The sequence below is a fragment of the Paraburkholderia sp. EB58 genome, from assembly GCF_050436665.1.
Classification (GTDB): Bacteria; Pseudomonadota; Gammaproteobacteria; order Burkholderiales; family Burkholderiaceae; genus Paraburkholderia.
Genome location: NZ_JBNDMQ010000043.1, coordinates 1 through 57,671, shown reverse-complemented (window position 1 = coordinate 57,671; position 57,671 = coordinate 1). Strand labels below are relative to the sequence as shown.

The 57,671-nt window shown below is 61.7% G+C and carries 39 protein-coding genes and 1 pseudogene (1 of these 40 running past the window's edge); 25 read left to right on the top strand and 15 right to left on the bottom strand.

Going from position 1 to position 57,671, the window contains the following annotated elements; all coding sequences use genetic code 11:
• Window positions 1–2,976: the start of a DUF4214 domain-containing protein gene (locus P3T40_RS38485; protein ID WP_429272934.1), read on the bottom strand. 3,522 nt of this gene lie to the left of the window's left edge; the window shows 2,976 of its 6,498 coding nt (coding positions 1–2,976); the start codon lies at window positions 2,974–2,976; the stop codon falls past the left edge of the window.
• A gap of 403 nt (window positions 2,977–3,379) precedes the next feature.
• On the opposite strand from P3T40_RS38485, the gene P3T40_RS38480 reads away from it, so the two are divergent.
• Both P3T40_RS38480 and P3T40_RS38475 read left to right on the top strand, forming a co-directional pair.
• Window positions 3,380–4,462, top strand: a complete 1,083-nt coding sequence (locus P3T40_RS38480) for an acyltransferase family protein (protein ID WP_429272933.1) — start codon at window positions 3,380–3,382, stop codon at window positions 4,460–4,462.
• A 150-nt stretch (window positions 4,463–4,612) separates the two neighbouring features.
• Window positions 4,613–5,005, top strand: coding sequence for a hypothetical protein (locus P3T40_RS38475; RefSeq protein ID WP_429272932.1), 393 nt, complete (start codon window positions 4,613–4,615; stop codon window positions 5,003–5,005).
• An 85-nt stretch (window positions 5,006–5,090) separates the two neighbouring features.
• Here the strand turns inward: P3T40_RS38475 and P3T40_RS38470 are convergent, their stop codons facing one another.
• Genes P3T40_RS38470 through P3T40_RS38460 form a run of 3 tightly spaced genes read right to left on the bottom strand, consistent with a single transcriptional unit; the run spans window position 5,091 to window position 9,704 of the window.
• A complete protein-coding gene (locus P3T40_RS38470) occupies window positions 5,091–6,557 on the bottom strand; it encodes a TolC family outer membrane protein (RefSeq protein ID WP_429272931.1) in 1,467 nt (488 codons plus the stop codon).
• A gap of 13 nt (window positions 6,558–6,570) precedes the next feature.
• Complete coding sequence (locus P3T40_RS38465) at window positions 6,571–7,935, bottom strand: HlyD family type I secretion periplasmic adaptor subunit (protein WP_429272930.1); 1,365 nt, start codon at window positions 7,933–7,935, stop codon at window positions 6,571–6,573.
• Between the two features lie 14 nt (window positions 7,936–7,949).
• A complete protein-coding gene (locus P3T40_RS38460; protein WP_429272929.1) occupies window positions 7,950–9,704 on the bottom strand; it encodes a type I secretion system permease/ATPase in 1,755 nt (584 codons plus the stop codon).
• A gap of 214 nt (window positions 9,705–9,918) precedes the next feature.
• Between P3T40_RS38460 and P3T40_RS38455 the strand changes: the two genes are divergently transcribed.
• Genes P3T40_RS38455 through P3T40_RS38430 form a run of 6 tightly spaced genes read left to right on the top strand, consistent with a single transcriptional unit; the run spans window position 9,919 to window position 18,017 of the window.
• On the top strand, window positions 9,919–11,124 hold the full coding sequence (locus tag P3T40_RS38455) for a glycosyltransferase family 4 protein (protein ID WP_429272928.1): 1,206 nt from the start codon (window positions 9,919–9,921) through the stop codon (window positions 11,122–11,124).
• Window positions 11,121–11,960 carry an ABC transporter permease gene (locus P3T40_RS38450; RefSeq protein WP_429272927.1) on the top strand — a complete coding sequence of 280 codons (840 nt, stop codon included), beginning with the start codon at window positions 11,121–11,123 and terminating at the stop codon, window positions 11,958–11,960. The genes P3T40_RS38455 and P3T40_RS38450 overlap by 4 nt, the downstream gene beginning before the upstream one ends.
• Window positions 11,957–13,201 (top strand): ABC transporter ATP-binding protein, encoded by a 1,245-nt coding sequence (locus P3T40_RS38445; protein WP_429272926.1) that lies wholly within the window; start codon window positions 11,957–11,959, stop codon window positions 13,199–13,201. The genes P3T40_RS38450 and P3T40_RS38445 overlap by 4 nt, the downstream gene beginning before the upstream one ends.
• 5 nt (window positions 13,202–13,206) lie before the next feature.
• Window positions 13,207–14,529, top strand: a complete 1,323-nt coding sequence (locus tag P3T40_RS38440) for a methyltransferase domain-containing protein (RefSeq protein ID WP_429272925.1) — start codon at window positions 13,207–13,209, stop codon at window positions 14,527–14,529.
• A gap of 32 nt (window positions 14,530–14,561) precedes the next feature.
• The gene (locus P3T40_RS38435) at window positions 14,562–15,560 is read left to right on the top strand and encodes a glycosyltransferase family 4 protein (RefSeq protein WP_429272924.1); all 999 of its coding nucleotides are present in this window, start codon (window positions 14,562–14,564) and stop codon (window positions 15,558–15,560) included.
• A gap of 12 nt (window positions 15,561–15,572) precedes the next feature.
• Window positions 15,573–18,017, top strand: a complete 2,445-nt coding sequence (locus P3T40_RS38430; protein WP_429272923.1) for a glycosyltransferase family 4 protein — start codon at window positions 15,573–15,575, stop codon at window positions 18,015–18,017.
• A gap of 44 nt (window positions 18,018–18,061) precedes the next feature.
• On the opposite strand, the gene P3T40_RS38425 is transcribed toward P3T40_RS38430, so the two are convergent.
• From P3T40_RS38425 to P3T40_RS38410, 4 genes are all read right to left on the bottom strand, one after another.
• Window positions 18,062–18,295, bottom strand: a complete 234-nt coding sequence (locus tag P3T40_RS38425) for a hypothetical protein (protein WP_429272922.1) — start codon at window positions 18,293–18,295, stop codon at window positions 18,062–18,064.
• A gap of 62 nt (window positions 18,296–18,357) precedes the next feature.
• Window positions 18,358–19,671: a tetratricopeptide repeat protein gene (locus tag P3T40_RS38420; protein ID WP_429272921.1), complete on the bottom strand. Its 1,314-nt coding sequence runs from the start codon at window positions 19,669–19,671 to the stop codon at window positions 18,358–18,360.
• Window positions 19,658–21,523: a CHASE2 domain-containing protein gene (locus P3T40_RS38415; protein ID WP_429272920.1), complete on the bottom strand. Its 1,866-nt coding sequence runs from the start codon at window positions 21,521–21,523 to the stop codon at window positions 19,658–19,660. Before P3T40_RS38415 ends, P3T40_RS38420 begins: the two co-directional genes overlap by 14 nt.
• Entirely contained in the window at window positions 21,511–22,878 is a 1,368-nt protein-coding gene (locus tag P3T40_RS38410) for a FecR family protein (RefSeq protein WP_429272919.1), read from the bottom strand. Before P3T40_RS38410 ends, P3T40_RS38415 begins: the two co-directional genes overlap by 13 nt.
• Before the next feature lie 30 nt (window positions 22,879–22,908).
• On the opposite strand from P3T40_RS38410, the gene P3T40_RS38405 reads away from it, so the two are divergent.
• The 5 genes from P3T40_RS38405 to P3T40_RS38385 all read left to right on the top strand — a co-directional run bounded on the left by P3T40_RS38405 (window position 22,909) and on the right by P3T40_RS38385 (window position 29,328).
• Complete coding sequence (locus tag P3T40_RS38405; RefSeq protein WP_429272918.1) at window positions 22,909–23,823, top strand: Crp/Fnr family transcriptional regulator; 915 nt, start codon at window positions 22,909–22,911, stop codon at window positions 23,821–23,823.
• A gap of 83 nt (window positions 23,824–23,906) precedes the next feature.
• Window positions 23,907–25,124 carry a glycosyltransferase gene (locus tag P3T40_RS38400; protein WP_429272917.1) on the top strand — a complete coding sequence of 406 codons (1,218 nt, stop codon included), beginning with the start codon at window positions 23,907–23,909 and terminating at the stop codon, window positions 25,122–25,124.
• 229 nt (window positions 25,125–25,353) lie between these two features.
• Window positions 25,354–26,415, top strand: coding sequence for a glycosyltransferase family 2 protein (locus tag P3T40_RS38395; protein ID WP_429272916.1), 1,062 nt, complete (start codon window positions 25,354–25,356; stop codon window positions 26,413–26,415).
• A 94-nt stretch (window positions 26,416–26,509) separates the two neighbouring features.
• Entirely contained in the window at window positions 26,510–28,081 is a 1,572-nt protein-coding gene (locus P3T40_RS38390) for a hypothetical protein (protein ID WP_429272915.1), read from the top strand.
• A 221-nt stretch (window positions 28,082–28,302) separates the two neighbouring features.
• Window positions 28,303–29,328, top strand: a complete 1,026-nt coding sequence (locus P3T40_RS38385; RefSeq protein WP_429272914.1) for a hypothetical protein — start codon at window positions 28,303–28,305, stop codon at window positions 29,326–29,328.
• 895 nt (window positions 29,329–30,223) lie between these two features.
• Here the strand turns inward: P3T40_RS38385 and P3T40_RS38380 are convergent.
• Window positions 30,224–31,189, bottom strand: a complete 966-nt coding sequence (locus P3T40_RS38380) for a helix-turn-helix transcriptional regulator (RefSeq protein ID WP_429272913.1) — start codon at window positions 31,187–31,189, stop codon at window positions 30,224–30,226.
• 187 nt (window positions 31,190–31,376) lie between these two features.
• On the opposite strand from P3T40_RS38380, the gene P3T40_RS38375 reads away from it, so the two are divergent.
• Entirely contained in the window at window positions 31,377–32,171 is a 795-nt protein-coding gene (locus P3T40_RS38375) for a BPSS1780 family membrane protein (protein ID WP_429272912.1), read from the top strand.
• Between the two features lie 35 nt (window positions 32,172–32,206).
• On the opposite strand, the pseudogene P3T40_RS38370 reads toward P3T40_RS38375, so the two are convergent.
• Both P3T40_RS38370 and P3T40_RS38365 read right to left on the bottom strand, forming a co-directional pair.
• A pseudogene (locus tag P3T40_RS38370) lies at window positions 32,207–33,559 on the bottom strand (MFS transporter).
• 50 nt (window positions 33,560–33,609) lie between these two features.
• A complete protein-coding gene (locus P3T40_RS38365) occupies window positions 33,610–34,497 on the bottom strand; it encodes an isocitrate lyase/PEP mutase family protein (RefSeq protein WP_429272911.1) in 888 nt (295 codons plus the stop codon).
• 132 nt (window positions 34,498–34,629) lie between these two features.
• On the opposite strand from P3T40_RS38365, the gene prpR reads away from it, so the two are divergent.
• Window positions 34,630–36,651: a propionate catabolism operon regulatory protein PrpR gene (prpR, locus tag P3T40_RS38360; protein ID WP_429272910.1), complete on the top strand. Its 2,022-nt coding sequence runs from the start codon at window positions 34,630–34,632 to the stop codon at window positions 36,649–36,651.
• On the opposite strand, the gene P3T40_RS38355 is transcribed toward prpR, so the two are convergent.
• Window positions 36,638–37,309 (bottom strand): TetR/AcrR family transcriptional regulator, encoded by a 672-nt coding sequence (locus tag P3T40_RS38355; RefSeq protein ID WP_429272943.1) that lies wholly within the window; start codon window positions 37,307–37,309, stop codon window positions 36,638–36,640. The genes prpR and P3T40_RS38355 overlap by 14 nt on opposite strands.
• A 17-nt stretch (window positions 37,310–37,326) precedes the next feature.
• Here P3T40_RS38355 and P3T40_RS38350 point away from each other — a divergent pair, with 17 nt between their 5' ends.
• Both P3T40_RS38350 and P3T40_RS38345 read left to right on the top strand, forming a co-directional pair.
• Window positions 37,327–37,962 carry a hydrolase gene (locus P3T40_RS38350; protein ID WP_429272909.1) on the top strand — a complete coding sequence of 212 codons (636 nt, stop codon included), beginning with the start codon at window positions 37,327–37,329 and terminating at the stop codon, window positions 37,960–37,962.
• A gap of 811 nt (window positions 37,963–38,773) precedes the next feature.
• Window positions 38,774–40,822: an arabinofuranosidase catalytic domain-containing protein gene (locus P3T40_RS38345; RefSeq protein ID WP_429272908.1), complete on the top strand. Its 2,049-nt coding sequence runs from the start codon at window positions 38,774–38,776 to the stop codon at window positions 40,820–40,822.
• 87 nt (window positions 40,823–40,909) lie between these two features.
• On the opposite strand, the gene P3T40_RS38340 is transcribed toward P3T40_RS38345, so the two are convergent.
• Window positions 40,910–42,448: a class I adenylate-forming enzyme family protein gene (locus P3T40_RS38340; protein WP_429272907.1), complete on the bottom strand. Its 1,539-nt coding sequence runs from the start codon at window positions 42,446–42,448 to the stop codon at window positions 40,910–40,912.
• Window positions 42,449–43,017: 569 nt separating this feature from the next.
• Between P3T40_RS38340 and P3T40_RS38335 the strand changes: the two genes are divergently transcribed.
• The 8 genes from P3T40_RS38335 (at window position 43,018) to P3T40_RS38300 (ending at window position 52,899) form a co-directional block, all read left to right on the top strand.
• The gene (locus P3T40_RS38335) at window positions 43,018–44,262 is read left to right on the top strand and encodes a branched-chain amino acid ABC transporter substrate-binding protein (RefSeq protein WP_429272906.1); all 1,245 of its coding nucleotides are present in this window, start codon (window positions 43,018–43,020) and stop codon (window positions 44,260–44,262) included.
• A 116-nt stretch (window positions 44,263–44,378) separates the two neighbouring features.
• Window positions 44,379–45,326: a branched-chain amino acid ABC transporter permease gene (locus P3T40_RS38330; RefSeq protein WP_429272905.1), complete on the top strand. Its 948-nt coding sequence runs from the start codon at window positions 44,379–44,381 to the stop codon at window positions 45,324–45,326.
• A gap of 39 nt (window positions 45,327–45,365) precedes the next feature.
• Window positions 45,366–46,646, top strand: a complete 1,281-nt coding sequence (locus P3T40_RS38325) for a branched-chain amino acid ABC transporter permease (RefSeq protein ID WP_429272942.1) — start codon at window positions 45,366–45,368, stop codon at window positions 46,644–46,646.
• On the top strand, window positions 46,643–47,416 hold the full coding sequence (locus tag P3T40_RS38320; protein ID WP_429272904.1) for an ABC transporter ATP-binding protein: 774 nt from the start codon (window positions 46,643–46,645) through the stop codon (window positions 47,414–47,416). The genes P3T40_RS38325 and P3T40_RS38320 overlap by 4 nt, the downstream gene beginning before the upstream one ends.
• Complete coding sequence (locus P3T40_RS38315; protein WP_429272903.1) at window positions 47,416–48,129, top strand: ABC transporter ATP-binding protein; 714 nt, start codon at window positions 47,416–47,418, stop codon at window positions 48,127–48,129. The genes P3T40_RS38320 and P3T40_RS38315 overlap by 1 nt, the downstream gene beginning before the upstream one ends.
• 25 nt (window positions 48,130–48,154) lie before the next feature.
• Window positions 48,155–50,197: an acetoacetate--CoA ligase gene (locus P3T40_RS38310; protein WP_429272902.1), complete on the top strand. Its 2,043-nt coding sequence runs from the start codon at window positions 48,155–48,157 to the stop codon at window positions 50,195–50,197.
• 101 nt (window positions 50,198–50,298) lie between these two features.
• Entirely contained in the window at window positions 50,299–51,468 is a 1,170-nt protein-coding gene (locus P3T40_RS38305; RefSeq protein WP_429272901.1) for a fumarylacetoacetate hydrolase family protein, read from the top strand.
• 42 nt (window positions 51,469–51,510) lie between these two features.
• A complete protein-coding gene (locus tag P3T40_RS38300) occupies window positions 51,511–52,899 on the top strand; it encodes an FAD-binding oxidoreductase (RefSeq protein WP_429272900.1) in 1,389 nt (462 codons plus the stop codon).
• Window positions 52,900–52,908: 9 nt separating this feature from the next.
• On the opposite strand, the gene P3T40_RS38295 is transcribed toward P3T40_RS38300, so the two are convergent.
• Together P3T40_RS38295 and rpoD are read right to left on the bottom strand one after the other, a co-directional pair.
• Window positions 52,909–54,600, bottom strand: a complete 1,692-nt coding sequence (locus tag P3T40_RS38295; protein ID WP_429272899.1) for a glycoside hydrolase family 13 protein — start codon at window positions 54,598–54,600, stop codon at window positions 52,909–52,911.
• A gap of 436 nt (window positions 54,601–55,036) precedes the next feature.
• On the bottom strand, window positions 55,037–57,025 hold the full coding sequence (rpoD, locus tag P3T40_RS38290; protein ID WP_429272898.1) for an RNA polymerase sigma factor RpoD: 1,989 nt from the start codon (window positions 57,023–57,025) through the stop codon (window positions 55,037–55,039).
• Window positions 57,026–57,671 lie beyond the last annotated feature (646 nt).

Sequence of the window (57,671 nt, the reverse complement as noted above, 5' to 3'; positions counted from 1 at the left end):
CGTTACGGTGACGTCCGTTGCGCTACCGCGGGCGCTGTCGGTGACCGTCAGGCTGCTCAGCGCATCGCTGGTGATATTCGCGTCGCCGCTTACGCCATCGAGCGAAACCGTCGCGAGCGTGCTCGTGCCGATTGCTTGGCCAATGTTCGCGCCACCCGTCGCCGCCGTCGTCTCGACGTCGGTAACCGAAACAGAACTGCCGCCCGTGATCGACACCGACTGCGCGCCGTCCGTGTTGACCGTCACGTTGCCGGTTCCGTACACGTTCGACGAACCGGCCGCCGAGGTACCGGCGACGGATTCGTCGACGATCGTTACGTTGCCCGACGCAAAGTCGGCGGCATTGGCGAGACCCGTGCCGTCGGTATTCAGGATGTCTGCCGGATTGACGGCGCCGACGGTAATGTCCCCGCTGGTGGCCGTGGTTGTGATCGAGACGGTCGTGCCGCCTTCCACATGGAAGCTGTCCGCATTGGAGCCGACGAACGTATCGTTAATCGATACTGCGCCGGTGACCGCGGTGGCCGTCGTGCCGACCCGCACATCGCCGCCGGTCGTGTTCACCGTGACGTTCACGCCGCCCGCGACGTTCACGTTCGAGCGATGCTTGTATTCGCCCCAGCCGCCGGTTTCGATGGCCGATTCCGTCACCGACACGTTGCCCGTCGGATTGGTCGATATCGTGCCGGTGCCGATCTGGACTGAGCCGCCGGCAGAACTGACAGTCACGTCCGTGCCACCATCAACCACGACTCTGCCAGCCGAGGTGTCCGTCACATCCACCGTGCCGGTCGGCTCCGAGCCCGCGATACCTGAGTAGGTGCCGACCTTGACGCTACCCACATTGGTCGTCACGCTGACGTCGGTGCCGCCAATGACGTTAACACCGCCGGAATAGCTGTCAGTAACGGGACCTGTGTCAGTCACGGTGACTGTGCCGGTCGGCGCCGTCACGTACGGGTCTCCCTCGTTGTAGTCGTACGAGCCGACCTGGACATAGCCGCCAGCGGCGTTGACCGTGACGTTCGTGCCGCCATAGACGACCACGTTGCCGAGATCGCTGGTGTCCGTGACCTTGACTACGCCGGTCGGGTTCTGCCCGGCAAGAGCGCCCGTATCCGTGGCGTTGGGGGCATTGTCGCCGATGGTCACATCACCCGCATTGGTCGTTACCGTTACGTTGGCGCCGCCGAGGATCGAGACATCGGACTCGAAGCTCGACAGGTTCTCTGCCTCATACGCCGTTGCTTGATTGACGTTTACGACCACATTGCCGGTCGGTGCGAACACCTGCCCATTGTCTGCGAAAGCGCCGATCACGACAGCAGCGCCCTCGTTTCCGTACGCGCCGACGCTGTTGACCGTCACGTCCGTGCCGCCGTAGACGGTAACGACCCCGTAATCGCTCGTGTCCGTCACGCTAACGGTGCCGGTCGGGTTCTGCCCTGCAATTGCCACCTCGCTCGAGCCATTCAGATCGTCACCGCCAATGGTCACATTGCCCGCATTGGTCGTCACTGACACGTTGGCGCCGCCCAGGATCGATACATCGGACTCGTAGCCCGTTGTGATTCCTGTCGCGGTGTCGTATTGATACGCCGTGGCTTCGTTGACGCTCACGGTCACATTGCCGGTCGGTGCGTAGACCTGCTCATTGGGGCCGATCGCGCCGATAGTGACGTCAGCGCTGCTTCCGAGGCCGCTGCCGACCGTATTGACGGTCACGTCTGTGCCGCCGAACACCTCGACGCTCGTGCTGATACCGGTGGAATTCACCGTGACGGCGCCGGTCGGTTCCGGGGACGACGTGAGGACGACGGGCGCGCCCACGACGATGTTTCCGTAGGGGCCCGAGTCATTGACATTGACGGTCGTGCCGCCAAACACCGACACGTCGGCACCGATGCCGGTTTCGGTGACCGTGACCGCACCCGTCGGGTCCACGTTAGCGACGCTCACGCTGCCGATCTGTACGCCGTCGCTGCCATTCGACGTGACATCGACGCTGCTTCCGCCAAAAACAACTACTTCTCCGGCCGAGCTCTGGTGAGTCACGTTAACTGCGGTAGTGCCCGCTGCCTGGACGAAGTCCACGCCGCTCCCTGCTGAGGTCACCGTCACGTTCAGCACACCTGCAATGCCGGAAGTATTAAATGCTGTGCCTGTGTCGTCGTCGTAGTCGGTGCCCGCGTTACCCTGCGTCTGCAGTACGATGTTCTGGATGTTGCTGATCTTCGCGCCGAGCGGGATGACGTCGTTGCCTTCCGCGTAATCATCGTTTAGCGTCAGCGTATTGTTCGTGCTGCCGTTGGTGCCGGCGATCACGTCGTTGTAGTTCAGTGTCGGGCCTACGCCGTCCACCGCGTACGGGGTGAGCGAACCGACGATGTTCGAACCGGTGATATTGTCCGCGCCAGCAGTCAGGTAAACGGCGGGTCCGATGTCAATGTTGGCCAGCGTCGCCGGCAGGCTAGCGATGGCTGACGCTTCCGAATTCGTATCCACGACGCCCGCGACGGCGGCCCGCGCGGTGTTCGCGGCGACCGTCCCCACGTAACCGACCTGCGCCGCAGTCGACTGGCCCACCGCATCGGTGAACGCATCCGCATAAGCCAGCTTCGCGGCCAGCTCCGTCGCATCCGAGCCCTGTGCGCCGTTGTAAATGTTCAACGCCACCGAGGCGAGCGTGAACGTCCCGTTGTTGATGCCGTTGACGTAATAGTTCAGTCCGGCGACATCCGCCTGGCGGCCAAACAGTGTTTCGTAGATCGCGTTGACCTGCGCCGCCACACTCGAACCGCCATACAGCGCGGTCGACTCGGCGGAATTGCCGAACGCATTGATGATTGCGCTCATGTTGCCATTCGCCGCGTTCAGCTGGGCTGCCCAGTAGGCCAGACCCGCAGGGTCCGCCGGACGGCCGTAGTAGGCCAGGTACGCTTCTTGAACCTGTTCGTAATATTGTGATGCAGCCATTTAAATCCTCTCTAGTAGAGTCTGGTCGTTGACCAACACACGTGTGTGATGCGGCGGAGCCTCATGCGGTGATCGTGACGTGGTTCATCGGGCATTGAGCCGCGCCGGTAGCCGTGCACTCACAACGCACATGGGATTCTCATTGGGTGTTTGTGCTCGTTGTGTGACGGCGCGCACAAAATCGCAAATAGTCGTCCGTACGGTGAGCAGGGAGGGGTGGCAGCACCGCAGCGAAGAAGGGTGGCAGTCCGAAATGAATCCGGTCGCGCAGAGCATAGCTGGCCAGGCGAACATGATTTGTGACCGTCGTCACATCGGCGCTGCGATTGCACGTCTATGCTGTGGCCTCGCCGCGTTGCCCAGGGTGTCCGCCGGCTGCCCGGCAGACGGCATAAATCCCTGCATGCGCTCAGCTAACGTTCCGTTCGATCCCCGTCTCGATCACTTGCGTGCCGGCGCGGCGCTGCTGGTTTTTCTCTACCATACCTTTAACGTGTTTTACGGGCATTGGCACGCCTATCCGAACGCCTTTCTGGCGGGCTGGCTGGTAGAAGGGCACAGCGGCGTCGGGTTGTTTTTCGTGCTGTCCGGCTATCTGTTCATGAATATCGCTATCGCGGCGCCAGGCATTCAGTGGTGCGGCTTCATGCGAAACAGGCTGCTCCGGATCTTCCCTTTATTCGTCGTGATGTTCGTCGTTGCGACATCGGTTGGGCGGGATGCGTTTCGGCCAGGCGACTTCCTTTATTTGCTGTTCTCGAATCTGGGTGAAGCGCCAACCTCGAATTCATTCATCACGGGCGGCGCGTGGACCATCTCGATCGAGTTTTCGTTCTATATGGTGTTCCCGTTCCTTGGCCGCTTTGCGATCCAGTACGGGATCGGCTGGCTGGTGCGGTTGATCGGGTTGTGGCTGCTGCTGCGGTGTGGCGCGTATTTCGTCACCGCGCAGTCCACCCATATGTATTACTCGACGCTCCTCGGGCGCTTCGATCAGTTCCTGATCGGCATGGCGTGCGCGATGTTCGTGCAACGTACGCCGGTGCTGCGCGAGCGGCGCCTGCCGGGCGTCTGGAGCATCGTCGCGCTGGCGCTCGCAGTGACGATGCTGGACCTGCTCGCGCGCCACGCCAGCTATCAGCTACCGCAACCGAAACAGCCGGTATGGGCGGTATGGGGTGTGCTGGAGGCGTTGATGTGGGGCGGCGTGATCGTAGCGTATTCGAGCTGGCGCGGGGCGTTACCCAGGTGGATCAGCGCACGGCTCAGCGCAGCCGGCGAGGTCAGCTACTCGTTCTATCTGCTGCACGGACTCGTGCTGTTTCTGTTCGCCCATTTCACGGAGCCCTTTTTCGCAAGGCTGGATTGGCACGTCGGCCTCGCTGCCGCTACGCTGGTTCTGTTGCCGCTCAGTCTTGCAGTTGCCCGGCTGAGTTACGTGACGATCGAGCGTCCCTGGCTGTTGATGCGTGGGCGATATCACTAGACGTGCTGATCTATTCACGGAACGTGCAGGAATGTGCGCCTCCGCACAACTCGCTTCGCCTGGCTCGGATAGATTACGTTGAAATGCCGCAGCGGTGGCGATGCCTTCAGGATCCGCCGCGTGCGCCCCCCAGTTCACCGCGAAAATCCTATGGCAGCCGGGTCCAACGTAAAGAGAAAGTCCGCACGCAGCAAGAAAGACAGCCCGAAGCTCTGGATCGCGGAGTGGGTATTCGAGCAGGCGTCGATGCCCGGCTATGTGAGCTTTTCTTTCATCGTAACGCAGGAAGCGGGCGGCGGCGCGGCGTCTCCGACCCCCCGGCGTTTCCTGTTGCGATGCGAACGGGCGTCCGAACTGATCAAGGAGCTGCAGACAGTGGTAGAAGACTCCGCGGCCATCCAGTGTCTCGAGGAACAGGCTGCTCGGGGGAACGCGGCATTCGCCGCGCAGCCGGGTTTGAAGCTTGTCCGCTCCGGCGTCGACGATACCGAGTTCTCACCGAATCACTTCGACCTGGGAGCCTACGGGCTCGTTGGCAACTAACAAGAACCACGGCAACCGAGGCAACGCTTCGCCCAAGGCGAGGCGTTGCCTCGTGCGGTTTGCCACGGCTCTTCGGGCGCTTCGTTCAGCGTGAGTCGCTTGCTGCAGTGACTGCCTGCGCCATTGGCGTCGCCGCGCCCGACGGCACGAACCACTGCGCCATTCCGTAAAGATCCTGCGCGGTCAGGATTCCCGCCGCATGCTGGAGTTGAAGACTCGCCAGCAGATATTGATAACGCGCCCGCGCCAGATCGCGTTTCGACTCGTATAGCTGCTGTTCGGCGGTCAGGACATCCAGATTGGTGCGCATGCCGGCCTGAACGCTCTTGTGCGTCGCGGTGATCAACTGCGTCGCCGAGTCGACGGCGCTCTGCAAGGCGTCGATTCTGGTCAGACCGTTTACGCAGAGGTTGTATTGCTTGCGTACGTCGAGCAGCACGGTGTTGGTCTTGTCCTGCAGGTCGAATTGTGAGCGTTGATAGTTTGCGCGTGCCTGCGCGGAGCTTGCGCTGACGAGGCCGCCTGAGTAGAGTGGAATCGTGATCTCGATGCCGATCGACTTGGTCAGATAGCGCTGCCCGATGGCGTCGAGCGTATCCGACTGGTTCTTGCCGAAATTGGCGACGAGGTCCACGTGCGGTAAAAAGCCCGCGTGCGCGATTTCGAGCTGCTGCCGCGCGGCTTCGACCGATTGCCGTTGCGCCGTCAGTTCCGCGTTGTTGTCGAGGGCAATGTCGCGCCATTGTTCAAAGCTGGCCGGCGACGGCATGGTGGGCTGGTAGCTGTCGCTTAGCCGGTCGAGTCCGCCGACGTCGAGGGAGGCCGGCAAGCCCGTGATCGCTTCCAGCGCGTGCGCGGCATTGTCGAGGTTGCCTTGCGCGTCGGCGACGTCCGCCTCGGCGAGCTCCGCCTTGGCCCGGGTTTCGAGGATGTCGGTGCGGGTTCCCTGGCCGTTCTTGAACATCGACTCGTTGCTGGCGAGCTGTTCGTCGAGCGCCTTTTTCTGGGAGGAAGCGAGCGCGAGCTGGTCGAGTGCAAAGACCGTGTCCGTGTAGGCGCCCAACACACGCACCAGCAAGTCCTCGCTGTGGTCGATAAAGGTCGCGTCGCTGGCGAGCGCCGTAGCCTTGCCGTAGCGGTAACGGGCGAGGTCTTCGTAGTTGAGCAGCGGCTGACGCAACGACACGCCGGCCGAATACGCATGGTATGCCTGAGGTTCCGGTGGATACGCTGTGCCCAGATAGGTCGTGGTGGTCCAGTCCTTGTAGTCCGCGTAGTTGGCCGACAGGTTCGGCAACAAATACGACCGGCCAATGCCGAGGTTTGCGTCGCCGGCCTCTTTCTCCTTCAGGGCGCCGGCGTACACGGGGTCGTGACCGAGTGCAGCTTCATACGCGTCGGCGAGGCCCAACGCCTGCGCTGAGCCGGCCGGCCCGAATGTCAGGCCGACCCCGATCGATACCGCCACGGAAATTGCGCGGAGACGGTTGCCCGTGCCCACCGACGAACGAATGCCGTGGCGGGACGACGCGCCCCGCGAGGGTGTTGCCATTACTGCTTGCACGTCATTCCTCCGTCAGTGCCGTATGCGCCCGGTCGAAGACCGGCTTCAGGAGGTAGCTCAGCATCGAGCGTTGCCCCGCATTGACGAACACCTCGACAGGCATGCCCGGCTTGACGCTCAGATGCTCCAGCAGTTTCATACCGTGGGGCGTGACCTTGGCTCGCACCCGGTAGTAGGGCGCGCCCGTGTGTTCGTCGGTCAGCCGGTCTGCCGAGATGAAGGTCAGCGTGCCGGGAATTCTCGGCGTGCTGTTCTGGTTGAAGGCGGTGAACATCATGTCGACCGGCATTCCTTCCTTCACCCGGTCGACCAGATTGACGGGCAGTTGCCCTTCGATTTCGAGCGGTTCCCCGCTCGGTACGACTTCCATCAATTTAGCGCCCGCCGCCACGACGCCGCCATCCGTAAACACGTTGACGCCGACCACCGTACCGTCGACAGGCGAGCGAACCTCGCTGTTGGAAAGCGTAAATTCGCTCTCGCTCAGGCGGTTTCGCAGTTCGTCGGTATCGCGCTGCACGTCGGTGAGATCGGTCCGCACCTCCTTCATGTAATCTTCCTGCTGCTGCGCGAGGTGCAGGCGCGCTTCGGCGATCTGGCTCATCAGCTGTCCGGTTTCGCCGACCTGCGTGGAGATCTGGCCGTCCAGTTCCGCGCTCTCGCGTTCAAGATCCTGCAATTTCGTGCGCGGCATGTAACCTTCGCTTGCGAGTTGCCGTGCGCCAGTCAACTGGTCATTCAGCGCCACTTGTTCGGCCAGTTTGGATTCGCGAGACGCCTTCACGCCGCCCAGTTGCGCACTGTATCCGGCGATCGTCTCGCGCAGCGCGCCTAGTGCGGCCTGCAACGCGAGGCGCCGCGAGCTCAGCAATTGCTCCTGCAAATGCATGTCGTCCTCGACCTGCTGGTTGTGCGCGGCGGCGCTGGCGACGAGTTCCGGCGCGAACGTGATGGACTTCGCGTCGGTGGCCTCGGCGATGAGGCGCGCCTTCACGGTCAGTTCGGTCAGATATTGCGCGCGGATTTCCGCTGCCTGCGCACGCGCCTGCACGTCGTTCATCCTGACGAGCACCTGGCCGGCCTTAACGGTGTCGCCATCCTGTACCAGGATGTCCTGAATGATGCCGCCGGTGGGATGCTGGATCTGTTTGCTATTGCCGGTGACGATCACCGTGCCCTGCACGGGGACGCCCTTGCTGAGTGGCGCCAGGGTGGCCCAGAGCAGCGAGCCCAACACGCCCACCACGACGATGGTCCAGCCGACCTTCACATAGCGCGATTCGTCGGTATTGAGGGCAGGGGGTAGCGCCGCACCGAGGACTTCGATCGCGGGCAGCGCCGCCTTCTTGCTTGCGAAATTGAACATGGAAACTCTGCGTGTCAGGCTGGGACTTCTGCGGTCCCGGCGTTGGAAGCTTGATGACCGGCGGGCTGTGCCGGACTGGCGGCGGGCGCATTCTGGAGGGCGGCCAGCACGTGTGGCGTCGGTCCGAACAGCCTGAGGTGGCCTTCGACCAGCAGCATCAGCTTGGTGGTCGCCGCGATGATGCTGGTCCGGTGGGTAATCAGCACCACGGTCCGGCCGGCCGTGCGCAGGCTTTCGATCGCGAGCTTCAGCGCGGCCTCGCCAATCTCGTCGAGGTTGGAATTGGGTTCGTCGAGCACGATCAGCGCGGGGTCGCCGTACAGTGCGCGGGCGAGTCCGATGCGCTGCTTCTGGCCGCCGGAGAGCCCAGCGCCGCGGTCGCCCACCAGCGTGTCGTATCCCTGCGGCAAACGCAGGATCATGTCGTGGACCCCGGCCAGCCTGGCGGCTTCGATGACCTTGGCCGAATCGATCTGGCCGAAGCGCGCTATGTTCTCCGCGATCGAGCCGCCGAACAGTTCGATGTCTTGCGGCAGGTAGCCGATGTGAGGGCCAAGCTGGTCCTTGTCCCATTGATAGATGTCGGCGCCGTCGAGGCGCACGTTACCGACGACGGCCGGCCAAACACCGACCATCAGGCGAGCGAGCGTCGACTTGCCGGACGCGCTCGGGCCGATCACGCCGACCACGTCGCCAGCCTCGATGGTCATCGTGATGCCGTGCAGCACCGGCAGACGGCTGCCGGGCGGGGCCGCGCTCACGGTTTCGAGTGTCAACTGGCCGCTCGGCGCCGGCAGGCTCATGCCGATCCGGCGTTCCGGATTGCCTTCGAGCAGTTCGACAAGCCGCTCATAGGCGCTCTTTGCACTACTCCATTGCCGCCACACCGAAATCACCATTTCGAGGGGGCTCAGCGCGCGGCCCATCAGGATCGAGCCGGCGATCATCATGCCCGGCGAGAGCTTGCCGTCGATGGCGAGCAGGGCGCCCACCCCGAGGACGAGAGACTGGAGCGCCAGCCGGACGAATTTGGTGACGTTGCCCACCAGCGCCGCCTTTTCGCTTGCTTCGGCCTGGCGAGCCAGAAAGCCGGAGTTGAGCACTTTCCAACGCGACATCAGGTCCGGCAGCATGCCCATCGCTTCGATCACTTCCGCGTTGCGCAAGTTGCTGGTCGCAAGCGTGGTCGAGCGGATCGACAGCATGGTTGCTTCCGCAAGCGGGCGGCGCGAGACACGCTCGTTGACGATCGCGAGCACGACGAGCAGCGCGGAACCGACTGCGGCGAACAGGCCGAGCCAGACATTGAACAGGCAGATGACGATCAGGTAGATGGGGAACCACGGCGCGTCGAAGAACGCGAACAGCGCATTGCCGGTCACGAACTGGCGAATCGTGGTCAGGTCGTTCAGCGACTGACCGGCGTTGACGCCCCGTTGTTTGAGGTTCGTTTCGAACGCTGCGGTGTAGACGCGCTCGTTCAGGTGCATGTCGAGCTTCGCGCCAATGCGGATGACGATAAAGCTGCGCACATATTCGAGCGCGCTGGTTATCGCGTACATGCCGAGCATGATCAGCGAAAGCATCGCGAGCGTGACGCCATTGCGGCTCGGCAGGACGCGATCGTAGACCTGCAGCATGTAAAGAGAGGGCACGAGCATCAACAGGTTGATGAGCATGCTGAACACACCAATCGTGCGGAAAACGCGCCGGTAGCCCAATAGCGCCTGAACGATTTCGTTCGACGGTAATTCGCTTTTCTTGTCCATCTTTCCAATATCCGAGCCGCGCGGTGCTGCTCGCGGCCGCCCCTAAGCTGGTCTGCGCTCTGATTTTTGTAGCCGGCTCGACACAGCCGACCCCGTGACGACGGCGCCATTCTGATTGATTAACACTCGCGAAAATGTGACGGCGGTCACACTGATCGGACTAAACAGAACGGATACTTGCGCTGCTTTCCGGGTTGTCATTAAAGGGTAGTCAATGATCGACGAACAGGTTCCCGGCGCACCGCTCGAGATCGCGATGGGCGGCCGCGCGCTGCTTACGCCGTTGACGGGCATCGGGCAATACGCGTCGCATCTGGCCCGCGAATTCGTGCAGCGCGGGCATAGTGTGCGTTTTTTCTACGGCACGCACTGGTCGTCTTCCATCGCCGAAGGTCGGAGCGTCGAGCCTGCGGCGCCGGGGGCCGACCTCTCGCTGCGTACGGCGGTGGCAAGAGCGGCCAAGCAGTTCGCACGCCGATATGTGCCGGGCGTGTACCGTTTCATGCCGCGTATCGAGCAGTACCGCTTCGACTCGGGGATGCGCAGACGGCGCTCGCCGCACGTGTATCACGATCCGAACTTCATTCCGTTCCGCTTTCGCGGACCGACAGTGATCACCGCTCACGACGTGTCGTGGGTACGCTATCCCGAATACCACCCGTCGCATCGGCTGGCGTTGTTGCGCGCGAATTTCCCGAAGGCGCTCGAACGCGCCGATCGCGTAATCGTCGTCTCCGATTTTGTGCGAGATGAATTGCAGTCCTGCTTCTCGATCGCACCGGAAAAGCTCAACGTGGTCTACAACGGCGTATCGCCCCGTTTCCGGCCATACACGGCTGACGCGACACGCGTCGTGCTGGCCCGTCACGGTCTTCTGCACGGCCGCTATTTCGCCGCGGTAGGCACCCTGGAGCCGCGCAAGAATCTGCATACGGCGCTTGCCGCCCACGCACGCCTGCCGATAGCGGTTCGCCGCGCGGTGCCGCTCGTGCTGATAGGCGTTGAAGGATGGTTGACCGGCTCACTGCACGCAGCGCTCGGCGCGTCGTTGAGAGACGGCACCGTGCGCAAGCTGGGCTATGTGCCCGACCATGAAATGCCGCTGCTGACGGCGGGCGCGCTTGCACTTGTTTATCCGTCGGTCTACGAAGGATTCGGACTGCCGGTGCTGGAGGCGATGGCGGCCGGCGTGCCGGTGCTGTGCTCTAGCGCGCAGGCGTTGCGGGAGGTGGCAGGCGATGCCGCCCTGATGTACGACCCGGCCGATACGGACGGGTTCGCCGAGGCTATGCAGTCGTTGATTGATGACCACGCGCTGCGCGCGCGGCTGAGCGCCGCCGGGTGCGCACGCGCGCGGCACTTTAGCTGGCGACGCTCGGCCGAAGAGACGCTCGACGTCTACAGGCAGGTTCTCGCGTGAACCAGTCGACTCGTATGGCGCCGCGCTCGCAGCGATCTGCTTCGAGCGTGTCGGCGAATAGTTTCAGGACCAGCCTCACCCACGTATGGCTGCTGTCGCGCCAGGACCTCGTGGACCGGCACCGCGAGAACGCATTAGGCGCGGCGTGGCTGCTGATTCAGCCACTGACCTTCGTCGTCCTTTTCAGCACGGTGTTTTCCCATTTCATGCGCGCCCGGCTGGGGGCGGACACCAGCCCGTACCTGTACACGGTGTACCTGATCGGCGGACTGCTGACGTGGAATCTGTTTGCCAATATCGTGAGCCGGCTTGCGCCGGTTTACGGCGCAAAAGCGCACCTGATCCGCAAGATCAGCGTCGATCTGTGGGTGATGCCGCTTCACATTGTCCTCGCCGAGTGGGTTGTCTACGGAATCACGATGACCTTCTTTGCCGTGTTCCTGCTGATCATTGGTTATCCGATCGGCGTGCAATGGCTGCTGCTGCCCGTCGTCGCGGTGCTGCTGAGCGCCCTCGCATACGGCCTTGGCATTGTGCTCGGCACGCTCGACGTATTCATTCCCGATATCAAGAACGTGCTGAATATCCTGCTGCAGTTCGGCTTCTGGCTGACGCCGGTCGTCTACCTCGCGACTATTTTGCCGCCGTGGGCCATACGGAGCCTGCATTTTAGTCCGGTGTTCTGGGCGGTGGACGCGGTGCACGGCATCGTCGTGTGGCACCGGTGCCCGCCACTGAAGACATTCGTCGCACTCGCCGGCGTGGCGGCCGCGAGTCTGCTGGCGAGCCGTTGGCTGCTCGGACGCCTGCAAACGGCCATGAGGGACATGTTGTGAGGAGTACCACGCTGGGCCATGAGCCGGTGCTGCAGGTCGAACATCTTTCCAAGCACTTCAACATCTACAACCGGGCCGCCGACCGTCTTGTCGAGGCGCTGTTGCGCAAAAAGCGGCACCGCGTTCATGTTGCGCTCGACGACATTTCGTTTTCTCTCCGGCAAGGCGAGGCGGTCGGCGTACTCGGACAGAATGGCGCGGGGAAATCGACGCTGCTCAAGCTGGTGAGTGGTGTGCTCGTGCCAAATGCCGGCACGATCGAGCGCCGCGGGCGCATCACCGGGCTGCTGGAACTCGGCACCGGATTCGACGCCAAGCTGTCCGGGCGCGACAACATTGCCGTCAATGCGCGGCTGATCGGGATGACGGGCGCCGAGATCCAGCAGCGCTTCGACGCGATTGTGGCGTTCTCCGAACTCGGCGAGTTCATTGACGCGCCGGTCCGGACGTACTCGTCCGGAATGGTGATGCGGCTCGGCTTCGCGGTGGCGATCCATGCTGATCCGGTCTGCTTTATCGTCGACGAAGCGCTTGCGGTCGGCGATGCGCGTTTTCAGCAGAAATGCCTCAAACGCATTCGCGAATTCCGCGATCGCGGCGGTTCGATCCTGTACGTGTCGCACGATATCAATTCGGTCAAGATGCTATGCGACCGGGCGCTGCTGCTGTCGGACGGCAAGGTTGTGTTCGATGGCGCGCCCGATGAAGCGGCGCAGCACTATTACCGGCTGATTGCGGGCGTCGACGAAGACGCTCCGCATGCCGACACGTCTTCGTCCGGATCGTACGGCGCGTTGCGCACTCGCATCACCAGCGTGGTGCTGGCCAACCGGTTCGGGCCTAACGCGCGCTTCGCGTCGGGGGAACACGTCACGATCGACCTCAAGTGCGAATCGCAGCAGGACGCCGCACTCTCGGTAGGCATCCTGATTCGCGACCGATTCGGCCAAGACGTGTTCGGCACCAACACAATGTTGCTGAACAAGGAAGCGCGTTTCGCGCGCGGTGACAGCGTGCGTTGCCGCTTTTCGCTGCCGCTCAATTTTGCGCCCGGCAAATACACGGTGACGGTGGCGCTGCATTCGGACGATACCCATGTGCACGACTGCCAGCATTGGTGGGATGCGGCCGCGACCTTCGAAATTGCGGGCTTTTCCGCTGCGCCGTTTTCCGGACTGTGCTATGTCCCGGTCGAATTCGGGCAGCAGCGCGTGCCGGACCTGACGGAATCCAGAGTATAAGAACCATGACCCATGCAGCACTCGATATCCTGATTGCCCGCGTCAAGGCGGAGGCCGCGGCGCGTGCCGGAGCGGCGGACGATGCCGGTCTCCACGGCGACGCCGAGGCTGATGCTCCCGGCAACCCCGCGCTTTTCTCGAGCGCGGGCGCCGCCACCCTCGACATACCGGCTGAGGCGGGCATCGATGGTCTGCTGGTGAGTGACACCAGCGCGTTCGTCGATACCGCCTACCGCTTGCTGCTGCAGCGCGAGCCCGATGAAACGGGGCGTGCCAACTACGTTGGCGAGCTCGCGCGCGGCGGGAGCCGGCTGATCCTCGCTGCGAAGCTTCGCCTGTCAGGAGAAGGCCGCGGCGTGGGCGTGCCGTTGACCGGGCTGCGGCTGGCGGTTTGCGTGGCCGCGGCGGATTCTGCGCTGCGCCGCATCGGATTGGGCGCGCTGGGCGCCTTCGCAGCGCGCTCTCTTGACACGTGGGCGGCGCGGCGCGTGATCAGTCGTACGCTCGTCGCGTGGCGTCGCCGTTTCGAGCGCATCGCCGGCATGACCCAGCGTCATGAGCGCAAACTCGCCGAACTGTCGCGGCGTGTGGACAATCTGCAGCAGATTGCCACGCTGGCGGCGCCGGTAGCGGCGGAGGTGATCGACGCCTATTACCTCGCGTTCGAAGATGCGAATCGGGGTTCGCGGGAAAGCGTGCTGGCCAAGCTCGCGATCTACGACACCTGGCTCTCGACATGTGTGCCGAGGGGCGGAGATCTGACGCACGAAATCGTGGATGTGGGTTGCGGCCGCGGCGAATGGCTGTCGTACATGGCGCAACGAGGCTACGCTGCGCTCGGCATCGACGTCAACCGTGTGATGATCGACGCGTGTCTCGCGCGCGGCCACGCAGTGCGATGCATTGACGCACTCACGTTCCTGCGTAGTCTGCCGACGGGTTCGGTGGCGGCCGTGACCGGCTTCCACATCATCGAACACCTGCCGTTCGACTATCTGTTTGGGCTTGTCAAGGAAAGCTATCGTGTACTCGTGGACGGCGGCGCAGTGCTGTTCGAGACACCGAATCCGGAGAACGTGCTGGTGGGCAGCCATACCTTCTATCACGATTTCACGCACCGCAATCCCATTACGCCAACCGCGATTTCATTCCTGCTGAAATATCACGGCTTCGACGCCATCGACATCATCCGTAGCAGCCCCTATCCCGAAGAGGCCAAGGTGCCCGGCAACGATCCCCTCACGGAGCGGGTCAACGGCCATCTTTGCGGACCGCAGGACTTCGCCGTGACCGGTCGCAAGACTGGCGCAACGGGGGCGCCTGCGTGAAGATCCTCGTGACGGCCAATCTCGTGCCTTTCATGCACGGCGGCGCCACGTACCATGTCGCGGGCGTCGTGCGCGCGTTGCAGCAAGCGGGGCACGCGGTCGAACTGCTGCGGCTGCCATTTCGCTTTTCGCCCGAGAGCGACGTCTTGCGGGCGATGGCGCACGCGGCGTCGCTTGATCTGGTGCAACCAAACGGCGTGTCGATCGATCAGGTGATCGGCCTGCAGTTTCCCGGCTATGGCGTCGCGCACCCGGATCACCGCGTGTGGGTGATGCATCAGCATCGCGCTGTGTACGAGCTCTTCGACGCCGCGCAGGCAACCCCCGCGCTGACCGAACTGCGTGAACGGGTGATCGCGTTCGACAACGCTGTGCTGACCCGCGCGCGCGTCGTCTTTGCCAATTCGCAGCGGGTGGCCGCGCGCCTGGGGGACTTCAATGGCATCGCCGCGACGCCGCTCTATCATCCGCCGGCGCACGCACAACTGTTTCGCTGCGACACCGCGTGGCCGTATGTGTTCTTCCCGAGCCGTCTGGAGACCCTCAAGCGGCAGTACCTCGTGATCGACGCGGCGCGCCGTATGCGTTCGTCTTTCAAGATCGTGCTGGCGGGCGACGGCGGCCAGCGCGGCGTACTTGCCGAGCTGATCAAACGCCATGACGTGGGCGATCGCGTCGCGTTGATCGGGCACATCAGCGAAGCGGAAAAACGCGCGTTCTACGCGCGCGCGGCAGCTGTCATCTTCCCCGCGTTCGACGAGGACTATGGCTACGTCACGCTCGAGGCAATGCTGTCGTCGAAGCCGGTCGTAACCTGCACTGACTCGGGCGGCCCACTGGAATTCGTACGCGACGGCGACACCGGCTGGATCGAACCGCCGGACGCGGATGCGCTCGCCGCGCGTCTGGACTGGATCGCCGAACACCCGCGCGAGGCCGCGGAGGCGGGCGCGCGCGGGCGCGAAGCCTATCTGCGTGCGGACATCTCCTGGGATCACGTCGTCGACCGGTTGACCCAATCTCTGAACTAGTCTCTTTGTCTCATGAAAATTGCCATAGTTGCGCCGAGTCCGGTGCCGTTCGTGATCGGCGGCGCGGAAAACCTCTGGTGGGGCCTGCTCGACGCGCTCAATGCGCGCGCCGGCGTAGAGGCGGATCTGGTGAAGTTGCCGAGCCCCGAGCGGAACATGGGCGAGTTGCTTTCCAGCTACCGCCGTTTTTCCGAACTGGACCTCAGCCACTTCGATCTGGTGATCAGCACCAAGTACCCGGCCTGGGCGATTCGCCATCCGAATCACATTGTTTATTTGCAGCACACGCTGCGCGGCCTGTACGACTGCTATCCGCAGGGAATGCCCACCCGTTTCGATCCGCACACGTTGTACGCGCTCGGCATGCCGTCGCGCCTCGTCGAGGCGCTGCAGCAGTGCAGTGCGACGGACGTCGGGTTCGACGAACTGCTCGACGCACTGGACGCCGCTTTCCATCGCGCGCCCACTGCGCCTTGCTGGGCATTTCCCGGACCCGTGACGCGCGCGGCGATCCGCCTGCTCGACGCAATCGCGATGCGGCCCGACAAGGTCGTGCACCATGCCGCGATTTCACACGTGGTGGCGGCTCGCGAGGGCTATTTTCCAGCCGGCGTGGACGTGGCCGTCCATCACCATCCGACCCATCTGAAGGGGCTTGCACCCGGTCCGCAGCAAACGATTTTCAGCGCCAGCCGCCTCGATCCGGCCAAGCGGATCGAACTGATCATCGAAGCTTATAAGAAGAGCGGGGTCCAGCTGCCGCTGCATATTGCCGGTGGCGGACGTGACGAAGCGCGCTTGCGTGCCGTGGCGGGCGATCATCCGGGCATCCGCTTTCTCGGCCGGATTCCTGATGCGATGCTGGCGCGGGAATACGCACGCGCGCTCTGCGTGCCGTTCGTGCCGCGCGACGAGGACTATGGACTGATCACGCTGGAAGCGATGCTTGCCGCGAAACCGGTGATCACGACCACCGATTCCGGCGGTCCGACCGAACTCATCGAGAACGGTCGCACCGGATTCATCGTCAGGCCGGATGCGTCGGCACTGGCGAGAGCGATGCGGCAGCTGTGCGACGACCCGGCGGTCGCGCAGGAAATGGGAGCCGCGGCTGCAGCCAGAGCCGCACGCGTGGACTGGGACACGCTGTGCGATGCATTGCTGGCGGCGAGCCGTCCGGAGCACGCTCGCCTTCAACAGGCGGTGCGGAACTGCGGCGAGGGCGGGCCCGAAGTCGCGCTCGCGCCCACAGTGATCACCCGGCGCGCCAAGCCGCTGCTCGGCGTGCTCAACACGTATCCCGTCGCGCCGGTGGTCAGCGGTGGCAAGCTTCGGTTGCACGGGCTCTATTCGCGCCTGGCGAATCCGTTCAAAGTGGAATTCGTCAATCTTGCGCCACCGCATGTGCCGCGCAACGTGCGCCAGTTGGGCGCCGATTTCAGCGAGGAGCGGGTGCCGAAGTCGCGGGCGTTCGTCGAAGAAGAGCAGCGCCTGGAAGCTTCGCTCGGAGCATCGGTCGAAGACCTCACGGCCGCGTTGCATCCTTCATGCACGCCGCAGTGGCTGGAGGCCATTAATGCACTGGCTCGGCGCGCCGATCTGATGGTCTGTTCGCATCCCTATGCGATGCCGGCGTTGCGCGCCGTTTCGCCGGCAGCCTTCGTCTACGAGGCCCATAACGTTGAAGCCGACCTCAAGGCGGATATCTTCGGCAAGCATCAATGGGCGATCAATCATGTGTGTGCGCTGGAGCGGCGCGCGGTTCACGACGCAGTGCTGGTGACGGCCTGCTCGGCGCAGGACCTTCGGCGCTTGGGCGAGCTCTACGAATGCGCAGGCAGTCAGCGATTCGCCGTGGTGCCGAACGGCGTCGACGTGGCGGGCACACCTTTTCGTGAAGCCGCTCGAGCGGCACAGCGCCGTTCGGTGCTGGGTGTGACGTCTCCGCTCGCGCTTTTCATGGGCAGCGCGCACGGCCCGAACATCGACGCGGCGCGCATCGTCTTCGACGCTGCCGCGCGCTTGCCGGAGGTTCACTTCCTGATGCTGGGCTCGGTTTGCAACGCGGTCCGAAGCTGGGCGCGTCCGGCGAACGTGGGTCTGACGGGTGTCGTCAGCAACGCGGAGAAAGCCAGCTGGCTGGAGATCTGCGATGTCGGGCTGAACCCGGTTGTGTCCGGTTCGGGCACGAACCTGAAGCTGATCGAGTATGCGGCGGCCGGCGTGCCGATCGTGAGCACCGATTTCGGTGCGCGAGGTTCAGGCTTCGGGGCGGGCCGCGAGTATCTGTCGGCTAGCGGAGGCGCATTCGCGGACGGTGTTGAAGCCATGCTCGGTCTTGCCCAGCCGGAACGCGCGTCGCTTGTCCGCAATGCACGGCGCCGTGTTGAGGCGGAGGGGGACTGGGCGACGATTGCCGACGCCTATGCGCAGGCTCTCATGCAGGTGCTTGCGTAACCATGCGCCCGGCATCGGCCGGGCACGACGTTTTGACGGTGTTCTTACAGGAACAGGTGGCCGAACGGGAAGAACCCGTCGGGCTGGCCGGTCACCGTCAACTCGACTGTCGCAGCGGCATGATCGGGCACCACGCTTCTCGAATGTGCGAGATCGCGCAACAGGCTGTCCAGCGAATCGTACGACTGGTTCAGGAATCCGTGTGCTTCGAGGCAAATCGACAGGTCTTCAGCATGGGGCGCGTTGTGGAGCGCGGCGATGTTGACAGGATTTGGCATGGCGGGAAGCTCGTGGCAAGTTGAACAGCGATTTTACCGCGTGTTGAGATCACGGTGTCGCTTTAGTATTTCCATGACAGGCCCACCGAACCGTCGCGCACCGTATAGGCAAACAGCGAAATCGTGTCGGAAATCCGCTGCGCCGACACCTGAGCATAGACAGACCACTTATGGCCGAGCGGATACGAATAGCGCAACGACGCGGCCCGTACCGTCTGACGCTGCGTGGTGGCGCCAAAGAAGATCGGATCGTAAGGCGCTACGTCGTTCAACGTACGCTGCTGCAGGATGGTCTCGAGCTGTCCGTACCGGCCCATTGCGTAGTCGAGGCCGAGCCACGCCGTATAGCCGTGGCGCATGCCGCCGGGACGGTCGTTATACGGCTTGTCCCACGTCGGCCCGACGAACAGCTGCATCGTCGCGTGATCGCCGAGGTGTGCCTGGAGCGAGGCGCGCAATTCGACGTGGACCGAGTCGTACAGCGAATCGCCAGGGTAGCTCTCGTCGGTGACGGTGAAGTCGAGCCCCGAGCGCGCCAGTATTGAACGTAGCGTCGTCGGCGGCGACCAGTAGCCGACGTGCCATGCGAAGTCACGTTGGTAGACATGCGTACCGAGCCACAACACGTCCGTCGTAAGCTGGTTGTCGAGTTCGCCCTGTGTGAATGTCTTCTGGTGAGCGATGCCGAACGTCGCGGTGCGCTGATCGAAATCATGCAGACTGCGATACTGGCGGTCCGACAGCCCGGCGAGCAGTGCGAATTCCGGCATCGCGGCAATCGGCAACTCGCCCTGCACGGCCGATTCAACGTACTGGTCGCTATGCGCAAGGCTTGCCGGTGCGAGTGGCGAGTCGAACGGCGCGCCCGGCGCGAAGTTCACCAGCGGGCTGGACGGGCCGAAGTTGGCATTCGACGTCACGCCAGCCCCGACGCTCACGGTCAGGCTAGGCCGCGACGCCGGCGGCGCGCATGCGTTGCCCTTGTAGAACGCGATCAGTTTTTCGATTGTCGCGGGCACCTCGTATTGCGTTTCGATGCGTGTCAATGTCTGTAGCGACAGGTCGCGTTCGCCGAGCTGGCAATACAGCAGCGCCGTGTCGAGCAGCGCGCCCGCACGGCGCGTATCCCGTTTCACGAGTTCGTTGAACAACGCGAGCGCCCGTTCGCGGTGCCCGTGATCCATCTCGTACTGGGCCTGGGTCTCCAGGTCGTCGTCGATGGTCTGGTCGAATGCATTGTCGGGCGTCTGCGCGAAAGCGTGTGGCGCGACGGCGCTCAATGCGACGACGCAGGCCGCGAAATGTGCGCGCCTCGCGGCCCGGAACCGGGCGCGTATCCGCGTCAACGAGCCGAAGTGCAGCTTAGTGGACTGCACCGTTCTCGCCTTTGTGCAGCACATAAAGCAATTCCGGTGCGATACGCCCGCGCAAGGTGGCACGCGTGAATTCACGCAGCCGATGACGCGTACTGCGGTGCGCAGTCTCCTGGCCGACGAGCAGGTCGGTCCCTGCGACCTTCGCATATTCCTGCAGCCGCGCTGCCACGTTGATCGCATCGCCGATCGCCGTGTAGGACTGGCGCAGCGTCGAGCCGAGTTCACCGACCACTGCATTGCCGCTGTTGACGCCGATTCGCACGCGAATCGGCCTGTTGTCGAACAGCGGTTCGGCGCTGCGATTCAGCGCGTCGAGTTCGTGCAGCATCGCGCGCGCGCAGTCGAGGGCGCGGTCGGCGTGGTCTTCCTGTTCAAGCGGCGCTCCCCAGAACGCCATCAGGGCATCTCCCATATATTTGTCGAGCGTGCCTTCGGTGTCGTACACGCAGCGGGTCAGGCGCGTAAGGATCACCTCTGTCATCGCGACCAGCCGCTCGGGCGATACCTGTTCGGCGATCTGCGTGTAACCCTCTATGTCGACAAACAGCACGGAGATCTGCCGGCGCTCCGGTTTGAAAGCCGAAAGACCTCGGCGCCGTACGATTTCACGCAGCACCGTGGGAGGGAGATAGCGACTGAAGCGCCGCTCGAACGAACGTATCGACGCCTGCGACGAGATCCATTCGAACGGCGCCTGGACCAGCAGGAAGACCGACGTGGGCACTAGCGGCAACGCTGCGAGATGGGATGGCACCGCACGGATAGAGATGATCAGCACCAACCAGAGTGCGGTGGTCGCGATCAACGCCGGCAGCGCCACGCTCGCGCGTTGCAGCCTGAACAGCAACGCGAATGAGACGATCGCGCCGGCCGTCCACAGCACCGGCAGCCATGCAACCGGTGTTGTGAATCCATGCTGCGCCTCGACGTCGAGCAGTTCGGTGAGCAGTTCTGCATGCACGATCACGGCGGGCATCCACGGGTCGATCGGTGCGGCGACATGGTCGGTCAGCCCGAGCGCTGAGGACCCAACCAGCACGTAACGGCCGGTCAGCAGCGCGGCCGGCGCAGTGCCGGCGAGTACTTCGATGGCCGGCACCACGTCGAAGGTTTGCATTGGACGCCGGAAGGAAATATGCATCAGGCCGCGCGCGTCGACGGGCAACGACGCAATGGAGGGTAACCGCGACGGTCCGGCGACCCGGCAATCGAGCAGTTGCCACACCAGCATCGGATAGGTGGAATTCGCATAGCGGATCAGCGGCGCAATCGACCGCACGACGCCGTCCACGTCGGTGTATGGAGTCACGTGTCCGACACACACATCCGGACTCTTGAAGAAGTTGCCGATGAAGCCGTCGGCGACCGGCGCGTGCGATGCCGTTATTGGCGGCGGTAGCGCGCCGCCGACGTGACCGGCATGCGGGGCCGGCGCATCGGTCGAGAGGTCGAACGCCTCGCCGAATACCAGCGGATACCGATGGGCGACCGCAAGCAACGCACGGTCGCCGTCCGGTGTGCCCGCTTCGGGAAACATGATGTCGAGGCCAACCGCCTTGGCGTGATATTGCTTGAACAGATTCTGCGCAACCTGCGCCATCACGGCGCGTGGCCACGGCCACGGGCCGACCGCGTCGAGCGAGCGTTCGTCGATATCGACCAGCGCGATGCGCGCGTCGGGCGTGGCTGTGAGCATCTGCGACTGCCGCCAGTCGTCGAGTGCGAAGCCGAGCCGGCGATAAGGCTCGGGAGACCATGTGCCCGTGGCCAGTAGCCATGCTGTCAGCGAGACGAGTCCAAATATTGCCAGGCGAATCCGGTCAAGTCTCGACAGGCGTGCTACCGCGACCACAGAGTCGCTCCGACCACGGTGTTCTTTCCGTTGAAGCTCTGCGAAAACACATAGCCGGCCTGCGTCGCATTCTTACCTGCGAGCGCCCCGGCGATGATCGCCTGCGACGTGTAATCGCTGGCCAACTTTCCGTTAGTGTTGACCTGGATGGCGCCTTGCCCTTTGATCGCATAGTTCACGCCATTTGCGGTCGCGGTGAGGCTGGTCGTGAAGGTATTCGCGCCGAAGGTGATGCACAACATCGGGTTGCTGATCGTTGCCGCGCTCGCTTGGCCCGTGGTCGAATTGATCACATAGGCCTCAGCGAATTGCAAAGTGAATTTGATACTGCCAGACGCCGGCATGACCATGTCCGGTTGCGGCGTGCGTGTCATCGCGTACGGGCCGGCTGTGCCGACCTGTTCGCTGCCTTGCTGGACCAGCGCGGTGATCGTCGTGGTCGCAGGTGCTGACGCAAGCGGCTCAAAACGTCCCCAGAAAATCTGTTGTGTTTCGGGTGGCTGGGCGGGCTGAGTTGGCTGCGATGGCGACGTTGACGTGGCCGGCGGGGTAGATGAGGCGGGTGGCGACAGCGGAAAAGTCAGCTCGACGGGCGCCACGCCCGGATCGACAGGCGCTTGCGCCGCCGGTGTTGATGCAGCGGATGCCGCTGCCGCGCGCGCCGTGTTGTCCTCATTCTTCTGCGCCTGGGCCGCCGGATCGGGCACCAGTTGTGAATGCTTCGCTTCGATCACGATGGGACGCGCGCTGCCGCGATTGAGCTGCAACAGCGCGTTACGCTGCGTCGCGAACAACTGCACTGCCGCCGGCGTTTCGCATGGGCCGATGCCGGTTGCGGCGCAGCCTTCACCAAGTGGCGTCATGACGATGCCGCCGCTGCGCACTTCCGCTCGGGTGACGTTGGAGTCTGTGAATACCGAAAAATCGGTGCCGCGCACACCGAGTGCTGCGACCGGCGTGTTCATCCGATAGTGTTCGCGTGCGGCCTGGGCGCCTTTGCCGGAGATTTCGCGCACGATGCCCTTGTGCAGGACGAGTTTGATCACGGTCCGCTCGGGGGCCGTCGGATCGTATTCGTAACGCTCGACCGTCAGCGACGAATTGGGCCGCACGCTGATAAAACCTTGATCCACGGTCGTGATGTACACGTATCCGTCCGCGCCGGTCTCGATGGTGCTGCCTTGCGCAATGGCATCGCCGCGCGCAAGCGGCGCGTGGCGATGCGCTTCCTCCAGGGACGCATGTCCGACCACGACGACGGCGTTCCCGATCACCGTCGGCCCGGCCGGAGCATTTTGCGCGAACGCGCACGAGCAAATGACGGACAGCGTCACCGCCGCCAGTCCCCCAGTCATGCTTCTATGCATTGAGTTCTGTTCCCCGGTATGCCGCAGGCCGTGCGGTCGACTGATGATCGGATGTTAAGCACATTCTGCCGATTTGATGTGATGGCCGTCACAGATTCTGGCGCCATGCACGTTTATCGTTGCACCGTGTCAGAGACCAGACCGTCCCCCATAGCGATGTCGATAGAAGACGTAACAAGCAGTGGCGGCCCATTGAAGGCTATCGATCTCCTGAAACAGCAAAAGCTGCTGCGCAATGTGGCGGACGATGTGATTGAAGAGACCAGCCGTCATATCCGGTATCGCCGTTTTGGCAAGCGCGACTTCGTCGTTCATAAAGGCGATGCGGGATCGTCTTTGCTGATGCTCATGTCAGGTAGGCTGCAGGTGATTGCGCTTTCCGAAGACGGCCGCGAGGTCGGACTCAACTTTGTCGAGCCCGGCGACTATTTCGGTGAACTGTCGATCATCGACGGCGGTCCCCGTTCAGCGTCGATCATCGCCACGACCGAGTCGGTCGTCGGCTTTCTGCCGAAAATCCAGGCGCAGGCATTGTTCTACCGGAATCCAGCCGTGGTGGAAGCGCTCTTGCAGCGGCTCTGCCGCACGATCCGGCAGGCATCGAACTACCGTTCGATGCTCGGCCTCACGCGTGCTTACGCAAGGGTGTATTCGGTGCTCGAAGCGTCGATGAAGAAGGTCGCGGGCGATCTCCTGACGATCGAGAATCTGCCAAACCAACAGGCGATCGCAATCATGGCCAATGTGAGCCGGGAAACGGTTTCGCGGGCGATCCGCTCGCTGGTCGAGGGGCATGTGATCGAACGTGACTATCGGCGCCTGATCGTTCGTGACGCTGCGATGCTCAGGAAGCTTGCAAGAGGCGAAGCGGAACTGCAGTTGCGAAAAAAAGTACTGGATGAGGATACCAGGATCGGCCAGAAGTTCGGCTGATGAAAGCGTTTCGACCGCTTTCAGTGGCAGCCGCCTGAATGCCGACGACCACCCCATCGACGCCTTGCCTGAGTGACAAACTGATGCGCGTATTACATTTTTATCGGACTTATATCCCGGATACGATCGGCGGTGCGGAGCAGTCGATTTACCATTTATGCCGGGCCGGTTCCGAGTTGGGCGTCGAGAATCGGGTGCTGACGCTCACGACCCGACAGGACGGTAAACCGCACATTGGCCTGCCGGGCCATCAGGTCGAACGCGTCGAGAGCCATTTCAAGGTCGCCTCTGTCGAACTGTCGTGGTCGGCGCTGCGGCGATTTCGTGCTCTCGCCGCCGAGGCGGACGTCGTTCACTATCACTTCCCCTGGCCGATGGGCGATATCGCCCATCTGTTGATGCAGATACGCAAGCCGTCGGTCGTGACTTACCACGCCGACATTCAGCGGCAGCAGAATCTACTAGCGATGTACCGGCCGCTCATGCACCGCTTTTTGAGCAGCGTCGACCGCATCGTGGCCACCTCGCCGTACTACGCCGCGACGAGCGATGTGCTAGCCCGCCACCGGCACAAGGTCGAGGTCGTGCCGCTCGGCCTCGCGCGAGCTTATTACCCGACCCCCGACGACGCGCTGGTGCGGCGCTGGAAAGAACGGATCGGCAGCCCGTTCTTCCTGTTCGTGGGCGTGTTCCGCTATTACAAAGGGTTGCCGGTCCTGATCGAGGCAATCCGCAAGACCGGTTATCCAGTCGTGCTGGTGGGCGACGGGCCGCTTGCACCCACGATCCACGCATTGGCGGCGGAGTGTGGCGCGACAAGTGCCTATTTCACCGGGTCGATCCCCGAGGCGGACAAAATGGCGTTGATCCGGCTGTGCCGCGCCGTGATACTGCCATCACCGAATCGCGCGGAGGCGTTCGGCATGTCACTGCTGGAAGGGGCGATGATGGCAAAGCCGATGATCACCTGCGAGATCGGCACCGGCACCAGCTACGTGAACGTGCACGGCGACACGGGTCTGGTGGTTGCTCCGAACGACCCGAACGAATTGGCCGATGCCATGCGTGCGCTATGGGAGAACCCCGACGTTTGCGAAGAGCTGGGCCGCAACGCTGCATTGCGCTTTGAGGATCTGTTCACAGCGCATCGAACCGCGAGTGCATACCGGCAAATCTACCGGACGGTGATGGCCGGCAAGCAGGACGGCGAGCGTGCTGTCTCGCCGGCCGCGGCCACATATGGCGAGCGTATCGCGGCATCGTCGCTGGTCCAATCGGACTCGGCAATAGAGAAACCGTAATGGACAGGATGCCTCCTCTCATCAGCGACGCTGCACCCGATGCGGACTCCAAACGTCGCCGCTCGTGTGACGGCCGTCACAGTTGGATTTCTCAACGTGAATTAGAGTTGGCCCGAGATAGAATGGCGCCGGTTTCGGGCCTGTTGCCGTGATTCAGTTGAGCGGAGTCGATCGAAGTTTGGGGCCGCGTCATTGAATGAGGCATTCACGCACTATGACGGAATCTTTGATGACCACACTTGCGGTCGTGGTGCCCGCGTACAACGAAGACCAAATACTCCATGCATTTCATGCGCGGTTGTGCGCGACACTGGCGACGCTAGATGACATCCGCGCAGAGATAATCTACGTCAACGATGGCAGCAAGGACGACACGCTGGCGGTACTTCACGCACTTCAAACAGCCGATAGAAGGGTAACCATCCTCAATCTCAGTAGAAACTATGGCAAGGAAATTGCCCTGTCTGCCGGGCTGGATTGTGCGAATGCCGATGCGTCCATCGTGATTGATGCGGACCTCCAGGACCCGCCCGAACTGATCCCGGAACTCATCCGTGTCTGGAAGCAAGGCTTTGATGTTGTCTACGGCCAGCGTACCTCGCGTGATGGCGAGACGGCACTTAAGAAAGTGTCGGCGTTTGCGTTTTATCGGGTCATTGATGCGTTGAGCCGGATATCGATTCCGCGAGATACAGGTGACTTTCGAATTCTTAGCCGGCGTGCGGTTGAAGCGCTACGCCAGCTACCTGAGCGACATCGCTACATGAAGGGCCTGTTTGCGTGGATAGGTTATCCGCAGACGGCGCTACGGTACGAGCGAGAAGCCCGCGCCGCGGGATTCTCCAAATTCAACTATGCACGATTGTGGCATTTCGCGATTGAGGGCATCACGTCGTTCTCCATTGCACCCTTGCGGCTGTCTTCCTGGGCAGGGGTCCTTGTGGCACTAGCTGCACTAGGCGACGCCATCTGGATTGCCTACAAAACCCTGAGATACGGCAATCCTGTGGCTGGGTATCCGTCTCTTATGGTGACCCTCTTGTTTCTGTCCGGTGTGGAGCTAATCGGGCTGGGCATCATGGGTGAATATTTGGGGCGCATGTTCAACGAGTCCAAGCGACGGCCTTTGTATTTTGTACAAGACTACTTACCGGCCACGCGTGACGAGCGCCATGCCGTTGATGCACGCTCACCGGATGTCGAACGGTGCGTGGCTCACGGCCATGCTGAGTCTCTGAAGCACTCCACTTCGCAGCCTGAAAATGCCTTTGCCGATGCAAGCGGTCGATAGGCGAGCTTTGGGTGTTTGATGGAGTTGGATTTCGCTCCTCCACGGATGCGCTCGGTTAAAAGATTAACATTCCTATATTTTCATCGGACTGAGTATGGAAGGCGTCTCCAACCTACTGATCGAGGTCTCGGTTAGGCCAATTGTACGTGGACCGGAACGCCTCTGGACTGCAGTCGCAGTGATCGGGATAGTCGCGATCTGGTTTCTTGGCCGCGGTATTGTCGTCGGAACGCTCGCCAACTACGAGAACATGACAGGACGGTATCAGGCTCATGAGTTCAGCTGGGCTTCGCCGGACGTCACGCTCGGCTTGCAACCGGCAAACTCGACCGGATCATTGACGCTAGTCGGTCGAGCCGATCACGACCAGCGTTGGACGCTTGATTGTGCGGGCAAGATGCATACGAGCGTCGATATCCACGCCGGCTTGTTCCGACAGTTGTTGCCGCTTCCATCGCCATGTGAAGCCAAGGGCATGACTATTCACTCCGACTGGGCATGGGTGCCCGCTGACAGGGTGGGCTCGCAGGATTCCCGCTCGCTGTCCTACCAGCTCTTCGCGGTGGAGTCGGGCGCAGACACGCTGCTGCTGGACAACCTGGTGCGCAATAGCTCGGGGCTGTACGGCGTCGAGCCGATAGAGTTTCGATCGGACCCGGAAGGCGTCCTGACAGAACGCTGGGATGCGAATTGGTACCGAGACATAGCGCAACGGGGATACCGTTTCGATGGCGACGGTGGCGTGCAGCAGAATGTAGCTTGGCCATTTCTGTTTCCCTCGCTGGTGAAGGGTGTCTCCGTGGCTTGGCGCGTGCCCGTGGCGTCGGCGATGATTGGGCTGAACGCTGTCCTATTGCTCGCAGCGCTGTTGTTACTCTTTGCGATTGGACGCGCAAGCGGACTCACGCACAGCTTATCGTTAGTTGCACCGGCGTGGCTCAGCTTTAATCCCTTCGCGTTCTTCGTCGTCGGCGGTTTTTCCGAGCCGCTCTTTCTCACGCTCGAGTGTCTGATTGTCCTGCTGCTTCTGCACAGAAAATATGGGATGTCAGCCGTGATAGTGGCGTTGCTAACCGCCACACGATTTGTGGGGCTGATTGGCGTTGGGTGGATCGCCATAACTCTCTGGTATGACACGTCTATTTCCCGGTTCGGGCGGCTCTGGCGCATTGTCCTTGCAGGCGGAGCAGGTCTGCTCGGAATCGTGATGGATGTCGCGATCAAGGGAGCGCAGACCGGTTATCCGCTTGGTGCCTTTGCCGTGCGAAAAAGTTGGCAAGTGACGCCGCTTTCTGTTCTCGACGGAATACTTCATCCTTATGCCCTGTTCTCGGGGGGCTATTTATTGGCGCTGTTGTTGCCGGCGTTGCTGACGATGTATGCGATGTACGTGCTGGGCAAAACATGGAGGCATGCGGGCATGGTGGAAGTTCGTCTGCTGCTTGGAACGGGGATATCGCTGGTCTCGGCTACGCTGGCTTTGAATCCGGAACTGCACTCGGCAGGGCGCTACTTTCTGCCTTTCGCCCCAGCCATCGTTGGCCTGTTAGCCTGCGTTCCGCTGCGAACCCGGTCACTGTCGTTCATATTGATCGCGACAGCCGCCGGCGGTGCATTCATGCCGTTCATCGTCGAACGTATCGCTATGGGGCAACCCCCGTACTAGCCTGAAGCACAGACATGAACCTCGACTTGACTCCATGCTGCACATAGCACACAAGCATGGATCAGGGGGCTTTAGCTTGTCCGAAAACCCGGCCGAGCAAAATATTTTGCCTTGTGGCAAAACAATTCTGCACACCGGCAAAACTCACGACTCTACAAAAGAGACGATCTTCTCTAAGTTTGTACTAGGACCGTTCTCACGAATCACCGGAGTGAAACAAGATGAAGACTTCCATCGCCATTGACCTAGGTCGCAGTGCTGCCAAACTTGTGGCCTACGACGGTGCGAACGACAGGCGCGAAATGTTGCTGTACCCATCGGCCGTGATTCCGGCCAAGCCCCTTTCCGATGAAGGGGCTCGTGCTCGCGCCATGGGTGAAACCGTAACGGTGAACACCAAGTCCTACTATTTTGGTGACACGGCAATCCGGCAGGGTCATGACGACCTGCTTGGTGGCCTGCGCGACGATTGGTTCGCGACAGACCACCATCGCGCACTCTTTCTGGGAGGGCTGAAGAAGCTCACCGAAGCCGGTGTGCCAGACGTGGACAGCGCGCTGATCATCGTTGGTCTGCCATCCTCAATGTACGCATCCCACAAGGCGCAGTTAGCCAAAGTCCTGTCCGCGCTCGCTCCTCAGGCGACCATCAAGGTCATGCCGCAAGCGCTTGGTCCCTATTTCGCGTTGGCGTTTGACGAGAAGGGGCAGGAAACGGAGAGGATCGAGGCGAGTGGTATGTACGGAGCCATCGAGGTCGGACAATACACGACCGACTACGCCCTGGTAATAGAGGGCGATCCGATCGACGACGCTTACGGCAGTTGCTCTGGGATGAGCAAGGTTGCCGCGAGCCTGCAGCGTATCCTGCAGCAGAAGGATTATTCCGTGACGCTCGCTGAGGCGACGCAAGCGCTGGCAACGAAGCAGATCAAGAACTTCGGGAAGGTGGTCGATGTCTGGACCGAAGTCACGGCCGCGGTTGAGCCGCTTGCCGAAGAGATCTACATGAAGAGCCGGGAGGTGTTTGGATCGTATCTGCGCAAGCTTGATAAGATCGTGCTGGCAGGGGGCGGCGCCGGGCTCGTAGCGCCGCGCCTGTCGAGTGAGTGGGGCACACTTGAGCTCGTTCCGAATGAGCGTTTCGCGGTCGCAGAGGGATTCCTGCGCTACGCCTTGGCTATGACGACTATTCCCGAGCAACGAGGCAAGAGCGGTTTTTTGGGGCAGCTTTTCAGGATTGCGTGATCGGTGCGGCGCAAGTTCGCCGGGCGGATTGGGGAGCCTGATCCGGTGTTCAACCACCAGGATTGCCTGCCCAACGTCCCGGCGGATGAATTTGTTGCCAACGCAGCGGCCAGTAAATCGAGGTCGCGGAGCCAATTTGTTCGGCAGTGCTTCAGGTCGCGAATATCAACTTCGATGTGTCGGTGCCTGCCGCAAGCGCAGGGAGCCTTCTGCTGGAACTGTGCAGGCGCGAATCGCGTGATGGTGCGGTCATTGAACAGCTAATGTCCATCGCCGGGCGCTGCTTCGTAGCTTGCGCAGGCACGGTTTGGAACGGCAAGGTTGGGGCGCGACTAGCTGCTAATCTATCTATTCTACGTCTTAGACGCGGCATCGCGCGCGGATGGAGAAGTCCATCACGCTGACCCGGTTGCGCGATTTCGCGGCACGCCGGTGAAGAAGAGCGTCGGCCCTTTGGGCCGACGCTAAAAGGCGCTGGCACTGACCTCCCGGGGGGAAGGTCGCCGTTTGCCTAGCCGTTAAGACTTCAATTTACCTCCATCGGCACAGCGCAGCAGTGACGCAGCTCACAACGCCATCGAAACACACACGCAATCCCTTGGCCTTTCATTTGCTGCGGCGAATACGTCCCACGCGATCGTGGCGGCCCGCGAACTGTGATCGCCGTCACAGCTCCCCATCATACAAACCGCATACGGGGGCACGACATGCACCGCCGCAGAGTTAGAGATGCACTCCGCGCATATGCCGCTGCGAAAAAGCCCGCCCACGCGCGGTTGTACGCCTTGGCGGTGGCCTTCGCAGAGATGATAGCCATCGACAGCGGGGAGCCCGTGACGATCACGATTCGCGGAATCGCGATCACGCGAAAGCCGGCCGCTCCGACTCAGTGAGCCTAATTGGAACGTTCCAAAGCCTGGCGGATGCGGGCGTTCATTCCTCGGAGGAATTCCAGAAGTTCGGGAGGCTCCACGACGTCGAATTCGACTTCCAGCGTGCACAGCCAGGCGGCGATCGAGTGCAGGGAATGCGCCCCGGTGTGCACTACGCATCGCTGCGAATCGAGCGGCGCCAACTGGCCGACGAGCGGGCAAATGCTTTGGGCAAGCGCTTGCATCGGCGCGTGAAGGATCACTTTGGCGCGCACCGGGTAGGCCGACGTCGAAACCGAACGGGAGACGTATGCTGCCAGATCGCCCTTTTCCGGCCCGACCCGCGGCTCGAAACGCGGCCCGGTCAGAACCGGCGGGACCACCCGGTCGACGCGGAACGTGCGCCAGTCCGCCCGGCTAGGGTCCCAGGCGACGAGGTACCACCGTGATTCCGCATTGACCAGGCCTTGGGGCTCGACCGTGCGCTGGCTCGCCCTGGCTTGGCCGTCGGTGTAGCGAAATTGCAATTCCTCGTGGTCCGCACATGCGCCGGCAAGAGCAGCCAGCACGGCTGGATCGACCCTGGGGCCTGCCTGGGCCAACTTCTGGATAGATGCGAAGAACGTCCTCGCCGTGCGGTTGTGCTTTGGAGGCATCAAATGTTCCAGCTTGACGAGGGCTGCGAGTGCCGACTCCTCAATTCCCTGCACGCCGCTGGCGGCAAGGGTTCGCAGGGCCAGCGAGACAGCGAGCGCTTCGTCCTCCTCGAAAAGCAATGGCGGCAAGGCCGTCCCTGCTTCCAGGCTATAGCCGCCATCGGGCCCCGGCGTCGCGCTGATCCGGTAGCCCAAGCCTCGCAAGTGGTCAACATCGCGTCGCACTGTCCGTTCAGTGATGCCAAGGCGCTCGGCCAGCACGGCACCATGCCACGATAGGGAGCTCCTGAGCATGCCTAGCAGACGCAGCAGCCTCGTCGAGTTTTGCAACATTCGGCGTCCGCCTCCGTAGATGCGGACAACCTTTGTCCGCAATGATACGTAGATTAGCAGTAAGATCAGGCCAGGACGAGCGGGTACGGGCCGGGAAAGGTAGAACGAATTTCCGAATGACGAGTTACGGGAGGCATTATTCGTAGGAGTACGAATAATAGCTTTCTTTTCTACTGAGGAAACTGTCATGAGCATCCATTACCCGAGCGACGTTTCTAAGCAAACCCGTCTCCATCGTGTGCTGGCACTGCCTTTTTCCAGCGGTAGAGACGTCAATCCTCTGCGCATTTTCGACTGGCTGATGAGCGGCTCGCGCGCCGCCGGCGCGCAGCCGGTGCTGTGGCTCAGTGTGCTGCTGGTCTGCGCCGATGCTGCGACGGCGTTGGGTTTCCTGCCGCTGTTGCGTCCGCTGCCGGTGTTGCTGGCGCCGCTCGTGCTGGGTGGGCTGATGGTCGTTCAGGACGGCGCTAGCCAAGGCCAGCCGGTGTCGCTGCGCGAAACGTTCGCCGCGCTGGCGCGGCGCAGTAACGCGCTGTGCATGATCGGGCTGTACGGCGCGGCGATCGTCGCCGTCGGCTATGTGATCCTGTTGGCAACCTTCCATGTCTCGCTGAACGTTTCGGTTAGCGCGCGCGGCGTGCAAAACCTTTCGATCGGCTATAGCGAGCATGGCGCGCGCGGCGCACTGGAAGCGTTGCTGGGTGAGTCGATTGTCGCCATCGCGATCGCTGCCACCTGCTTCGCTCCGGCACTCGTGATGCTGCATGACCTGAGCCCACACAGGGCCATGATCGCTAGCGCGCGCGGTGTGGCTCGTAACTGGCCAGTGACGATAACGTACTTCGCAACGCTGACGGTGGCCGTGCTATTAGCATCCATGGCTCCGCTGCCGCTGCGTGCCCTGGTGCTCACGCCGCTGCTGACGGCTCTGGCGTTGCTCTCGCTCTACGGTGCTTACCGGGACATCTTCGTTGGTCGGTGAACTTCGACTGCGGACTATGAAGAGTTCCCTCCCGCTCATTCGATCGCGGCTATTTTTCGGGAATGGGTCTCTGGCATCCCTATGTAGACGAGAAGCGACACGGCTGCCCACGCGGTGACGTACCAGTAAAAGTACTGCTCGTGACCGCTTGCCTTGAAGCGCAGCGCGACGAACTCCGTCGTGCCGCCGAGAATCGCCGTCGTCAGCGCGTACGGCAAGCCGACTGCGAGTGCACGGATTCGCGCCGGAAACAGTTCTGTCTTCGCGAGCATGTGGACCGACGTGAAGCCACTTAGCATCACGAGTCCGGCGAACGACAGCAGGAATGCAACCAGTGGATCTTTCGTGTGACTGAGCGCCGTGAACAGCGGCACTGAGAAGAACGTGCAGCACACGCCGAAGCAGATCAGCACTGGACGCCGGCCGAACACATCCGACGCGAGGCCGAAGAGCGGCTGCAGCGGCATTTAAAGCAGCAGCGCACCGGCGGAGATCAGCGTTGAGGTTTCCTTGCTGAGCCCAACCGAATTGACCAGATACTTCTGCATGTAAACCGTGTACGTATAGAAGCCGACAGTCCCGCCGACCGTAATGCCGATTGCAAGTGCGATTTGCCGCCAGTGCTGCAGCATCTGCTGGGCGACCGAGGGTCCTGTTTGCCGCGCACTCTGTTTGAACGCTGCGGTTTCCGTAACATTGCGGCGCATGTACAGTGCAAACAGCGCGAGCGCGCCGCCGACCACGAACGGAATGCGCCAGCCCCAACGCTCGATCTGCGCTGACGTGAACAGCGCGTTCTGCATCACCAGCATCAACGCGAGCGCGACCAACTGCCCCGCCACCACGCTGACCTGCAGAAAGCCAAGGTAGAAACCGCGGCGGTTTGCCGGCGCGATCTCGCTTAGATAAGTCGCGCTGGTGCCGTATTCGCCCCCCATGCTCAAGCCTTGCAGTAAGCGCGCGAGGATCAGCACGACCGGCGCGAACACGCCGATCGTCGCGTAGCCCGGCGTGACGGCGATCATCAGCGAGCCGACGCACATTGCCGTGACCGACCATGTCAACGCCGATTTACGGCCGCGCCGGTCCGCATATAGCCCAATCAGCCAGCTGCCGAGCGGTCGCGCGACATAACCGACCGCGGCGATCGCCGCGGTGTTCATCAACTGAACGGTGGGCTTGTCGCTCGGGAAGAACGACTTCGCGAAGTAGATCGAGAAGATGCTGTAGGCAAGAAAGTCGTACCACTCGATCAGATTGCCGGCCAGGCCGCCGACGATCGAGCGGATGCGCACCGGCGCAGTGGTGCTTGCCGCGCTACCGGCATTCCGGGCGCTGGCGACAGCCGCTGCAGCGACGCCGCGCGCGTCGCCCGGGTTGGGTGTCATTCCCATGAAGTCTCCGTAATTTTATTGGTGTGATCGAATCGCGTCGCGGCTCACTTTTCTTTGGCTGCGTATTGCCGATCAAGCTGGTCGTACAAAGGCTTGTTGACGAGCCGTTGCCGCTCGCTGAACGGTGCGACCAGCGATGCATCTTCGTCTAACCGGCCATTCGCGCGCAGCGTGCCGAGTGCCCGCTGCATGCCAAGCACCGCGCCTTGCAGCGCCGCGTTCGCATACAGCACGATCGCGTAACCGAGCTTGCCGAGCGCTTCGCGCGGCTGCGTCGGCGTCTTGCCGCCGATCACGATATTGATCAACTGCGGCGCGTTGATCAGTTTGGGCAAACGCTCGATGTCGGCGAGCGATTCCGTCGCTTCAATAAACAGGATGTCTGCGCCCGCCTCGATGAAGCGGTGACCGCGCTCGATCGCGTCGTCGATACCATGGACGGCGGCTGCATCGGTGCGCGCGATGATCAGCAGGTTGTGGTCCTCACGGGCATCGACGGCTGCGTGAATCTTGCCGAGCATCTCACCGGTCGCAATCACCTCCTTGCCGGAGAAATGACCGCATTTTTTCGGCATCACCTGGTCTTCGAACTGGATCGCGTCGGCGCCGCTGCGCTCGAGTGTGCGCACCGTGTGACGCACGTTGAGCGCGTTGCCGAAGCCGGTATCGGCATCGACAATCAACGGTAGCTCGACGGCGTCGCGGACCCTGGCGGTGTGTTCCGCAATTTCGTGCAAGCCGACGAAACCGAGGTCAGGAAGACCGAGCGACATATTGGTCACGCCGGCGCCAGTCAGATAGAGCGCTTCGAAGCCGGCGTCCTCAATGACGCGCGCGCTCATTGCGTTGAAGGCGCCAGGTACGAGCAGCCCGTTGCGTTCTTCGACTTTGGCGCGGAATGCAGCACGGCGGGCAGTGGTTGAGGTGGGCATGGCGTGTCTCCGGAATCAGTGTCTGAAAGTGAGGGACGTGTGCAGGAAGCATGCCAATAGTGCGCCTTCCTGTTTCATTTTCAAATTCATGGACTTATAGCCGGCGGGCGGCGTGGAGGCGTTCGTGCGAGAATGTTCCGTGTGTTTCGTGGAACGTTTCAAAAGCGTTCCATCGCCCTGGGAGATTTCATCGTGTCAACGCCCCTCTCGAACCAGAATCAGCACCCGAATCAGAGCCGGCCGGGCATCGCGCTCGTCAGCATCAGTCGGCTGACCACGTTGTGCGAGACAGTCGCGCCGCGCTATACGGAGCGGGCGAAATTCTTCTCGGTGCGCGAGGGCTACGGTGATGCCGTGACCGCGCTGCAGGCGTACGTCGAGGCGGGGACGGTCGACGTCGTGCTCGCCGCCGGCTCGAACGGCGCGTATCTGCGCGACAACCTGAGCGTGCCGGTCGTGATGGTCAAGGTGAATGGCTTCGACGTGCTTAGCGCGATCACCCAGGCCATCACGATGTGGCCGGGCGCGCCGATCGGCCTCGTTCTGCACGAGACGGTGTCGAAGGAACTGACCGACCTGAGTGCGTGGTTGAACGTCGCCCTGAAACAGCACGCATACCGCTCGATTGACGAGGTCCACGTGGCCGTCGAAACGCTCGCGGCCGAGGGCTGCAAGGTCATCATCGGCCCGGGTATGGCGTGCGACCTTGCGCAACGGGCCGGGCTGCATAGCGTGTTTCTCTACTCGCTCGGCGCCGTCGAAGAAGCGTTCGAGCGCTCCATCGAACTGGCGCGCGTGAGCCGCCAGAAGGAGTCGAAGCGCGTGCGGCTCAATACGATCGTCGCGCATCTGCGCGACGGCGTCGCTGCATTCGATGACGCTGGCCAGCTCGAAGCGGTCAATCCGGCGATGCTCGATCTGCTCGGACTCGACCGCGCGCACGATCTGCCCTCGCAACTCGCGAGAGCGGTCGGCCCGCTGTTGCGCGAAACGCTCGATACCGGCGCGCCGATCGACGAGCGCATCGAGCAGATTGACGGTCGGGCGCTGATCGTCAACTGCGTGCCGATTGTTGAGCATGGCTTACGTTCCGGTTCCGTGGTGACGGTGCAAGACGCGCTGGTCGCGCAGCGCATCGACCGGTCGTTACGCACCAGTCAACGGCCAAAACATCTGGTGGCGCGACACCGTCTCGACGATCTCACCGGCGCGTCGCCAGCGCTCGAACGTGTGCGGCGCCTTGCGCGAGCCGGGGCCGCACACGACGCGACCGTGCTGCTCACCGGTGAAAGCGGCACAGGCAAGGAACTGGTCGCGCAAGGCATCCATAATGCGAGCCGCCGGCGCGGCAATCCGTTCGTCGCGTTTAATTGCGCGGCGTTGCCGGAAGGGTTGATCGAAAGTGAACTGTTCGGTCACGAGGAGGGGGCATTCACCGGCGCCCGGCGCGGCGGCAAACCGGGGCTCTTCGAAATCGCGCATACGGGGACGATCTTTCTCGATGAAATCGGCGAGATGCCGGCAGCGTCGCAAAGCCGCTTGCTGCGCGTGCTGCAGGAGCGCGAAGTGATGAAACTCGGCTCGGGGCGCGCGACGCCGATCGATGTTCGCGTGATCGCCGCGACGCATCGCGACCTGCATGCGCTCGTGGAGCAAGGGGTGTTTCGCGCCGATCTGTATTTCCGGCTTAATCTGTTGCAAATCGAGCTGCCGCCGTTGCGCGAGCGTCGCGGTGACATACCGGAACTGGCGCGGCATCTGCTCGCGCGCAGCGCAATGCAATACGGACTGCCCGCCACGGCCGCGGAACGCGTGCTGGAATTCCTCACGCCGTTGTTCGAACACTACGCGTGGCCCGGCAACGTGCGGGAGCTTGAGAACCTCATAGCACGGGCCGCGATTTATCTGGGCGATGCAGCCAGCGGCGCGTGGCAGGACCTGCGGGACGTTTTTCCGGAGTTCGGGCGCATGCATGCGCCGTCAGTCGAGGCGGTGTCCAATGGCAATAACGTTGATGCCGTGAGTTCTTCGCCCGTAGCCGTGACGCGCGACGACGTACAACGCGCACTGGAACTACACGGCGGCAACCGCGCCGCGGCGAGCCGCGCGCTTGGCATTGGACGTACCACGCTTTGGCGACTTATGAAGAAGTGACGGTGTCCTGATTGCCGTCTTGGATCGCCTCACGCAGATAGTGCAGCATCAGGCCTTCCAGCTCTTCTATTACCGCTTTACGACTGGCTATGGCGGCATCGCCGTTCACCGCGACGGCTGCTTTCATGATGTGCTGGATGACGACAGCACGGATGGCTATCTCGGCTGGCTCCAGTTGCGGCGCTACCGCGGCCAGCACGGAGGCGATTTCTCCACGCAGACGTTCGCGGATCGTGATAGTGCCTGGGAGGACATCACTGTAGGTCTCGGCCAGCCCCGCGAATGCCGGATGGCTTGCGCGGAACTTCACAAACGTCCTGGTCAAGCGGCTCGCAAGCAGCGGTAAGTCGAGAGATGGCGCGGTCTCGCGCAGCTTGTGGAACGTCTCCGCAAGCATGTTCACGTAGTTTTCGAGTAACGCCCCCGCAATCTGATCCTTGGTGGGAAAGAATTGGTACAGCGAACCAATCGATGCCCCAGCACGGGCGGCAATCGCCGTCATGGTTGCGGCTTCATACCCCTTGTCTGCGAATTCACTGCCCGCTGCCTCCAGCAGGGCAGCGACGCGTGCGTGACCTCGTGCACGCCGAGGGGCTTTCGCTAGATTCGCTTGCCCGCTTTCGGCCCGCAATGTTCCCGTTGACTTTTGTGAGGACATGCTCATAGAATAGAAATGTGATACTAGCCTCACAATACACCTTTGGCTCACTAACTTCAACGGAAGGTAAAGATGCTGCAGAACTTGACCCCAAAACGGCGGCACTCGTTCTGATCGACCTCCAACAGGGCATTCTTGGATTCGGGAAGGCACCTCGTAGTGCCGAGGCCGTGCTGGCGTCTTCGGCGAAGCTCGCGAAGCGCTTCCGGCAACTGAATGCGCCAGTCGTGCTGGTACGCGTAGGCTGGAGCGCCGATTTTGGCGACGCGCTGAAGCAACCCGTCGACCAACCGGTGACACTGCCGGCCGGCGGACTTCCGTCGACGTGGTGGGACTACCCTGAAGCGCTCGAAGTGGCCGAGCACGATCTGAAGATCACGAAGCGGCAGTGGAACGCATTTCACGGCACGGAACTCGATCTGCAATTGCGCCGCCGTGGTGTCCAAACCATCGTGTTGGGTGGAATTTCGACGAACATCGGTGTCGAGTCGACGGCGCGAGCTGCCTATGAACTTGGCTATTCACTCGTGCTCGCTGAAGATGCGATGAGTTGCGGCTCGGCTGAGCATCACGAGGCGTCGGTTAATTTCATTTTCCCGAGGCTTGGCCTGGTGCGGCAGTCCGAGGACGTGATCCAGGCGCTCGCGGACTGATACCGGCTCGCCCTGGAGAAGGGCGAGAGCAGAGCGCGGATATTTCGTGCAGGAATCCGAACGATCTTGAAATCGCCGTCCGACTTTCCGTGGATCTTGCATCAACGATCGCCTCAAGTCCGCGAGCGTCTCGCGGGCCTGCGACTTCATGGTGGCGCAGGCAAAATGTAATTAACTTTCTTTCGATTATGAAAGATCATATTAGCGATAATATTTTCTTGACCTGTGCCAACATCCCGCATATGCCGACACAGCGCCATAGTTGTTCCAACACTTCACTTTTTGCGTAGGGGATTGTCCCTAGAAGGGTTGGCGATAATATTGACTAATATTATTACCGAGCGAGGCGCCCCGCTGCCACGCGGCATCAGTTGCTGTTCCGCTGGACGGACAATCGATGCAACGACAATGGAGACGAGGATGGTGAGCCGCAGAGCGCTGCAACGGATGGTGGTGATGCTGGCCATTTACCTCGTGTACTAGCCACCGGTAGCCGCGACACGCGATGAGCGCCACTTTTCCGCAAACGTTTGCGATATCCGGCCTGATGGTCCGGCAGTGCGATTCGATTATCGGCCCATCGCGCAGCATGCCGGCATCTGGGCGCTCCACCCAAAGATCAAACTCATTTCCAGGCGTAGCGTGGCCAGGACGGCGCGTTGCGTTACCACGTAGTACGTCTTGTAACCCGCCGTGAGTGACTGACAGTTCCGAAGACTGCTTGCTTGATTAGTGACGATTTTGTGGCAATAAATTTGCATAACTAAATTTTCCAAATCTAATCCGATGCTTGGTTTCACAGGAGGATGTCATGATGTCCAGAGGAGTGGGATTAATTTCCGTCTTGTTGGCAATGACTGTCGCACTTGCCGCATGCGATGGAGGCAGTAGCGGCACATCTCAAGCCGCAGGCGTGGCGAACACAAGTGTGGCGCCGACGGCTGCAGCAGCCCAGTCGGCCCAGGCAACCCCGTCAAATGACAGTACATCAGTGGAAGAGGCGTCAGCGACTCCTCTACCATGCGACGCCGCCGCAACGGCCAGCACGCCGTGCTCTGCGGCTCACAGCGTGACACGCTTGCTGACAAAGAACTACAGAGGTCCGCTGTTCCAGATCCAACGGGCGTCTGATAATGCAACGTTGAACGTTTATCCGTATACCTCAGGTAGCTTGCCGCGTGGCGCTGACCGTACGCTGATTGGCTCAGCCAATGTCAACAGCACGAATTCGTTCTGCAACAATACAACCTGTTCCGTCACGTACATTTACGATCAGATCGACCTGGTGGCGCCTCTCAAGGGCGGCGCATTTGGCAATGTGGCGGCTACCCTCATACTCAACGCGGACGGCACAGAGTCATTGACTGTTCCGAGTGCGAGTTCAGCGGCGCAAAAAACGACGACGGTCCCGGTCCTCAACGGCTTTGCGACGATCACGCTTCCAGGAAGCGGGACGCTGACCGTTCAGCTGCTACAGCCGCCGACCGCGCTGACCACCCAGGCGCCGACTCAGCAGATATCGATCGGTAACGACTTGCCGGCGCTTTCCGGCACCCCCGCAAAGCTTAGCTTCGTGCCGCTGCAAGGTGCCCAGATTCCGGCCCTGGGCACGTTGGCGGGGCAGGCGTATCGCAACCGCTTTGGCACGGTGAATCAGTCTATCGGTGATACCGACATCGCCGAATACATGGTGGCGGGAGCGCACTATAGCCAGTCATCGACTTGCTGCGGGACCTACGGAAACATGGAAAGCAGTGCTAACTCCAGCACCTATGCACATGGCGAGGTCGAAGGCGAAATGTTTGCACTGGCGTTCTCAAATGGCAACGCAGCTACGTTCGGCTATTGCGATGGCGATTCGAGCCAGCCACTCACCTCAAAAGACCCCGTATGCAACGCACTGGACACCAACTGGCCGGGCGTCGACGCAGAAGCGGGCGTTTATCTCTACGGACCGCAGCAGCCGCCAAAGGATAAATTCGTCACCGTGCTCTCTAAATACTCGCCGGTGACCGGGTCAAATATCTTCGCTGTCAAAGACGGGTCCTCCTCGCAGAATGTACTCACAGCAGTCTATGACGCGGCGCCTCCGGAAGCCTATAACTTTTTCAACGATGCGGGCCATGCGTTTAACGGGCAATGGCAAGGTGGTCTTTCGCTTGGCGAAGGTGGCGATGGTAGCGCGGCGCCAGTTCAGTTCTTCGAAGGCGCGGTGCTGACCAAGGCAACCTCCGATACGACCGACAACGCCATTCAGGCGAGCATCGCCAGCTTTTATGGGCCCCCGGCCGATAAGACCACAACTGCCTGCTATGCCAACAACCTGATCGACTCGCCGCTGAGTCTCGCAGCACCCGATACATGGGCTCAACAAAATGGCGGCACCGCAGTACCTGCGACGGATATCTCGGGAATCAACAGGGGAGCTGCAACAGTGACCAGCACGAACGGCTCGTCGGTCTCGAATGTCCGTGAAATCATCAGGGTTCAAGGTGGGCAATCATATAGTTTCAGTGACTATGTTCTTGCGACCGCCAACGCGACGGTCTTTCCTGGCGGATCGATCCAGACCGATGACCCGAGCGGCACGGAGTTTGGTTGGGTCCTCAATACGAACACGGGCGCTATAGTGCGAGGCACATGGGGTGGGGGACAGGCGACCTCGCTCACCGCTGTGAAGTCGGGCAACTGGTGGAAAGTGACGATGACGCTCACCGCTCCGGCGGGATCGAACAATGCGCAAGTGTTTATCGATCCGCCGACGTCTAATGCTGCTGGCGTCCGCTCACAGCAAGCGGCGTACTTGAGCGCAACGCATTACTGCCCAAGCCTGGCCATCGTGACTGCCTCGGGAACGTAGGCGTGAAATCGCGCTTGGTTTTGCGAACCTGAATCGCAATGCGACAGACGGGCGGTGCTTTCTTGTTGGAAAGCACCGCCTTTTTACTTAGGGTTGCGCGGCGGCATTGAGCTGCTCACGCAACTCCCGTTTCAGCACTTTGCCGATCGGACTGCGCGGCAGTTCATCAATGAATCGCAGTGCGGAGAGCCGCTGCGTCTTTCCCAAACGTACATTGATCCACGCCAGCATCGCGTCTTCGTCAAGTGTGGCTCCTGGCAGGCGTACGACGAACGCCACAGGCGTTTCGCCCCATTGCTCCGACTGCGCGCCGATCACGGCTGCATCCGCAACGTCCGGATGCGCACGCAGTTCCGCCTCCAGATCGCTTGGGTACACGTTGAAGCCGCCCGAAATGATCATGTCCTTCTTGCGGTCGAGTAGCGTCAGAAAGCCGTCCTCGTCGAAGCGTCCCATATCCCCGGTGCGGATGAAGCGCTTGCCGCTCGGGTCGTACCATTCCGCGTCGGCGGTTTTCTCCGGTTGCCGGTAGTAGCCGGTCATCATGGCCGGCGAGTGGCCGACGATTTCGCCGACTTCGCCTTGCGTCACCTCATTGCCCTGCTCGTCGATCAGGCGGATATCGTGGCCTTCCACGGGCTTGCCGACCGTATGCAGTTTGTCGGGGAACGCGTGCGCCTCCAACTGGCATGAGCCGCCGCCTTCCGTCATGCCGTAGTACTCGGTTAGTTTGCCGGGCCAGCGCCGTACCACGTCGGCCTTCACGCTGGCCGCGAACGGCGCACTAGTACAGAACTTCGCCTGGAAGCTGGACAGGTCGTAGCGGTCGAAGTCGGGGTGCGCCATCAGCCGCTGATACTGGACCGGTACGAGCATGGTGTGCGTCGCACGATATTGCTGCGCGAGCGCCAGGTACCGCGACGTGTCGAATTTCGACATCAGCACGACTGTGCCCCCGAACGTGAGTGTCGGCATGAAGCTCACGAGGGTGGTATTCGAGTACAAGGGTGTCGAGATCAGCGTCGTGGCATGCGGACCATAGCCGCGTTCGATGCTGCGCTGCGCATAGGCCCAGCGCATGCCGTGCGACTGCACGATGCCTTTCGGCGTACCGGTCGTGCCGGACGAATAGATGATATTGAATGGCCACGCGGGCTCGATCGCCAGCGGCACGGGCGCTGCGCCGAAAGGCGCGAGCCATGTCTGAAGCGCGACGCTGCCCGGGTGCCCGTCAAGTCCAATGGCTAAAGCGTTGACCTCGCCCGCGACCGGTTCAAGCAGGCGCTGGACCTCGGCGTCCAGAAATAGCAGCCGTGCGCCCGAATTGCCGATCATGCTGACGAGGCTCGCAGCACTCGACGATGGCGCGAGCGGTGCAACTGCCGCACCCGCCCTCAGGCCGCCGAGAAATGCCACCACGTATTCGACCGATGCTGTCGCGCACAGCGCAATCGCGTCGCAAGGCTTGAGGCCATCGCGCTGTAGTGCAGCCGCGAAGCGGTCGACTTTCGCATCGAGGTCAGCGTAAGTGACGACCTCGCCGTCGCAGATCAAGGCGGCGTGATCGCCACGCTCGGTCGCGAAGCGGCGGATCATATCGGTAATGCAAACGAAGGGTTCGTTCATCAATGAGTCGAGCCATGTCATTTGCACGTACCTCCGCACGGCTCGTTGCACACGATCGATACAGCGCACGACGTCGCCTTTCGGTACTGTCGAAATACGTCTTTCACGGGCATTACAACGCTCCTCCATGTTCTTCTGTAGTGCAGATGTCTAGTTCTGACTGTTCGAAGATCATACGTGCGAGCCCTAGCCATGTAAATAAAAGCACGTTCATTCACTTTCTATTGCACGTCACCTGGTGCTAGGTGTTTTCCCGGCTAACCCCTGCGAGTGACGCCATTTGCGTGGTTTGCCCGTTGACACGCTCCGAACGGTCGTGCGAAATTGTATGTCGAATCCCCAGATAGCCACGCCCTGATAGACGCGCGTCACTTCGTCAATTGAAGCAACTTCAGTTGACATGGAGATACGAAGCATGTCGGCCAGCCGTTCTCGTTCACCTACCGTAGTAGCACCGCCTCCATCGCCTTATCGTGCCAAGCACAAACGTCTGTGCTCGGGCCGCCTTCGCATATAGTTAGTTATACCTAAGATAGAGACTCGATCCTGAAATCATAGGAGACAACTGAATGAACAAGATGCGTTCCTTGGTTGCTGGCGCAACGATTTTTATGGCGCTAGCTTCTGGTGCCGCTTCGGCAGAAACAGTCAAGATCGCGTATATCGATACGCTGTCGGGCCTGATGGGTTCGTTGGGGAACAACGAGCTGAAGAGCTGGCAATACGTTACGGAGGTGGCCAACCAGCAGGACTGGGCCGGCGGCCAGAAATTCGAAATGGTCCCGTTCGACAACAAGCTGTCGCCGCAGCAGAGTCTCACGTTACTCAATGAGGCTGCCGATCAGGGCATCCGCTATATCGCGCAGGGTAACGGTTCCTCAGTGGGCCTCGCGCTTGAAGATGCGGTGTCCAAGTACAATGCGCGCAATCCCGGCAAGGAGATCATCTACCTGAATTTCGCCGCAGTGGATCCGACCATGACCAATAGCAAGTGTGACTATTGGCACTTCCGCTTCGATGCCAACGCCGATATGAAGATGGAAGCGTTAACCAGCTTTCTCGCCAAAGATCCGAACGTCAAGAAGGTCTACCTGATAGATCAGGACTATTCCTTCGGCCATGATGTGTCGCGTGTCGCACAGGAAGATCTCAAACGCAAGCGTCCGGATATCCAGATTGTGGGCGACGATTTTCACCCGCTGGCGCAGGTTAAGGATTTCTCGCCCTATGCCAGCAAGATCAAGGCATCCGGCGCCGATACGGTGATCACGGGTAACTGGGGCAGCGATCTGGCGCTGCTGATCAAGGCTGGCAAGGACGCAGGCGTGACCGCGAATTACTATACTTACTACGCCGCCACGACCGGTGTGCCGACGGCGATGGGGGCGGCGGGTGCCGACCGCGTCAGGTATGTTGGTTATATGGGCCCGAATTCCAAGGGTAATCCGCCGCAAGCCGATCAGATCATGGATGGCTTCAAGAAGAAATACGACGACGATTTCTTCGAAATGGCGGCCTATACTGCGGTCGCGATGTTGAGCAAGGCGATGAAGGAGACCAAGTCCACCGATCCGGTGAAGGTGGCCAAGGCGATGGAAGGCATGAAGGTCCAGAGTCTGAACGGCATCGTGGAGATGCGCGCCTCCGATCATCAGGCGCAACAGCCTCTCGTGATCGCGACCTGGGTCAAGGCGGATGGCAAAGACGTCAAGTACGACCAGGAGAAGACGGGCTATGGCTGGCGAACCGACGCGCAGCTTGACGCTTCGTCAGCGGTCCAACCGACCACGTGCCAGATGAAGCGGCCGAACTAGGCCGGGATGTCAGGTGCCGGATGAAGGATGTGGTGAAGGCCGGGTTAGCCCGGCCGCTTTTCCATCGCTAACCGCGCGCTCGTCGACGCTGCCGCAAGAAGTAAGGAACATTGTCTGTGGAATTCTTCGTCATCTCCTTGTTGAACGGCATCAGCTACGGGCTGCTGCTGTTCCTGCTGTCGTCGGGGCTTACGCTGATCTTCAGCATGATGGGCGTGCTCAATTTCGCGCACGCCAGTTTCTACATGCTGGGTGCTTATTTCGCGTACGCCATCGCCAGCAAGATCGGTTTTTGGCCGGCGCTTGTATTGGCTCCGCTGCTGGTAGTGGTCGTCGGGGCGCTGGTCGAACGTTTCGGGCTGCGCACCGTGCATAAGTACGGGCATGTGGCCGAACTGCTGTTCACTTTCGGCCTCGCCTATCTGATCGAAGAGGCCGTCAAGCTGGTCTGGGGGCAGTCCGCTGTGCCTTACCGCATTCCACAGGAACTCGACGGCCCGCTGTTTCAGGTGTTCACGTCGGTGTTTCCCAAGTACCGTGCCTTCATGATGCTGGTGTCGGTGTTGATGCTGGTGACGATGTACCTCGTACTCACCCGCACGCGCATCGGGCTCGTGATCCAGGCCGCGCTGACGCATCCGCAGATGGTTGAAGCGCTCGGCCACAATGTGCAGCGCGTGTTCATGCTGGTGTTCGCCGGTGGTGCCGCGCTCGCGGGGCTAGCGGGCGTGATTGGCGGAAATGCCTTCGTCACTTCGCCGTCGATGGCTGCTTCGGTTGGCACCATTGTGTTTGTCGTGGCAGTGGTGGGTGGGATGGGATCGCTCGCGGGGGCGTTTATCGCGTCGCTGCTGATCGGACTGCTGCAGACGTTTGCCGTCACCATCGACGCCTCGCTCGCCGACCTGTTCGGCTTTATCGGTCTACATGTAACGAGCGCGACGCCGCTGTCCTCGGTGTGGAAGCTGACCGTGTCGCAGATGGCGCCGGTGCTGCCTTATCTTCTGATGGTGGTCATGATGATTGTGCGCCCGCGTGGTCTCATGGGAACCCGGGAGGGCTAGATCATGAAACCTATCCTGAGGCATAGCTACGAGCAGGCCATGGCCCAAGAAGGCCGTTCTGCTTCTCCCCCACGTCATCTCACACGCTACCTGATCTGGGGGCTGACAGCACTCGTGATGTTGGTGGCGCCGCTGATCTTTTCCAGCGGCTTTGCCATCACCCTGTTGTCGCAGATGGGGATCATGATTATCTTCGCGCTGTCGTACAACATGCTGCTCGGCCAGTCCGGCATGTTGTCCTTCGGACACGCGGTTTATTCGGGTATGGGTGCGTTCGTTGCCGTGCATGTGCTCAACCAGATCGGTGCAGGCGAGTTCTGGTTCCCTGTCTCGTTGCTGCCGCTGGTGGGTGGCATCGGGGGCGCATTCTTCGGCGTGCTGTTCGGTTATGTGACCACGCGCAAAGCGGGCACCACCTTCGCGATGATCACGTTGGGTATTGGCGAGATGGTGTTCGCCAGTTCGTTGATGTTTCCCGACTTCTTTGGCGGCGAGGGCGGCATTTCAACTAACCGGGTAGTCGGCAACCCAGTGCTCGGCATCACATATGGCCCAGGGCGCCAGGTGTATTACCTGATCGCGGTGTGGTGCCTGCTGTCGATGATTGCGATGTATGCGTGGACGCACACCCCTTTAGGCCGCATCGCCAACGCCGTGCGTGACAATGCCGAGCGGGCCGAGTTCGTTGGTTACAACACCCAGCGCGTGCGCTACCTGGTGGTGATCCTTTCTGCCTTTTTTGCCGGTATTTCCGGGGGGCTGTCGGTCATCAACTTTGAGATTGTGTCGGCGGAGAATGTGGGCGCCGTGCACTCCGGCAGCGTGTTGCTGGCCACCTTCATTGGAGGCGGTGGCTTCTTCTTTGGGCCGGTCATCGGCGCGGCGGTGTTTGTGCTGTTCGCCGTCGCGCTATCTAGCCTGACCCAGGCGTGGCTGCTTTATCTGGGTCTCTTCTTCGTGCTGATGGTGATGTTCGTGCCGGGGGGCATGTCCAGTCTGCTGATGAAGCAGGTGCCGCTGCTGGCTAAGCGCAAGCTGGGCCGCATGCTGCCCTCCTACTCAGTCGCATTGGGCGCCGGCCTGATCTTGCTGGCCGCGTTGATCCTGACCGTGGAGCTGACCTACAAGCTGCGGATCGACAGCGACAATGGCACCAGCATGACGCTAGCGGGCTTCGGCTTCGATGCGGCGTCGTTCAAGCCTTGGGCGGTTGCCGTGGCACTGTGGCTAGCTGGAGCGCTGGCCTGGCGCGCAGCAGTGGCGCGCGTGCATCAAACCTGGGACGCAGTTCAGGCGGAGATGGCAGGAGGCGAGGCATGACGGCCGTCCTTGAATTGAGCGAACTCACCAAGAACTTTGGCCAGACGGAGATCATCCGTGGGGTGAACCTGAGCATTCCTAAGGGTGAGCGTCATGCGCTGATCGGCCCCAACGGCGCGGGCAAGTCGACCACTTTTAATCTGATTTCCGGGCGTTGCGAACCCACTTCCGGCTCGGTCAAGCTCAATGGTGTCGAGATTGGCGGCCTCAAGCCCTTCGTGATCAATCGCATGGGGCTTTCGCGCAGCTTCCAGATCACGAATATTTTTCATCGGCTCTCGGTGTTCGAGAACCTGCGTTGCGCGGTGCTATGGTCACTCGGCTACAAATACTCGTTTTGGCATCGACTGGCCAAGCTGCATGATGCGCGCCAGCGCGCCGACGAGGTGCTCGAACTGATCGGACTGCAGCGCCGCCGTGACACGCAGGCGAGCCTCTTGACCTACGCTGAACAGCGCGCGCTGGAGATTGGCATCACCATCGCCGGTGGCGCCGAGGTGATCCTGCTCGACGAGCCTACAGCGGGCATGAGCCGTTCGGAAACAGAGCAGGCCGTGGAGTTGATTCGCAATGTCACGGTGGGCAAAACGCTGGTGATGGTCGAGCACGACATGGGCGTCGTGTTTGGTCTCGCGGATCGCATTTCGGTGCTGGTCTACGGCGAGGTCATCGCGACGGATACGCCCGAAGCGATCCGCAACAACAGCAAGGTCAAGGAGGCCTATCTTGGCGCTTCCCTCGACGAAAGCTCCATCGAAGGAGCGCACTGATGACCCAGCGTATGCTCGACGTGCAAGGCTTGCACGCCTATTACGGCAAGAGCCACATTCTGCAAGGCGTCGACGCGCATGTCGACGAGGGCGAAATCGTCACCTTGCTTGGGCGCAACGGAGTAGGGCGCTCCACCATGGCTAAAACGATTCTTGGGATGGTCAAGGCCGCGGGCTCGGTGCGCTTTCGCGATGAGGAGATCTTGGGGCGCCGCACCTTTGAGATCGCGCAATTGGGCATCGGGTACGTTCCCGAGAATCGCGACATCTTCCCCACGCTGACCGTGCGCCAGAATCTGTTGCTAGGTGAGAAACGTAGTCGGCGCCATCGCAAACCACGCTGGACGCTGGCGGAGATGTATGAAATGTTTCCGCGCCTGAAGGAGCGGGAAAACACCGCAGCGGGAGTGTTATCAGGGGGCGAGCAGCAGATGTTGACGCTGTGCCGCACGCTGATGGGCGACCCGGACCTGATCCTCATCGACGAGCCCACGGAAGGACTCGCACCGAAGCTGGTGGCGCTGGTCGCCGAGTATCTGCAAGCGCTCAAGGAACGCGGTGTGTCGGTGCTGCTGATCGAGCAGAAGCTCGCCATTGCGCTCGACATCTCGCAGCGTGTCTATGTCATGGGTCACGGGAACATCGTTTTCGAGGGGACGCCTGCCGAGCTGAAGTCCAATGCGCAGGTTCGCAAGGAGTGGCTGGAGGTTTAGCGCTGTTTTATTGCCGACCGGAAATATGAACCAAACAGATTCTGTCGCCGAATGCCGGCCCGTTAGCACCGCCTGCATTCCTCAAATCTGCCTGTACCAGGACTGGCTGCAGCGGAACCGTGGCCTCTCGTTCGATTCGTACGATGCACTGTGGCGCTGGTCGGTCACGGATCTCGACGCGTTCTGGGCAAGCGTCTGGGAGTACGGCGGCATGCAATCGCCTACGCCCTATAGCGCGGTGCTGGCCGAGGAGCGTATGCCCGGCGCGCGCTGGTTTCCTGGCGCTCAGGTGAACTACGCGCGCCAGGTGCTTCGGCATGTGGACGCCGCACATGAAGCGGGCGTGCCCGCAATTGTCAGCGAGGACGAGCAGGGCTGGATACGGGAGCTCGGTTGGGCCGAATTGAAGCGCCAGGTGGCCTCGCTTGCATTGACCTTGCGTGAGCACGGCGTGCAACGTGGCGATCGCGTGGTGGCTTATTTGCCCAACGTGCCTGAGACGATAGTGGCGTTTCTCGCCTGCTGCAGCATTGGCGCGGTGTGGAGCGTGTGCGCGCCCGATATGGGGTTGCAGGCGGTAATTGACCGCTTCCGTCAAATCGAGCCGCGCGTCTTGATCGCCGCCGACGGTGTCCGCTACGCAGGCCGGTCGATGGATCGCAGCCAGGTAGTGGCCTCGTTGCGTGCCGCGTTGCCGGACGTGCATACGTTGATCGTGCTGGAAACGCCTCATGCGGCATCGCTAGTGGCCGGCGCGCTGAGCTTCGCCGATACAGTCGCACGCAACGATCCAGCCACCGCAGCCTTTGTCCCCGAGTGGTTGCCATTTGATCATCCACTGTGGGTGGTCTATTCGAGCGGTACCACGGGCCTGCCCAAAGCGATCGTGCAAAGCCACGGTGGCGTTCTGGTCACCGGGCTAAGCGTCGTGCTGCACACCGACTATGGCGCGAGCTATGGCAGCAACAACCGCGGCGAACGGTTCCACTGGTACACCTCGACCGGCTGGATCATGTGGAATGTGCAGATATCGGGTTTGCTGGTCGGCACGACAATCTGCCTCTACGACGGCAGTCCCAGCGGCAGCAAGGAACACCCCGACTGGGGCGTGCTGTGGCGCTTCGCCGCCCGCCACAAGGTCACCATCCTCGGCGCCGGCGCAGCTTTCCATGGCAACTGCATGAAGACGGGTTTGTCACTGGCCGATTGCGGTGACCTCTCACGGTTGCGCGCCATCGGCACGACCGGCTCGCCGCTGCCGGAGGACGTGCAGCGCTGGGGCACTACGCAATTCGCCGCCATCGGTACACCGGACATCTGGTGGCTCAATATCTCCGGTGGCACCGATCTGAGCGGCAATTTCCTCACCGGCAACCGTGAACTGCCGCAGGTGCCGGGACGGATGCAGTGCCGCCAACTAGGAGCCGCGGTCGAAGCCTGGAACGACGCAGGGCAAGCGGTGATTGGCGAAGTAGGCGAACTGGTATGCACGCGTCCCATTCCTGCTATGCCGCTGTATTTCTGGGGCGACGCAGGCAATGCCCGCTACCTGTCGAGCTATTTCGACGTCTACCCCGGTGTGTGGCGTCACGGCGACTGGCTCAAGATCGATGCAGACGGCGCGTGCACGATCTATGGTCGCAGCGACGCCACGATCAACCGTAGCGGCTTGCGTATGGGCACCAGTGAGATCTACGCCGCGGTTGAGGCGCTGCCCGAAGTGCTCGATTCGATGGTGATCGATCTCGAGTTTCTCGGACGCGAAAGCTATCTGGCGCTCTTTGTCGTACTGCGCGAGGGACTCATGCTGGATGCGGCGCTGGAAGCATGTTTGGCGGCGGCCATCAGGACTTCGCTGTCGCCGCGCTTCGTGCCGGATCAGATCCTGCAGGCGCCGGAAATTCCGCGCACCTTGTCCGGCAAGAAGCAGGAAGTGCCGATCAAGAAGCTGTTTCTCGGCCATGCGCTTGAGAAGGTGGTCAACCGCGAGGCTATGGCGAATCCGCAATGTCTGGACTGGTATGTGCAACAGGCGGCCGCCCACGCGGCGCGTCGTCGTCGCGTTTAGCGCCGCACGTTCCCAGAAAGTGCGGCGTGCATTAATAGGGTGGACACTGCGCGAGCGCATGGATAGGATCAGTTTTTAGTCAACGTTCCGGACATGACGAAATGCGCCTCGATCCTGCCTCTTGCCTTCCCGATGACCTCGAACACGCGCTGCTGATAGGCCGCGTCTGGCGCCCCGCGCCGGTTGATGGACCGTCCGTCGTGGTGGTCCGCGGTGGCCAGGTCTTCGATATCACGTCCACGGTAGCCACTACGGCCGATCTGTTCGACCGGACTGATGCCGTGCAAATCGCCCGCGATGCGTCTGGCGAGGCGCTAGGCCCGGTCAATGCGCTGATTGAAGCGAGCTTCGCGCCCGCCGGTCAAGCGGGCACACGACTGCTTGCGCCGTGCGATGTGCAGGCCATCAAGGCGTGCGGCGTGACGTTCACGGTGAGCCTGCTTGAACGGGTGATCGAGGAGCAGGCGGGTGGCGACGCCGCCAAAGCGGTCGAAGTGCGTCGGACCATCACAGAACTGATTGGCACTGACCTGGCGAAGATCAAGCCCGGCTCGGACGCTGCGATGAAACTCAAAGCCGAACTCGAGCGACGCGGGGCGTGGTCGCAATACATGGAAGTGGGCATCGGGCCGGACGCCGAGGTGTTTTCGAAATCGCAGCCCATGTCCGCCGTGGGGCTTGGTGCTGATGTGGGTCTGTATCCCACCTCGGTTTGGAACAACCCGGAACCGGAAATCGTGCTGGCCGTGAATAGTGCAGGTCAGATCGTCGGCGCAACGCTGGGTAACGATGTGAATTTGCGCGATATCGAAGGCCGCTCGGCGTTGCTGCTGGGCAAGGCAAAGGACAACAACGGCTCGTGCGCGATCGGTCCGTTCGTACGCCTGTTCGATGACAGTTTCACGCTGGATACGGTGCGTGCGGCGAGTTTGTCGCTGCGCATCGAAGGCGCGGATGGTTTTGTGCTCGACGGCGTGAGCCATATGCAGGAGATCAGTCGTGATCCTGCTGATCTCGTCACGCAGACCTGCGGCGCACATCATCAGTACCCCGACGGTTTCATGCTATTCCTCGGCACGATGTTCTCGCCGATCAAGGATCGCGATGCGCCTGGCGCGGGCTTCACTCATCATCTAGGCGACGTCGTGACGATCGCGACGCCCTCGCTCGGGGCGCTGGTCAACACGGTACAGCTTTCCACTGAAATTCCTCCGTGGACCTTCGGCGTGAGAGCGCTGTATCAAAGTCTTGCGAAACGCGGGCTGCTTTGAATTCTTCGTAGCGCTATTGCTATTGCAAAGACGGGGGCAGTCATGCAGCAAGGGGATGTGATCGAGGCGCTACTTGCGGCGCTTGGCGCGGACGTGGTGACGTTACCGGAGCAATTCGGCACACGCCAGGTAGTGGATTGGAGTGGATTGCCGGGCGCGACGCCGCGCGCCATCATTCGGCCGCGCAACACGGAAGAAGTCGCAGCAGCGTTACGCATCTGCAATCAGTATCGCCAGCCGGTTGTTACGCAAGGCGGCCTGACCGGCCTCGTCGGCGGCGCGAATCTGCGCGATGGCGAACTGGCGCTAAGTCTGGAGCGGATGAACCACATTGTCGAAAGCGACCGTACATCAAGCACGATGACCGTCGAAGCCGGCACGCCGCTACAGGTCGTGCAGGAGGCCGCGCTCAATGCGGGGCTTTACTTTCCACTCGATCTGGGGGCGCGCGGCAGTTGCACGATAGGCGGGAATCTCGCGACCAACGCGGGCGGCAATCGTGTCATCAAGTACGGGATGATGCGCGATCAGGTACTGGGTCTCGAAGCGGTGCTGGCAAGCGGCGAGGTGATCGGCGCATTGCACAAGATGATCAAGAACAATAGCGGCTACGATCTGCGGAATCTGCTGATCGGCAGCGAGGGCACACTCGGTGTCATCACGCGTGCGGTGCTGCGCCTTAGGCCGCGGCCGCGGGCGGTAGCGACCGCGTGGTGTGCGTTGCCGTCATACAGTGCGGTGACGAAACTGCTCGAAGAAGCCCAGGCTGGGCTCTCGGCCGGCGTCTCCGCCTTCGAGGTGATGTGGGCCGGCTATTACGACGCGGTGCTCGCGAATCTGCCGAGCCTGCGTGCGCCAGTGAACGAGCGCTACCCGTTTTACGTGCTGCTCGAGAGCGTGGGAGGCGATCCGGCGCGGCATACGCAAGCGTTCGAGGAATTTCTCGGCCGTATGCTTGAAGAGGATGTCGTCAGCGACGCCGCGCTGGCTACGTCCGAGTCTGACGCACTGGCCTTCTGGGCGATCCGTGATGCGCCAGGGGAGTATCCGAAGTTCATTCCGAACCATGCTGCGTACGACGTCAGTTTTTCAATCAGCGACGTCGGCGATGCCGCCGAGCGTTGCGACATCCGCTTGCGTGAGTGCTGGCCGCAGGCGTTGGTGATGATTTACGGACATCTTGGGGACGGCAATCTGCATATCGTCGTCGACGTGCCGGGAGCGGGGAAGACGCTGCATGGCGAGATCGACGACGTGGTCTACGACGTGACGCGCGAATTCCATGGATCGGTTTCCGCAGAGCATGGGATTGGTACCAAGAAGAAAGCGTATCTTGGGTTCACCCGCAGCGATGCGGATGTCGCCGCGATGCATGCTGTGAAGGCGGCGCTCGATCCACAAGGAATCCTGAATCCAGGGAAGATATTCTGAAGGGTTGCCTCAGCTCAAGGTCAGCCACGCCGCCGTATTGCCGGGCAACTCGCCCGGCGTCTCCAGCGGCTCGCTCGACACCAGCACGGCACCCTCAGGCAGAGGGATAGGCCGCATGCCCAGATTGATCACGACACGCAGCGTGCCGTTGTCGAACACCAGCACGTTGGATGAGCTCTCAGACTGCCACTGCAATCGGCCACCACCGAGCGCATAATCGCGCCGCAATCGCAGAAGCTCGCGATACAGCTCTAGCGTCGAGCCGCGCACGCCGTCCTGCCGGTCCACCGCATAGCGCGCGAAATTCTCCGGCTGCGGCAACCAGCTCTTTTCTCCAGGACCAAAGCCGAAGGAGGGCGCATCCGCGTTCCAAGGCAGCGGCACCCTGCAGCCATCGCGCCCGATCTCAGCGCCCTGCGTGCGGAAAAACGCGGGATCCTGCCGGTAGCGCGCATCCAGCGTGGTGTGCTCGGGCAGGCCCAATTCCTCGCCCTGGTAGATGTAGGCTGACCCCGGCAGCGCGAGCGTCAGGAAAGCCGCGGCGCGGGCGCGGCGCAGTCCCAGCGCTTCGTCCGGCTGCTCGCCGGTCGCGTCAATGCCCTTGGGGCGAGCGCCCGGCTTGCTCAGACCGTAGCGCGATGTGTGGCGTACGGAGTCGTGGTTGGACATCACCCAGGTCGTGGGCGCACCGACCGCCGCCGATGCAGCCAACGAACTGTCGACGACCGCCCGGATTTCAGCCGCGTCCCAGTGGGCGAGCAGGTAGTCGAAGTTGAACGCCTGCTGCATTTCATCGCCACGAATGTAGCGGACGAGCCGCGCTTGCGGCGCGATCCACGCTTCGGCCACCATCATCCGTTCACCGGGGTAGGTGTCCAGCAGACGGCGCCAGCTACGATAAATGTCGTGCACACCTTCCTGATCCCACATCGGGCCCGGGGTGTCGTCACCGCCCTCGCCGTCCTCGGTACCCTCCACCATCGCGGCGTGACCCGCCCAGTCAGGCAGCCCCGGCGCCTTGATGAGGCCGTGCGCCACGTCGACCCGGAAGCCATCCACGCCCCGGTCCAGCCAGAACCGCAGCACGTCCTCGAATTCGGCACGGACCTCGGGGTGGTCCCAGTTGAGATCGGGCTGCTTGCGATCGAACAGGTGCAGATACCACTGCGAGTCCCCTGGCGCTCGCGACCAGGCGTTGCCGCCGAACACGCTTTGCCAGTTATTCGGCGGTAAATCGCCGTGCGGACCCTTGCCGTTGCGAAACAGATAACGCGCACGTTCGGCGCTGCCGGGCGGCGACTTCAGCGCCGCCTGGAACCAGGCGTGTTCGTCGGAGGTGTGATTGGGCACCAGATCGACGATCACCTTCATGCCCAACGCGTGGGCCTGATGCCGCATGCGCTCGAAGTCGTCCAGCGTGCCGAACAGCGGATCGACGAGCCGGTAGTCGGCCACGTCGTAGCCGGCATCGGCCTGAGGGGAGCGATAGAACGGCGAGAGCCAGATTGCGTCGATGCCGAGGCGCGCGAGGTACGGCAGCCTGGACGTGATGCCTGGCAGATCGCCGATGCCGTCGCCATCCGCGTCCGCGAAAGAGCGCGGGTAGATCTGGTAGATCACTGCGCTACGCCACCACTCCGTACCAACAACGGCACCTGCTTCGGTTGCAGGAAGGGTGAACTCTTTCGTGCGCATATTCATGTGGTGTCCTCTTGTGGGTCTGCCCGGACAGGACCTGCCCCGGCGCGCAACCCCGATTATGCGGGCCGCTACTGCCGGGAATCTATGGCGGGTCGTACGAGTCTGTTGTCTATCGATCCTTGGTTAAGCGAGATCGTTCCCGCGAATTTGACTGGAGTATGTACGGCAGCACGCAGGCCGGCTTCAGCTTGAGCGCTGTTGGATGCCGATGCGGAGGGTGTTTCGCTGCAACGCCCGGTGTCGGCCTTGCGGCGCCGGATCACGGAGTCCGGATGGCGCTTGCGACTGGATACGGTGCCGCGCGTCGGTTATTGCGCGGTTCTTGATGCGGAAGGCGCTTAATGGTGGGCACTTACCGCAAATATAACGACGGCCGATTCAAGCCGTCGCCATAAAGAAAAAGGGCTCTGGTTTCAAACCAGAGCCCTCTGCTACTTTACCGATCGAGGAACGACTTGAGTCGATCCGCGCGGCTAGGATGCATCAGCTTGCGCATCGCCTTGCTTTCGATCTGGCGAATCCGCTCGCGCGTGACGTCGAACTGCTTGCCGACTTCTTCGAGCGTATGGTCCGACTTCGTGTCGATACCGTAACGCATGCGCAAAACCTTCGCTTCGCGCGGCGACAGCGAGTCGAGCGCGTCGTCGATTGCAATCCGCAGATCGGCCTGCACCGCAGCTTCCGCCGGCGAAGTGGCCGAGGAGTCTTCGATCATGTCGCCCAGCGTGGCGTCACCGTCTTCGCCCATCGGGGTTTCCATCGAAACCGGCTGGCGGGCGATCTTCAGGATGCTGCGGACCTTCTCTTCCGACAGATCCATCCGCGCAGCCAGCACAGACGGATGCGCTTCCTGTCCGGTCTGTTGCAGGATCTCGCGCGAAATACGGTTCAGCTTGTTGATCGTCTCGATCATGTGCACCGGCACTCGAATCGTGCGAGCCTGATCCGCCAGTGAACGCGTGACGGCCTGACGCACCCACCACGTTGCGTACGTGGAGAACTTCCAGCCGCGACGGTATTCGAACTTGTCCACCGCTTTCATCAGACCGATGTTGCCTTCCTGAATCAGATCCAGGAACTGCATGCCACGGTTGACGTATTTCTTCGCGATCGAGATGACGAGACGCAGATTTGCCTCGATCATCTCGCTCTTCGCCTTGCGCATCTTCGCTTCGGCAGCAACCATCTTCCGGTTGATTTCCTTCAACTGCTTCAACGGCAGCGCCACCGCTGCTTCGATGGCGATCAGCTTTTGCTGTTCGGCCTGGATGGCCGGCAGATTACGCTCCAGTGCGGCACCGAATTCCTTGGACTTGGCGGCCATACGCATGGTCCAGTCCAGATCGGTTTCGTGGCCGGGGAACGACTCGATAAACAGCTCGCGCGGCATGCCGCTCTTTTCCAGCACGATTTGCTGAAGGCGCCGTTCGATCGCGCGAACTTGCGTGACCTGGTGGTGCACGTCGCCGCACAGGCGGTCGATCGTACGCGCGGTGAAGCGCAGCGCCGCGAGTTCTTGCTGGATGTCCTCGCGAGCGCGCAGGTGCGCCGCAGAAGACGACGCGTCCTTAGCGTGAAGCGAGCTGACTTCTTCGAAACGCGTGCGCACGCGAGCGAAAATCTCGAGGCAGTCGCTCGTCAGCTTCTTCAGGCGCGCTTCGTCGACAGCGCTGGAGTCTGCGGCGATGTCGTCGTCGCCGTCACTGTCGTCGCTGTCGGCGGCGTCCGTGTCCAGATCCGCCGCTGCATCGACGCTTTCATCCGCCACTTCTTCCGCGTTGGTGTTTTCGTTCAGACCGTCGACCAGTTCGTCGATGCGCAACTCGCCGGCGGCGACCTGGTCGGCGCTAGCCAGAATGGCCGACACGGCCGACGGGCAGGCAGCAATCGCCTGCACCATTTCGTGCAGACCATCTTCGATGCGCTTGGCAATCGCGATTTCGCCGGCGCGGGTCAGCAGTTCCGTCGCACCCATTTCGCGCATGTACATGCGCACGGGGTCCGTAGTGCGTCCGAATTCAGAGTCGACCGTCGACAGTGCAACTTCCGCTTCTTCGTCGGCCTGGTCGTCGGAGACGACCGGCGAATTGGCGTTCAGCAGCAGCGCTTCAGCGTCGGGCGCCGTCTCGTAGACAGCCACGCCCATGTCGTTGAAGGTGGCGACGATGGTTTCCATCGCCGCGGTTTGCGCGAAGTTGTCGGGCAGGTGATCGTTGATCTGCGCGTGCGTCAGGTAGCCGCGCTCCTTGCCCAACTGGATCAGCGCGCGCATCTGGCGTTGCTGTTCTTCGACTTGCTGCGACGTTTCGGCTGCAACCGGGATCGCTTTACCCGCGCCCTTGCCTTTGGCGGTTCGCCCGGCAGGGGCCTTGATTGAGTATCCGGCCGTGTTGTCTCCGGAATCATCCCGATCGAAAGGGTTCAATGTCTTCTCCTCGAAGGCTTCGCTATGAGGCGCAAGACGCGGCGCTCAGGCGTTTCGGCTAGGCCGCAACATCACCTGAGTGATACATGCGGCTGGTTTGTCTATGCTCGCAAAGAGCGAAAAGATTGGCCCGCCTGAAGCGGGCCCATAGAGGCGCGCGAAATTCGCGCGGCCAGCGATTATATACGAACTTGGGGGCGAATTCTCGTCAGACCAGAGATATATATCGAAGAAGGTCAAGTGGTGTGCGCCCTGGGGGGGGCAGATCATCCGCTGTGACGGTTTCCTCGTCGTTACTCGGTCTTTCTCCTTGCTCCTATATGTAGGGGCGATCTCACCGCAAGACAAGGTGCTGCCGTGAGATACATGAGAGTTACGCAACGCGTGCTTGTGGCACCGTTTGCCGCTCCTCATGTTGCGCCCTGCGCGGATGAATCCTTTCCTCTGGTCTTATAGGGGAGGATGCAGTGCGCGACCTTCGACTTCATCAACGCACCGAGCGTCACGAGCGTTGACTTCTATGCGCCCACAAACTTTTTTCGCGAATGGGGTTGACGTGCCCCAGATGGCATCGCATAATTCGCCTCCCGTTTGATGACGGACGCGAAGAAAGCAGAGCTTCTGAGCGAGAGTTCTTTAAAAATTA

Coding starts and splice junctions, on each gene's coding strand:
- P3T40_RS38480 (WP_429272933.1), top strand. CDS start 3,380: ATGCGCTCAGCTAACGTTCCGTTCGATCCCCGTCTCGATCACTTGCGT.
- P3T40_RS38475 (WP_429272932.1), top strand. CDS start 4,613: ATGGCAGCCGGGTCCAACGTAAAGAGAAAGTCCGCACGCAGCAAGAAA.
- P3T40_RS38470 (WP_429272931.1), bottom strand. CDS start 6,557: ATGGCAACACCCTCGCGGGGCGCGTCGTCCCGCCACGGCATTCGTTCG.
- P3T40_RS38465 (WP_429272930.1), bottom strand. CDS start 7,935: ATGTTCAATTTCGCAAGCAAGAAGGCGGCGCTGCCCGCGATCGAAGTC.
- P3T40_RS38460 (WP_429272929.1), bottom strand. CDS start 9,704: ATGGACAAGAAAAGCGAATTACCGTCGAACGAAATCGTTCAGGCGCTA.
- P3T40_RS38455 (WP_429272928.1), top strand. CDS start 9,919: ATGATCGACGAACAGGTTCCCGGCGCACCGCTCGAGATCGCGATGGGC.
- P3T40_RS38440 (WP_429272925.1), top strand. CDS start 13,207: ATGACCCATGCAGCACTCGATATCCTGATTGCCCGCGTCAAGGCGGAG.
- P3T40_RS38435 (WP_429272924.1), top strand. CDS start 14,562: ATGCACGGCGGCGCCACGTACCATGTCGCGGGCGTCGTGCGCGCGTTG.
- P3T40_RS38430 (WP_429272923.1), top strand. CDS start 15,573: ATGAAAATTGCCATAGTTGCGCCGAGTCCGGTGCCGTTCGTGATCGGC.
- P3T40_RS38425 (WP_429272922.1), bottom strand. CDS start 18,295: ATGCCAAATCCTGTCAACATCGCCGCGCTCCACAACGCGCCCCATGCT.
- P3T40_RS38410 (WP_429272919.1), bottom strand. CDS start 22,878: ATGACTGGGGGACTGGCGGCGGTGACGCTGTCCGTCATTTGCTCGTGC.
- P3T40_RS38405 (WP_429272918.1), top strand. CDS start 22,909: ATGCCGCAGGCCGTGCGGTCGACTGATGATCGGATGTTAAGCACATTC.
- P3T40_RS38400 (WP_429272917.1), top strand. CDS start 23,907: ATGCGCGTATTACATTTTTATCGGACTTATATCCCGGATACGATCGGC.
- P3T40_RS38395 (WP_429272916.1), top strand. CDS start 25,354: ATGACCACACTTGCGGTCGTGGTGCCCGCGTACAACGAAGACCAAATA.
- P3T40_RS38390 (WP_429272915.1), top strand. CDS start 26,510: ATGGAAGGCGTCTCCAACCTACTGATCGAGGTCTCGGTTAGGCCAATT.
- P3T40_RS38385 (WP_429272914.1), top strand. CDS start 28,303: ATGAAGACTTCCATCGCCATTGACCTAGGTCGCAGTGCTGCCAAACTT.
- P3T40_RS38380 (WP_429272913.1), bottom strand. CDS start 31,189: ATGTTGCAAAACTCGACGAGGCTGCTGCGTCTGCTAGGCATGCTCAGG.
- P3T40_RS38375 (WP_429272912.1), top strand. CDS start 31,377: ATGAGCATCCATTACCCGAGCGACGTTTCTAAGCAAACCCGTCTCCAT.
- P3T40_RS38365 (WP_429272911.1), bottom strand. CDS start 34,497: ATGCCCACCTCAACCACTGCCCGCCGTGCTGCATTCCGCGCCAAAGTC.
- prpR (WP_429272910.1), top strand. CDS start 34,630: ATGTTCCGTGTGTTTCGTGGAACGTTTCAAAAGCGTTCCATCGCCCTG.
- P3T40_RS38355 (WP_429272943.1), bottom strand. CDS start 37,309: ATGTCCTCACAAAAGTCAACGGGAACATTGCGGGCCGAAAGCGGGCAA.
- P3T40_RS38345 (WP_429272908.1), top strand. CDS start 38,774: ATGATGTCCAGAGGAGTGGGATTAATTTCCGTCTTGTTGGCAATGACT.
- P3T40_RS38340 (WP_429272907.1), bottom strand. CDS start 42,448: ATGAACGAACCCTTCGTTTGCATTACCGATATGATCCGCCGCTTCGCG.
- P3T40_RS38335 (WP_429272906.1), top strand. CDS start 43,018: ATGAACAAGATGCGTTCCTTGGTTGCTGGCGCAACGATTTTTATGGCG.
- P3T40_RS38325 (WP_429272942.1), top strand. CDS start 45,366: ATGGCCCAAGAAGGCCGTTCTGCTTCTCCCCCACGTCATCTCACACGC.
- P3T40_RS38320 (WP_429272904.1), top strand. CDS start 46,643: ATGACGGCCGTCCTTGAATTGAGCGAACTCACCAAGAACTTTGGCCAG.
- P3T40_RS38315 (WP_429272903.1), top strand. CDS start 47,416: ATGACCCAGCGTATGCTCGACGTGCAAGGCTTGCACGCCTATTACGGC.
- P3T40_RS38310 (WP_429272902.1), top strand. CDS start 48,155: ATGAACCAAACAGATTCTGTCGCCGAATGCCGGCCCGTTAGCACCGCC.
- P3T40_RS38305 (WP_429272901.1), top strand. CDS start 50,299: ATGCGCCTCGATCCTGCCTCTTGCCTTCCCGATGACCTCGAACACGCG.
- P3T40_RS38300 (WP_429272900.1), top strand. CDS start 51,511: ATGCAGCAAGGGGATGTGATCGAGGCGCTACTTGCGGCGCTTGGCGCG.
- P3T40_RS38295 (WP_429272899.1), bottom strand. CDS start 54,600: ATGAATATGCGCACGAAAGAGTTCACCCTTCCTGCAACCGAAGCAGGT.